This is a genomic window from Streptomyces sp. SM1 (assembly GCF_002910825.1).
Lineage (GTDB): Bacteria > Actinomycetota > Actinomycetes > Streptomycetales > Streptomycetaceae > Streptomyces > Streptomyces okerensis.
This window is the reverse complement of the sequence record NZ_NEUB01000853.1, coordinates 1-44,854: the sequence shown is the minus strand read 5'-3', so window position 1 is coordinate 44,854 and position 44,854 is coordinate 1. Positions and strand designations below refer to the sequence as shown.

Sequence of the window (44,854 nt, the reverse complement as noted above, 5' to 3'; positions counted from 1 at the left end):
TCAAGGCCAACCAGCCCACCGCCTACGCCCAGCTCGCCGCCCTGCCCTGGACCTCGATCAAGGTCCAGCACACCGCCTCCGCCACCGCCCACGGCCGCCGCGAGTCCCGCTCGATCAAAACCTGCACTATCGCCGACAACCTCGGCGGCATCGCTTTCCCCCACGCCCACCTCGCCATCCGGGTCCACCGCCGCCGCAAGCCCACCGGCCGGCCCGAAACCCGCGAGAACGTCTACGCGGTCACCAGCCTCGCCGCCCATCAAACCCGCCCCATCGACCTCGCCACCGCCATCCGGGGGCACTGGGGAATCGAAAACTCCTCCCACTACATCCGAGATGTCACGTTCGCCGAGGACGCCTCGACCATTCACACCGGCACCGCACCCCGCGCCATGGCCACCATCCGCAACCTCGCCATCGGCACCCTGAAGATCCTCGGAGCCGACAACATCGCCAAGACCACCCGCGCCATCCGCCACGAACCCGAACGAGCACTCGCCATCCTGGGCATCACCAACAACCCAGACACTCACGGAACTTGATCAAGCCCTGGCATCATCACACACCGCAACCGTCACGTTGCTGAGAAGACTTCATTGTCAGCAGGCGCGGCCGAGGCGGTGCCATCGCCGGTAGCGGTAGCCGACGCGGGGACGCTCGACCCCGACTCCGCGCCGGGCTCTGGAATGGTCTCGTTGCTCAACGTCCTACCTCTTGCAATCGGGTCCGAAATCCTGCGTACCAGGCGCCAGTTTCCTTAGAGTGTCTGAGCGCCTCGCCGTGTCGTGATGCACCATCGATTTCTCCCACAGCGAGCAGCGCCTCAGCCGCGATGAGACGGACCTTGAATTGGTCCTGGGGCCGGAGCTCGCCCAGCGAGGGCAGCAGCTGGGTAACCACTGATGACTGAGTCCCGTCCAAAGCCGCTGCACCGACGTCCAGGAGGTCCTCGGTAACGGAGTCGCTCAAGGCCTGATCGAAGCTTCCGTGCGACCGGTCGGCCAGGCTTGTTGTGATGAATGAGCCGCCTGTGAGGATGGATCGGAACCGCGCCGCGACATCGGAGACGCGGTGGCTGTTGGTCTTGCGCACCGCAAGTGCGAACTGGTTGTAGTGAAAGGCGACCAAACCGCAGATCGCCTCTGCTGCGGGCCGGTCGAAGGCCGACAGAAAAGAGACGGCGCTGTTGTACCGCTGCTCGTAGAGCGGCGCACCCGACGCATCTACCCGGCCGGGGTCCTCGACCTCCTCACGCGCAAGCACGCCGTACAGGTATGTCGCCAGACCTTCGCGGTAACGGCGGGCCGTCGCCCCGCGGCCGGCACGCATGATGAAGGTGTCGATTGCGTTGCGACTCAACTCGCGACTGGAGATGAGCTTCTCCAAGGCCTGGTCGACGAGGCAGAGGTCGTCTTCTTCTGCAAGGCAGAAATCGAACTCAAACTTCCGCTTCTGCGGGCCATTGGAAACCGCCACCGTCTGGACGCCAACCTTCACCGACGCGAGGAAGCCGGCGGCCTCAGACGGTGAGGTATCGCGGCCGTTCACGGCGATGGATTCGACATCCGAGGTCACCCAATCGGCGGAGGCACTGGGGCTCGTGACCATCAAGCGCGTGCGCCCGCACTCTCGTCCCCTGAAGAGGAGGGTCGGCCGCTTAGTCGCATGACCGTCGAAGCGGTGCGCTCGGAGGGCGCGCTCGGACGAGAAGATGAGCCCACACTCAGTGCAGGGAAATTCCGGGAGCTTTGGCGGGGCTGGTAGTCCGACCGATTCAATTCCGGTCGGCTCATGGAACTCCATGTAGCCGGTGTGCCAGAACCCCATGAGCCCCACCCGTCGCTTCCTGATCCGCGTCCCCTACGCCTTCGGAAGGCTAGTCGGAGCGCAGGTACTTTGCGAGGTCGGCCGGTTGAGTGAGATCGACCCGTGATGGCCTGTCATGTCACGTTCGTGTGGGCCAAGCTGCCGATGCATGTCTGAGACGCCATCCGCTTCCCGAACGTGATCGTTTGGTTTGGACGGGGTGGGCATGAACTCCGTCTGGCCGCAGGAGAGAAGGGCGTAGTTCTTCCGTTCGTCTCGCTGACCCGTAGGGGCGGGGCACCGGGCGGTCAGAAGTGGGGGTTTTCGGTGGGCCGGTCGGCGCCGGTGGCCGCTTCGAGCAGCTCGGTCAGGTCGCCGGGCTCGGAGGAGCGTTGATCAATCCACCAGCCGGCGCGGGTGATCGTGCGAGCCGCCTCCTCGATCTCCTCCCACTCCGCCTCACTGGTCTCGCCTTCGAGGACCAGAGCGGTGTACGCGGCAGCCAGGACCTGGTGGCGGCAGCGCACGCCCCAGGCGACGGCGCGCTCGCGGCCTTCGAGGGGCGGCATTCGGTACTGTTCCGACCAGGCTTCGGACGCGGCCTGCTCTTCGGCGCGCTTGGCCTCCAGCCAGGCGGCCTTTTCCTGCTCGTGGCCATCCTTCGCGGCCCGCCAGCAATCGGTGCACTCCTGCTTGGAGAGCCACTCGGCGAACCCCGCGCGACGGTCGGCCGCCCGGTCGGACAGGTCTCGCTCAGCCTGGTGCCCACAGGAATGGGCGATCTGCCAAAGAGTTTTCACGGCCATGGGAACTGCTCCTTACGGGAGTTGGATCAGCGGTTACGGGAGAACGCGATGCGCGGGTCCACCGGGCGGGCCGCCGGGCCGGAGGCGGCGGGCACGGCCACCGGCGCCTTACCTGACAGGCCAACGCGGGCGGGACTGGCGGCGAGCGCGGCGGCGCTCATGGGGAGCTTCTGAGCGGTGAAGCCCTGATCGCGCTGGTGGCGCGCTGCCGTCGTGGGTGCGGGTGAGTGGCGCGCGGCAATGTCCTGGGCGAGGAGGGGCTGCACGGCAACCTGGAGGTCGGCCCGTTGCATCGCCAGCGTGGCGGTGGCGACCTTGTCGAGCGCCTCGCTGCGGTGCGTGTTGATGGGCAGCGTGTAGATGTCCAGGCCCGGGTTGTGCCGCCAGCCGTGCTCTTCCAGGATGAGCGGGCCGCCGAGAGCAGAGGAACCGTCGGCGGTGGCGGCGACCACGCCGAGCTGCGGGTGTTCGGCGAACGCGACGTCCGGCTCGACGCGCGGGGGCCGGTCGAGGACAGGCGCTGGTCCGGAGGCCAGCGAGGGGTCGAACGCGGCGTCCACGTCGACCCGGTAGCCGGCTTTGCGTAGTAGCGCGATGGCCCGGGTGGTGCGGCCCTGCCCATCATTCTGCTGGTTGGCCAGCGCGTACAGGTTGGGGTGGTCGGGAACGGGGTGGAAGTCGAATCCCTTCAACATCCAGGTGCTTGCCGCCAGTTGCTTGGGGTTGGCGGCGACGATGCCGAAGTCGGGGTGGCGGCCGACCGCGATGTCGGGAAGCGGGTCGTGCTCGGGGGTGGGCATGGCGGGTCCATCCGATGGGCGCAGGGGGAGCGGGGCGGTCGAGGGCGGGGACGGTTCTGCTGGTGCGGGACATGGCGGGCTCCAAGCTGGGCGGCGGTCAGCGACCGCGCGCCGACGAGGGTCGGGCGGGAGGCAGGGAGGGAGGTGCGGCTGAAGCTGACGGCGGCGCGGCTGGGGTCGTGCGCTGTGCGGTCGGCGAGACCGCGAGAGCGGCGGCGACCCGGGACGCCGCCGGTTCCTCCGGGGCGACCTGGCCCACCCGGGCCTGGAGCCTGCCGGGGTGGTCGGTGTGCCGGTCGGCCAGCACGCCGCGCATGGACCGAATGTCCAACGCGTACGCGTCGAGCTTCTGGGCGATGTAGCGCAGCCGGTTCGCGTAGTGGGGATCGGAGGGTTCGCCCAGGCCCTCCCACCAGTCGGCCGTCGTGTTGAGGGACTCCACGACACGCTGGAGAACGCCGCCACCGGGAGCGGTCAGCTCGCTCAGCGCGGCGACGACCTCGCCCGTGTGCGACGCCGACTGGATGTAATGGGTCAGGTGACCGAGACGGTCGCCGAGGCTGAGCCCCTGATGGTCAGGGGGCGGCAGGCTGGGGTCGAGCAGGCCGGGATCGCACGAGACGTCGAAGCCCTCGGCCTGAAGCATGTCGACGGCCCGGGTCACCATCTGCCGCTGCTCGGCCAGGTCGGTCATGGCGGAGGGCAGCCGGTGGAAGCGCTCGCGGAACAGCACGACGGGGACGAAGCCCGCACGGTGGAGCACCGCGTCGGCGCCGCTCTCCTGGGCAGGCCGCCGCGGTTCCGGTCGGGGCGGCAGGTCGAGCTGGTCCAGGCGAGTGTCGATGGCGTCGAGCAGGCGGGGGATGCTGCCGCCATGTCGGGCGTGGGGACCGTCGGGCTCCGAGTCGTAGATCACTTCGTGGAGCGTGGAGTCGTCGGGATGCCCGCGCGTCACCAACCAGCTCCCCGGATACCCGGGTGGGTGGTCGGTGGGCGGTTCCTGGGGCGGAGAGATGATCAGGGCGCTGCCGTCGGGAAGTTCGGCGTGGACGATGTAGTCGCTGAGGCCGTACTCGACGGTGCAGGACAGTCCGCGTTGCCGAAGCGGCGCGGTCAGGTGGCTGTACGGGGGGTCATGCTCCGGCGTGCCAGCGGTGGGTTCCTGGATGAAGGGTTCGCTGGTGCGCGCCGTGATGCGTGTGCCCTCGCGTTGGAGGGTGACCTGGGGCTGATCGGGGCGCATGTGGGCTTCTCCGTGGCCGGCCGTCCCCGGAGGTCGACGGCGGTGGGAAGCCGCAGCCGGGCGGGGACTGCAGGGGTGGTGGCGTTCGTCGAGGATCCGGCGATCGGACCGTTTGGCCTCGCCGGAGGTCGGTGCTAGAGGCTTCAGCGCGAGCGCCGCACGACAGGTGGGTCGGACGTCGCCGAGGCGGGCGGCGAAGCGGCAGAGGCACCGCGCTGGCCGGAGGCGGATCGGGCCAGGGCCGCCTGGACACGCCCGGTGTACGCGGACTGGTCATCGCCGATCCGGTCGGCCAGATGATCGGCAGCCCTGGCCAACGCCGCTCCGCTGTAGCTGAGTTCGTCGGCGTAGTGCCAGCCTTCGGAGTCGCGGATCTCGCGGGCTCGTTCCTCGTAGAGCTCCCGCGACCCGGGCATCGACCCCTCCATGAGCGCGATGACCTGATCCCACTCGCGGCGGATCTCGCCCGCTCGCTCCAGTACGGAGTCGATCCCCCGCAGGCGCAGCAGGTCGGCGCTGATCGGGCCGTCAAGGTAGTCGGCCGGTTGGGCGGCTGCCCGGACACCAGCGAGGACTTCGGGGCCGTGGGTCAGGAAGGTCTCGACGTGCTCCCAGGCGGCGGCGTCCCGGGCCACCTTGCCGTCGGCGTAGCCGGTTTCATCGACGGGCCAGCCGTCCTCGTCGCAGTACGAGTCGGAGATCGCGTCCCACTGGTCCGAAGCCTGCCTGATGCCGTCGGCGGCGGAGGCCAGGGCCTGGACACGCGCCCGCCATGCCGCCCGTTCGTCGGCATCTTGCGGCTGGCGGTCAGGGGTGGCGGAGGAGTCGGGAGAGGTAGGCATGGTCGTTACTCGTTTCTGTCCTGTACGGGTGCCTCACCGCGAACGCGGCAGCGGGCGCGTGACGGATGGTGGGACAGGAGATGGAGCGTCGTTCCGCTGGCCGGGGGAAGTTCCCCGGGCCGACGCCGCTGGCGAGAGGCGGGCTGCTGCTGCCGCTTGGTGCGCCCGGGAGCGGATCTCGTGGTCGACGTTCTCCGCGACGAGATGCAGCTCCTCGCCGAGGTCGGTCAACCGGGAGGCGATGGCGTCCAACTCGGACGCGCTGCTTCGGGCACCGTGGACGCGACACCACTCGGAGGCGGTCTCGAGCATCTGATGCAGGCCGGCCACCGCGCCGAAGTCCTCCGTGACGGCCTCGCGGAACAGGCCGGTGAACTCCTCGGTCCGGGCTGCGGCGAGGCGGTCGCTCCCGTCAGTTGCCGGTGAGCCGCCGCCCGGACTCGTGGCCGGGCCGGCCGTCGGGTGGCGCTGGAGCGGGGCGGCGCCCTCGACCGCACCGAACCGGAGACCAGGGACGAGCCCGGACCGGGAACCCGAGACCTCACGGGGGCTCACTGCCGCGCCTCCCCGCTCGGTCCAGGAATTGAGGACCCGTCAGTTGCGGTGAACTCGCGGGGGTCTGCATGCATCCGGGCGTCCGTGTCGAACAGTTCACGCTCGGCCGGATGCAGGATGTGCTGCGTGATGAAGCTCCGACCTGCGACTTTCCACAGGCCCCGTCCCTTGGTCAGGGCGGACACGGCCTGGGTTTCGATACCAGTCAGGCCGAGCAGCGACGCGGCTGCGGCGAGCTGGTCGGGCTCCTGGCGGTAGATGATGCGGGTGGAGCAGTCGGCGAGGAGGCCCTCGGCCAGCACCCGGCCGCGCGAGCCGGCGTCGCCCGCGCTCAGCAGATCGCTGAGGCGGTGGATGACCATCAGGTTGGCGATGCCGAGCCCTCGGCTGAGCTTCCACTGGCTCTGCATGCGCTCCAACAGGCCGACGTGCCTCATCACGCGCCATGCCTCGTCGTAGATCACCCAGCGTCGGCCGCCGTCCGGGTCGGCGAGCGCGGACTCCATCCAGGCGCTCGCGCAGGTCATCGCGAGGACCAGCGCAGTGTCGTCGCCCGAGCCGCCCAGGCGGGAGAGGTCGATGGACAGCATCGGGGTGGTCGGGTCGAAGGCCACGGTCGAGGGCGCGTCGAACATGCCGCTCAAGTCGCCGTGGACCAGACGGCGCAGGGCATGCGCGAGGTCCTGCGCTGCGGCCCCCATACGCCCGGCCTGGTCGCCGAGAGCCCGGTCAAGGTACTCGGGTGAGCCGAGGGTGTGCGCGATCTCGCCGAGCAGAGGCACGGTGCCGCCTGCCTCGGCTTCGGTGACGACCAGATCCAGCGCGAGATCGAGGGCCGTGTGCTCCATCGGCTGGAGATCGCGCTTCAGCACGGTGCGCGCGAGGCCGGCCAGGAGCAGGAGACGGCGCTTGCGGACCTCCGTTGACCAGTCATCCTCGCTCACCGAGGCGGGCCGGGCCGGGGCATCCAACGGGTTCAGCCTGCCCGGGAGCCCCGGACCCAGCGCGATGCTGTAGCCGCCGAGAGCCTGCGCGACGGCCGTCCACTCGCCCTTGGGGTCGCAGGGCACGTAGACCCGGTAACCGTGGGCGATCGCCCGGGTGGCGATGGACTTGGCCAGCGCGGACTTGCCCATGCCGATGATCCCGGCCAGGACCGCGTTGGGGTTGGTGAAGCCCTCGACCCGGCCGCTGCTGTACAGCGAGAACGGGTCGTAACAGAACGCGGCCTCCGCGTGGACGTCGCGGCCGATGAAGATGCCCTCCGCGCCCAGCCCGCCCTCGGCGAGGAAGGGATAGGCCCCGGACACCGTGGCGGTGGTCATCCGGTGGGCGGGCAGGCTGAGCTTGCCACCGCGTGCCGAAGCCGGGCCGGGACGTCCGGACGGCGGATAGGTCGGCCGCAGCTCCGGGTCGAGGCTCTCCTCGTCGCGGAGCTTGGGCGGGGCTCCGGCGAGGCGGGCCTGGCGCCGGGCCTCGGCGAAACCGGCGCGGGCGGCGCGCTGCTCGGCCCGCGACGCCTTGCGCGGGACGAACAGGTGGGAGGCGCTGGCGCGAGTACGGGGCATGAACGATTCTCCAGACGGAAGGCAGGGTCAGTGACGGACAAGGCCGGTGAACGGAGCGTGGAGGTCGGCCGGGGTGGTACGGCGTCGGACCAGGTGCGCGGTGCGCTGGTGGCGCTGGCAGATGGTCAGCTCCTGTGCGCCTTCCGGCAGGCCGGCCTGGCACGCCTCGCGGTCGGGGACCTCACCGGAACCGGGCCGGGGGGCCGCGTGGTAGGCGGCGTGGACGTGGTCGGCGGCCTGCCAGATCCGGGTGCGGGCGGCGCTGAGCTGGTCGCCCTCGATCGGCGTGAGCTGGCCAGTGCGGGCGGCGTGGGCGTCGAGCAGGCCGTGCAGCGAGACGAGGTGGGCGTGCAGGGCGTCCAGTTCGGCGCGGGTGGTGACGAGAGGACCGCCTGGCACGTTGAGCGCGCGGTGGAAGTCGAGCGCGGCGGTGGCGAAGGGCACGAAGTCCTGCGCGGTCGGGCTGGCGGTGCGGGACATGGCGGTGCTCTTTCGGAAGGGAGGAGGGCCGGCATCAGACGGCGAGGGCGAGCGGCACGGCGGCGACGGTGAACGCTTCGGCCTGCTGCCAGGTGAGCGGCCGGAGGTCGAGCTGCGCGCCGACCGCCGCGGTCTCCACGACGGCACAGGCGGAACGAAGCTCCTTCTCGGAGTCGGCCGAGACGGTCAGCAGGCCAGTCAGGGCGACATCCGCGTGGCCGGCGATGAGCTGCCGCTCCCGGGACTTGATGTCCTGGTACTCGATGGAGTCCGCTTCGGAGTCGACCTGGCCACGCCGCGCCCGCTCGGCTGCGTCCGCGATCACACTGGCCTTCTTACGCTGGACATCACGCAGGGCGGCGTCCAGCCCCTTCGGCTCATACGACAGCGACAGGGTCCGCCGCACCCCGGCGGTGAACAGCAGCTGGTGCAGGAAGCCTGCCGACGTCTCGGTGCGGGGCCAGTTCTCCACCCAGTACGTGCAGTGGACGGCGGAGTCGGTCGCGATGTGGTCCGACTTCTCGACGACCACGACCGGGCCGGCCGCGGCCGCGTCGGCCTCGGGGCGCCCGGAAGAAGACCAACGGTCCAGTGAGGAAAGGGCTTTGGGGTCGTATGCCGTTCGTACGACTGCCGCGATCTCGCGGGCGGTGAGCCAACCGGTGGGGTTGAGCCCGGCGGTGCGCGCGGCCTGGTCGAAGGTCGAGGTCAACTGCGCCAGGACGCTGAAGGATCCGGTCAGACCGCCTCCGGCCTGGTTGATCAGGCGTCGCGCGGCCTTGGCGTCCAGCGAGACCGCGACGTACGCCTCGTGCGGAGCAGCGGCCGGGCCGGCGCTCTGGATCAGCTCGCTGTAGACCTGGCCGGCCACCGGGGCATCGGGTTGGCCGTGCTCCTCCCAGTACCGGCGAAGGGCGTCGCCGGAGTCCGGCACGGTGCGCTCGATCACCTGGATCCGGGCGACCTGGCCGGTGCGGGCCAGCGCGGCGAGGGCACGGCCCCAGCCGCTGACGTTGGCGTTCTGGGTGCCCGGGTCGAGCAGCGCGTAGGCGCGGGAGGACACCTTGACGACGGCGGTCAGCGTGCCGGCGTGGGGATCGTGGACCGCGCCGTACCGACGGTCGGGCGCGGTGACCACGCGCAGGCTGGCGGCGGTACCGGGCAGGTGGAGGAGTCCTTCGCGGACCGGGCGGCGGGAGGGCCAACACAGCCAGATCAGCTGGCCCCGCATCCGGCGGAGCGCGTACCGGGTGACGATCGGCGCCCAGTCGGCCAGGGCCCGGCCTCGGTAGCGAACGAAGACGAGCAGGGCGATGCCGGCCCACAGCGGGATGAGTTCGAGAGCACCGACCACGCCACGGGCGAGGATCACGGCGAGCAGGAGCAGGCCGGTGAGGCTCACGACGATCAGTTGCGGGGCGGTGAGGCCGAGCAGGATGCCGCGCCTGCTGCGGTGCGGGAACTTCACAGTGGCCGTGGTGGCTTCGGCCTGGCGGTTGTCAGACATGGCGGTTCCAGACAGTGGGAGCGGGCGGGAAGGGGCGGAAGGCCAGGCGCGCTCTTCTGGAGGACATGGCAGGACTCCGTTTCGCGTGGTCGAGGGAGGGGCGGGCTGGAAGGACGCAGCCCGCCCCCGGTGGTGGTGGGTCAGGACCCGGACGGCGGCTGGTCGGGGTGGACCCAGCTCGTCGGAGTCGGGGAGCCGGTCGCCGACGGACCGGTGGAGGGCGGCGGTGGTGCGGCGGGACCGCCGGGCGGAACGGCACCTACGCGGGTCAAGCTGCCGCCCGGAATCGACGCGCCAGCGGGCTGAGGGGCGGAGGGAGCGCCCTCGGAGCCTCCTGCTTCGCTGTCGGCAGGCCGTGTGATCAGCGCGGGGATGCCGGGGCGCTGGATCAGGGCGCGGCCCTTGTCGCCGGAGGCGTTCGGGTCCTCGCCGTACCGGAAGCGGGTCTGCGGCTTCGGAGGCCCGGCGTCGATACCCTCCTTGCTCAGGTTTCCGCCGGTGGGGTTGATGCCGGAGGCGACACCGTCGCTGCCCGCGCCGGGGACCTTGCTCGGCCCCTGAGGAGCGGGAGTGCCGGTGCTGGCCTGCATCGCGAGGCTGCCCGCGGTCTTCGCCGCGCCTGCGGCGACCGCCATGCCGGCGACGCCGGTACGGTGCAGGTCGTCGTGTCCGCCACCGTCACTCGCCCAGTGGACGAACTTGTAGGTGGCGTACGGGCAGAGCAGGACCAGGACCATCACGACGATGCCGGCCATCGCGTCGGACAGGGCGGCCATGCCATCCGTGGCGTCGGACTTGCCCATCGCCGAGACGCCGATCAGGAAGACCACGGTCATCAGCAGTTTCGACACGACCAGGGTCGCGGTGGCCTCGATCCAACCCCGCCGCCATCGCTTGGCGACCTCCCAGCCACCACCGGCTCCCGCGAAGACCGCGAGAGCGACCATGATCAGGACGCCGACCTTGCGGGCGACCATCACGCCCCAGTACATGAACGCGCCGATCGCACAGCCGAAGGCGACCAGGGATGGGACTGTCCAGCCGAGGCCGTACATCGGCCCCAACTGGTTGACCTTGATGACGCGGCGGATCGCGTCGTCCACTGAGCTGTTGGCCGCTTGGAACAGGCCGTCGGACAGGGCGTCGACCACCGTGATGGCGACGGAGGTGAAGGCGACGGCGCAGAAGGAGAAGAGGACGCCGGTCATCGTGCCGATCGCCGCTTGGGCGAGGGCGCGTTCGTCCCGTCGCCAGGCCGCGAACATCAACTGGATGCAGAACGTGCCGACGGTCAAGGCGAGGCCGATGGGCAACAGCAGCTCGTAGTTGTCCCGGAACCAACCGGCGTTGAGATCGATGGCGGTGGTCTCGTTGACGGCCCTGGCGGCGAGATCAGCCGCGCTGGCGGCCAGCTCACCCGCTGACTTCGCGATCCACGCCCCGATGCCGTCGGTGACGGTCCCGGCGGGGTTGGTGGCGAAGTCGACGGCGCCGCAGACCTTGTCCATCAGCGGAAAGTCGCAGACTCCCATGGCGGTACCTCCTTTCTGGGTTGGGGGTCAGGGAGCGACGGCCGACAGGACACCGGCCAGGGCGCAGGGCTGGGAGGGGCGGCACTGGACCGCGAGGGTGGTGACGCGGTTCTCGGCGCCGCCGTGCGACGAGCCTTTCCAGGCGATCGACTGTTTGCCGGAGACCGTCACGGCGTAGACGTACGCGGTGGTGATCGCCCCGGGGTCCGCCTGCAGGGCCTGGGTGAACGAGTCGGGGAAGTGCGCCTCGTTCACCTTGGCGGTGGCGAACTGGCCGTTGGCGGCCATCTCCTTCCACAGCGCGCGCGAGGGGACGAGCGCGTCGACCGAGGCGGTGTCGGCGTACTTCTTCTCGCTCGTCAGCCACCCGCGCAGGGCAGCCAGCAGCTCGCGCCGGGAGTAGGCGCGGGTGTCGTACGACCACAGCGCCACGGCTGCCGCCTTGCCGAAGGCGATCGGGTCGTGCGTGGACGGGGGAACGGGCAGGTCGCCGAGGCTGCCGTGCGGTCGTGACGAAGCGGAAGCAGAAGCGGTCGAGGAGGGGGAAGCTGAACTCGCCTGCGGTGCGGGAGCCTTGGAGGAGGTCCTGCCGTCGCGGTTGAGGTAGGCGGCCAGGCCGGCGAGGGCGACGAGCACCATCAGGACAGCGGTGCCGAGCAGCGCCCGGCGGCGCACGCGAGAAGCGCCGCCGGGGTTCGTGGAGTGGGAAGACATCAGCGGACCTGGCTCCCCAGCGTGCTGAAGAACGCCACCACGCCGTTCGCGGCACCCAGCAGGAGGGCCGCGCCGGCGCTGACCAGCACGCCCTTCTTGCCGTTGGCCTCGGCCTGGTGGCCGCCGGAGTGATGGCCCCAGGCCCACACGCCCGCACTGACGGCGAGCGCGCCGACCACGGCGATGATCCCGAAGAGGTTGATCGAGCCCATCACCTGCTTGAGGACCGACAGACCCGGCAACCCGCCCTCGTTCGGCTTGATCCCGGGGTCGTAGGCGAGCTGGACGACCGTGTCGACGAGGTACATGATTGTGAACTCCAGTTCGATTTAGTGCACGTCAAAGCCCGAGGGGGCGAAGCACCAGTGCAGGAGGGGGGACGGGGAGGGGGAGAAGTGCCGGTCAGACGACTCGGCGGGCCGCGAGAATCTGCGGCTTCCAGGACGCGAGGGTCGTGAGGCGGACCACGTCGCCGGTGCGCGGGGCGTGCACGATCAGGCCCTGGCCGACGACCATCCCGACGTGTTCCGGGACTTTGGCAGTCCCCTCGGTGAAGACGAGGTCACCGGGCCGGAGAGCGTCGACCGATACCGGCTTGCCCTCCTTGACCTGCGTGTACGTCGTCCGCGTGAGGGTGACCCCGGCGGCCCTGTACGCCTGCTGCATCAACGAGGAGCAGTCGCAGCGGCCCATGGGGTCGCTCCCGTGGGAGTCGGTGCAGCTCCCGCCCCACTGGTACGGGGTGCCGAGCTGGCCGAGCGCCCAGCGGATCGCAGTCTGGACCTTGGGCGGAGCGTCTGCCGGAATCTTGTATCCGGCCGGCACCGCCCCGGGCGGGATGGGTCCGAAGCCGGTGCCGTCCCCGTCGGCCGTACAGCCGCCCGCGGTACTCGACGCGGCACTGGCCGTGCTGTCCGAGCCGGACGGCGAAGGGCTCGGCGACGTGCCGCCGGCCTTCGACAGCAACGGCTCGATCGCCTGCTGCAAGGCGGTGGCCAAGGGCTCCCACTTCGCGTAAGCCTCGGGGAAGCCAGACCTCTGCACCGCCTGGGCAGCCTGGGTGACGGACAGAGACTGCCAGCCCGAGACCTTTTCCAACGCCTCGTAGAACCTCGTCGAGGCGTGCACCGGGTCGAGGATCTCGTTCGCGGTGCCCCAGCCCTGCGACGGCCGCTGCTGGAACAAGCCCAGTGAATTGCGGTCGCCGTAGGTCAGATTCCGCAGGCCGCTCTCCTGCAGGGCGGTCGCCAGGGCCACGATCTGACCCCGGGCCGGGATGTTCATCGCGACGCCGGTGGCCTGGATAGTCCTGGCGTTGGGGATCTGCTCGGCAGGGTCGTCCAGGCCCGGCACGGAGACCGTGCCCTTGCCCCCGCCGTCCAGGATCGCCTTCACCTGAGCGGCGACGGCTGAGGTATCCACAGCCTGTGTACCGCCGGTCGAGCAGGAGGCCGAGGCACTCCCGGCCCCGACGGCGAGGACCGGAACGGCCAGCAGCAGCGGACCAGAGGCGAAGAGACCGACGACCGCTCCGGTGGTCTTCTTCATCACCGCTGCCGTTCGCCGGGGCGGACGGCCCGGCTGGGCAATGGTGTTGGGGCAGGGCGTGGGCGTATCAGGGCGTGCTGCATCGCAGCGGCTCCTCACGGTTCGTAGGAGGCGCGGTGCCGACTTCTCGTGCAAAGCCGTCGACACCGCGCCGATGTGAATCCGCCTCCCAGGGCGGGCCCGGGGCAGGGGAGTTGGTAGCTCCCGGACGCCGGTTTCAGGTCATGCGCGGCAGCCAGCCGCGCTCGTAATCTCAGGCGGTGCACCGGGTCTCCTCACGGCTTCGGGAACGGGGAGTCAACGTGCCTTCCGGCCCGCGTTTTTGGACGCGGCAACACGGATCAGCACAGGTCAGCAGGGGTGGAGCCGGACTCCTCCTCGGTGACGTGGCGAGACAGTAGACCGGGATTCCGGCCGCACCAAACGACCGCCGAACCGGGCCCGAACCACGGCACAGGCTCGTTAGGTGCGGCCGGAAAACGCGGCTAACCTCCGGCGCAATCCCGCTCCGAACGGCTGCCGTTGACCGCCGTCCGGGGCGGGCACAGTCCCGTCGTGCCCTGAAAGAGGCCCCGCACATGAGCTACACGCTGCACCGAGGCGACGCCCTCACCGTGCTGAAGACCCTCCCGGACGAGAGCGTCAACGCCGTTATCACCGACCCCCCGTACAACTCCGGCGGACGCACCAGCTCGGACCGCACCGGCCGCACCGCCCGCGCCAAGTACGTCACGGCCGGATCGGCGCACGACCTGCAGAACTTCCCCGGCGAGAACCGCGACCAGCGGAGCTATCGAAGCTGGCTGACCGCACTGCTCACCGAGGCGTACCGGGCCGCGACCGAGCACTCCGTCGCCATGGTCTTCTCCGACTGGCGCCAGGAGCCGACCACCAGCGACGCCCTGCAGATGGCGGGCTGGACCTGGAGCGGCACGATCCCCTGGATCAAGCCCGCCAGCCGGCCCCGCAAGGGCGGGTTCAAGCAGTCGGCTGAGTTCATCATCTGGGGAGTCAAGGGCAGCCTCGACAAGAACCGGGACATCTACCTGCCCGGCCACTTCATAGCCTCCCAGCCCCGCAAGGACCGTGTCCACATCACCCAGAAGCCCGTCGAGATCATGCAGCAGCTCGTCCAGATCTGCCCCGAAGGGGGCACCGTCCTCGATCCCTTCACTGGCAGCGGCTCCACGGGCGTCGCCGCCTTGCGCGAGGGCCGGCAGTTCCTGGGGGTCGAGCTGTCCTCGCACTACGCCGATGTCGCCGAGGCGAGGCTCCGAGCGGAGCTGACCCAGGACGACTTCGTCTTGGCAGGACCGGAGGCATGAGTATGAGAGCGACCGGACCGGGGCCGACGGACTGCAGACGGAAGAACGGGCGGCTGCGTATCGAGAAACCGATGCGCAGCCGCCCTTCCTCTTCATCACCAACGTGCACAGCCTGAAATACCTGGAAGTCCCGTCTTGATGGGAATCTTCCACTCTTTGGAGGGGAGTGAGCTCTTGGCCCCTCGCCGGTGCCCGACCGTCGTCGTGATGGCTCTCGCAGGCGCGGTGCGTCAGCGCGCGTGTTCCTCTTTGGGCGTACGTGACTCTCGTATGCTTACGCCACGAGCCGCAATGGGTGGGGCACTTGAGGCGGCTGTTGTCGCCTGTGCTGTGCACCGGTGCGGGCTTGTCCGGGGGGAGCTTCGGTGTACCTGGCACATGTGCGGGCCGAGAATTTTCGGATCTTCGGCTCGTCGCCGCAGCGGCAGGGGGACGAGGACGAGTCGCTGCGGATCGAGTTCGGACCGGGCATCAGCGTGCTGGTGGGTGAGAACGACAGCGGCAAGACGGCGATCGTCGATGCGATCCGGCTGTGCCTGCTGACGACGGCGGCCGACTTCTACCGCATCACCAAGGACGACTTCCATACAGGCCACACTGGCCGGATGGACACGTTCACCATCACCTGTGTCTTTCGTGAGCTCACCGTCCAGGAGCAGGGGACCTTCCTGGAGCTGCTCACTACGGAGGACAGCGGCGAGAACGCTCTGTACGTCACCCTCAAAGCGCAGGTGATGGATCAGCTGCGGCCGAGCCGGGTCTCGGTCACCACCCGTACCGGGCCCGAGGGCAAGGGGCCCGCGCTGGACGGAGCGGCAAGGGAATTGCTCAAGGCCACCTACCTCAGGCCCCTGCGCGACGCCGAGGCCGAGCTGCGTTCCGGCCGGGGATCTCGCCTCTCGCACATCCTCGTCGGCTATCCCACGATGGCCAAGCAGGCCGAGAACGACTTCGACGAAGAGCAGGACACCGCCACGACGCTGGTCGGCATCCTCAGCAGAGCCGAGCACCACATCAGCGCGAACGCTGCGGTGGCAGAGGCACGCGATGCCATCAACGCCGACTACCTGGAGAAGTTCTCGATCGGCTCGGACGTACTGCGCGGCGAGATCGGCGTCGCCGGTGATGCCACCCTCACCCGTGCTCTGGAGCGGCTGGAGCTGAGGCTTTCGACGGGGTCCGGCGGGCCGGAGGAGTGGACCAAGAGAGGCCTCGGGTACAACAACGCCTTGTTCATGGCAGCCGAGTTGCTGCTGCTCGGCAACAGCGAGATGGCGCCCCTGCTGCTGATCGAGGAGCCGGAGGCTCATCTCCACCCCCAGCTTCAGAGCCGGGTGATGGACCTGCTGCAGGAACGCGCGGAGGAATCGAGCCCGCCGGTGCAGGTCATCCTCACCACGCACAGCCCCCATCTCGCCTGCGCCGTTCCTGTTGAGCACCTCACCCTGGTGGCGCGCGGTAAGTCCTTCCGCTTGACCCCCGAGTGCACACGGCTCGATGCCGGCGACTACGCCTTCCTGTCCCGCTTCCTCGACGTGACCAAGGCCAACCTGTTCTTTGCCCGCTCCGTCGCCATCGTGGAGGGCGACGCCGAGGCCCTGCTGCTGCCCGCTCTCGCGCAGGCCACCGGACGCTCGTTCGGGAGGTCCGGCGTCAGCGTGGTGAACGTCGGACACACCGGCCTGTTCCGCTATAGCAGGATCTTCCAGCGGGACGGCGAGCAGATCCCGGTCGCCGTCGCCTGCATCCGCGACCGGGACCTGGTCCCGGCGGACACGCCCAAGGACATGCGCGGCAAACTGCGCAGTTCGGCCGAGATGACCCCTGCGGAGATCGCCGCGCACCTCACGGTCTTGAAGGCCGGGGAGGGCGGCAACGTGCGGACCTTCGTCTCCGACCACTGGACGCTGGAATACGACCTGGCCGCTGCGTCCTGGCCGATGGCCACCGTCATGCACCAAGCGGTCCAGTGCGCCCGGATCTCCGAACGGTCATGGCCCGCCGCGGAGAAGCTGGCCGAGGCGGAACAACGCGCCGAGAAGGAGGTCCAGGGCTGGAACGACGCGGACCTTCCGTTCGCCCAGGTGGCCTTGCGCGTCTACCGGCCGCTGCGCACGGACCAAGCCAGCAAGGCCATCGCCGCCCAGCACGCGGCCCGGCTCCTCAAGACCGCCTCGATCACCGACGACGATCTGCCGCCGTACCTGAGGGACGCCTTTGACCACCTCTGCGGCGGTGCGTGACATGACGATTCCGTACGACCCCGCGTCCTTCGCCAAAGACCGGGTCGAGGCAGCCGCCTCCGTCCTCGGACTCGACCTGCCTCACCAGGAGCAATGGGATTTCCTCCAGCAGATGATCTCCCTTGACCTCCAGGCGGCGCCCGGCTCGGGGAAGACCAGTCTCGTCGGACTCAAGCTGGCGCTCCTTGCCGCGGGATGGAGGTCGGCTACTCGCGGGGTGTGCGTCATCTCCCATACCAACACCGCCAAAGATGAGATCACAGCCCGCCTCGACATGGTCCCGGCTGGCCGCAGCCTGATGCACTACCCGCACTTCATCGGCACCATCCAGTCCTTCGTCAACACCTTCCTGGCGCTGCCTGCCCTGCGCTCCATGAAGGTCGAGGTCCAGACGGTCGACGACGACGCTTACGCGGCGGCAGCGCTCCGGCAGCTGGAACGACACCCCGGCTACCGTGCACTCAAGGCCACCCTGGAGCGGCAGCGAGACGGCCGCCAACTGCTCACCGAAGCGTGCTTCGTGTGCGAGGGGGGCCGCCTGACCGTGGTCTCCACACGGACGCTCCCCTTCTCCGCAGAGACCCCAAGTGGCAAACAATTCGACCGGCTCAAACGGCAGCTCGCCCGAGAGGGCATTTTCCGCTACGGCGACATGTTCGCCATCGCGGAACACTATCTGACGCGGAATCCGACCCTGGCAGAAGCCACCGCCACACGCTTCCCCTTCGTCTTGCTGGACGAAATGCAGGACACCAGCGCCGTCCAACAGCGCCTGCTGGACAAGGTCTTCGCCACTGGACAGAGCGTTGTCCAGCGAGTCGGCGACGTGAGCCAGCGCATCTTCGACGATGGTGGAGACACTCAGAGCAACGCCTCCGCCTTCCCCATGCCGCTGTCCGCCGAACTCCCGGTCAGCCGGAGATTCGGAAGCAAGATCGCCTCGATGGCCAGCGATCTCACGGTCCACCGCGCCCAGCGCATCGAAGGCAAGGGCCCCGAGGGCACCATCGCCCTGCTGCTCTTCGACCAGGACACGGTCGAGCATGTGGTACCGGCCTTCGAGCGCCTGGCCGCTTCCCTGGTCCCGCAGCCGCTGCTTTTGCGTAATCCCCCCAGAGTGCTCGGCGCCCGACGGCACCCAGGCAACTCCGCCAAATTCCCTCAGTCCCTGGCGTGCTATGTCCCCGGCCTCACGGCCCCCGGCCGCGGCGAAGCCCGCGGGCTCCTCATCACCGCGGCCCGCGCCGCGCAGGACCAGCGCCGGTACGGCGACAGCCACGCCGCCGTACAGCAGCTCTGGAACACAGTGCGGGGCGCCGTCCGTCCCTGTGCCCCGGTAGGTCTTCCTCCCCTCGGTCGTCTCGACCGCGACCCCAACACCGCTGGTGGACGCATCCGCGCGCTGCTGAACTCTCTGCTCACCGGCCCACTGGACAATGAGCAGGGCTGGGAACGTCTGACGCGGCAACTGCTTGAGACCCTGCCCGAACTCACTCCAGCACCATGGGACGACCTCTCCGCCCTTCAAGATCCGACGGCCTACCTTCCCGAAGCCGTGCCAGACGCACATCACCACATCGACGACTCCGGCCACGTGTCCGCGGTGGCGGGCACCATTCAGAGCGCCAAGGGTGAAACACACACTGCGACCCTCGTCCTGGAATGCCTGGACAGGACCGGCAAGAAGCACGACATCTCGGAGGTTCTGGCGCTGCTGGCCGGCGCTGGCGACATCGCCCGTGCTTCCACAACGGTCCGCCGCGCGGCACAACTCATCTTCGTGGGAGCCACCCGCCCCACCCATCTGCTTGCCCTGGCCGCCTTGAGGGAGCGGGCCGAGCCCTACACCGAGGCCTTGGCCGGGAAGGGGTGGAACGTTCACCACGTCACGGACCCCCGGCTGCCGGCCTGACCCCTGAAGCGCGCCGCGGTGGTCCCGTTCGGCAGTCGCACAGCCGACAGGCTCCGGCTTGCCCTCGCGCGCCCAGGGGGCGCGAGGGCAAGCCGCCGGGTGCGGAGGCTGAGCTGTGTGCAGTCAAAATGATGCGGTAGCGCACCAGGTCGATCGGCTTGCGCAGACGGTGCACGGCGACCCGGTCGTGGTGGGAGAAGCTGGCCGCGATACAGACCATCCGCGGGTTCCGCCAGTCGATCGACTCGGTCGCCTCAGCACCCAGCTTTTCCTTGATCAGTGCCTCGAACTCGTGATGCACCGATTCCAGCCATGACAGCCCATGCCCCAGACCATGAGCGACTACGCTTGACAGGCGCCCCGGACCCTGAGCTGGTGGGCGTATGGGCATGCGTGAGGAGTGCTGAACAGAAGATGACGGGGACGCCCGAGCGGATCGGCCGATACACCGTGGCCAAGGAGCTGGGCTCGGGCGGTATGGGGGAGGTGTACCTCGCCTATACCCCGGGCGGAGATCCCGTGGCGATGAAGCTGATCCGCAGCGACAAGCTCGATGAGCTCACGCGGGCGCGGTTCGAGAAGGAAGCGCTGATAGCACGTACCGTGATCGGCACCAACAGGGTGGCGCGCTTCCTCGACGCCGACCCCTTCGCCGACAGGCCGTGGCTGGCCATGGAGTACGTAGCGGGACGCACGCTGCTGGCCTACGTGGACGAGGGCGGCATCCTGCCCCTGCCGCTGGTCGCCAGTCTCGGCGCGCTGCTCGCCGAAGGGCTGAGCGCCGTACACGCCGCAGAGCTGCTGCACCGGGATCTCAAGCCGCAGAACATCATCATGGGCAAGGACGGACCCATGATCATCGATTTCGGGCTCGGCGCGTTCATGGACGCCGCGAAGGAGTCCCTGTCACACAGCGGCATGATCATCGGAACGGTGCGGTGCATGCCCCCTGAGCAAGCGAGCGGGCACCCGAAGGTGACGCCTGCGGCGGACGTGTACGCGCTGGGCACTGTCCTTCTGTACGCGGCGGCTCGCCATTACCCGTACGACGGTGCGGCGTGGGAGGCGGTCGCCATGCAGGTGGCCAACCCCGCCATCGGCCCGGATCTGAGCGGCGTTCCGGAGGAGCTCCGGCCGTTGATCGCGTCGATGCTCGCCTATGCCCCTGAGGACCGGCCGACACTCGGTGCTGTCGCACGCGAGTGCACAACGCTGGTGAAGTCCGCCGGAATGACGCCGGCCGACGCGCGGCTCGCGCTGATCGCGAGGACAACCGCCGGAGGTACCCCGGACGCGGCGAAGGATCCGCTGTCGCCGTCGTTCGAGAAGCTCCTTGAGGACCAGGTCAAGATCTCGGAGAGTGCGGGCCCGGACTCGCCACTCGACGGCCCGCGGGAAGGTGCTCAGGCCGACGAGCCGGATACGGGGGACGCGAAACAGGCGGCCCAGGGCGAACCGGATGCCGCCTCTGCGGCGGGTCAGGGCGCGCCCGCGGAAATGAGGCGCGCGTCCCGGTCCGCCGGCGGTCGGCCGCCAGCGTCGAAGCGGGTGGCCGACGAGTTGCGGGAGCAGTACGCGGTCGATGCCGTGCTGTGACGGTCACGCTGTCGGTGCCTGGTGAGAAGCTTGGGGGACGTGTGCTCGGCGGCGGGACGGACACCGCCCGTAGGCCACATGGAGCGGGTGCGGGACGAGCGGCGTCGGGGGCGCCGTGAGCGTGAAGGATGGGAGCGGACGTTGGGCGTCGAGGCGGGACTCATGAGCGGTCAGAGTGAGGCGGTGCCGGGCGCCCGGGGGCCGGAGGAGGGTCTGTCGCAGGAGACAGGCCAGCAGCAGGTGCTGTCGGGCGGGTACGCACCGGGCGCGCAGGTGCTGATCCGTGAGGATCTGTGGCTGGTGCGCAAGTGCACGCTTACGCAACGCGACGGGTGGATGATTGAGGTCACTGGCGTGTCGCCGTTCGTGCGCGGCATGGATGCCGTGTTCTACGACCGCCTCGACGTCGTACAGCGGCTGGATCCACGCGAGACCGAACTCGTGCCGGACGACTCGCCGAACCATCTCCGGTCCCGGCTCTTCCTCGAAGCGGTCATGCGCAAGACCTCCCTGCCGCAGACCGAGCAGGGGCTGGCGCTGGCGGACAACTTCCTCATGGACCAGCAGGTTCACCAGCTACGGCCGGCAGAGCTGGCGCTGTCGATGAAGAACGCGCAGCCCCGGATCCTGATCGCGGACGTGGTGGGCCTGGGCAAGACCCTGGAGATCGGAGTCCTGCTGGCGGAGCTGATCCGGCGTGGGCGCGGTGAACGGATCCTGGTGGTGACGCCTCAGCACGTCCTGGAACAGTTCCAGCGGGAGCTGTGGACCAGGTTCGGGATCCCTCTGGTGCGCCTGGACTCGACCGGTATCCAGCGGGTGCAACGGGACATCCCCGCCGGTCGCAATCCGTTCGCCTACTTCAAGCGCGTGATCATCTCGGTGGACACGTTGAAGAGCGACGTGTACGCGCACCACCTGGAGCACACGGAATGGGACGCGGTCGTCATCGACGAGTCGCACAACTTGGTCAACCGCGGTACGAAGAACAACGACCTGGCCCGTCTGCTGGCCCGCAAGACCGACGCGCTGGTGCTGGCCTCGGCCACCCCGCACAACGGCGACGCCTCCTCCTTCGCCGAACTCGTCAGGATGCTGGACGAAGCGGCGATCGCGAACCCGTCGAAGTATGAGGTCGATGATCTCAGGCACCTCTACATCCGGCGTACGAAGACCTCTCCGGAGGTCCGGGAGTCACTCAAGGAGACCCAGTGGGCCGACAGGGGCCCTTCCCGGCCCATCCACGTGCCTGCGTCTGCCAATGAACTCGCGGTCTTCAAGGAGCTGGCCACCCGCTGGATCCCCGCTGACCCGGACGCACCGTCGGCGAGCCGGCATCAGCTTGTCCCGTACCGGTTGCTGAAGTCGTTCCTGTCCTCCCACAAGGCCCTGCTGGAGACGGTCAAGACCCGGATCGGGAACATCGACAACCCGCCGCCCGAGAAGTCCGGCAACGGCAAGCGGCGGATGCGGCCCGAGGACCCGGCCGTACGCGAAGCGGCGCAGGCGGTGGAGAGGGCCGCCCTGGTCGACCTACAGCACCTCGCGGAGCAGATCGAGGACGGCGACTCGGCGAAGCTGGGAGCCCTAGTCGAGGAACTGCGCGCCATGGGAGTCGGCCCTGGCTCCGAGACCCGGGCCGTGGTGTTCTCCGAGAGTGTCCCCACCCTGCGGTGGCTGGCGGAGACCGTGCCGGCCGCCCTCGGCTTCGCCCACACCACCAGCCCCGACCAGAAGAAGCCCTGGCTGGGCTTCGGCGGTGCCGTTCTCGTCATGCACCGTGAAGCGACCACGGACCAGGAACAGCAGGACATCGTCGAGAAGTTCGGGCTGTACGACGACCCTGTGCGCATCCTGTTCACCAGCGACGTCGCCTCTGAGGGCGTCAACCTGCACCAGCAGTGCCACCACCTGGTGCACTATGACCTGCCGTGGTCCCTGATCCGCATCGAGCAGCGCAACGGCCGCATCGACCGCTACGGGCAGAAGCACAAGCCAGAGTTCCGCGCGCTGGTCCTCACCAGTGACATCCCCTGGCGCACCGACGAGACCACTGGCGAGCCGCGCACCCTGGACGACCGCCTGGTGGGCGAGAAGCTGCTCCGACGCGAGGAACAGGCCCACCGGATCGAAGGGTCGGCCGAGGCTATCACCGGCCTGTACAGGGCCAAGGAGGAGGAGAACCGCCTCACCCAGGACCTGATCGCGGGCCGCACTGTCGAGGAGTCCATCAAACAGTCCCAGCAGGGCGCAGCCGCCTTCCTCACCGGCATTCTCGGCCAGGTGGGCGCCGTGCACGAACATCCCGAGGTAGCCCGCGCCGAGGTGCCCAAGCTTTTCGCGTCCACGGCCGACTACTTCGAGGAGGCACTGCGGCAGGTCTGCCGCCCCAACCCCGAGGACATGCTCTCCCTGCGCCGCGACAAGGACGGCACCATCGCCTTCGAACCCCCGGCGGACCTGCTGTACCGGCTCAAGGCACTGCCCAAGTCGTACCTGAACGAGCAGCAGATCCTGCCCAGCAAGGACGAGCCGGCCCGGATGCGCGTCACCTTCTCCAAACAGCTCGCGGTCAAGCGCCTGAACGCCGCTCGCGAGACCACCGAGTCCCAGTGGCCGAACGTCTCCTACGTCACCGACGTCCACCCGGTGCTGGACTGGCTCACCGACAAGGTGCTGGTCGAGATCGGCCGGCACAAGGCGCCCGTACTCGCCGCCGCCGTCACCACCCCGACGTACCTAGTCCAGGGCATCTACTCCAACGCCCTGGGCAAGCCCACCGTCGTGGAATGGATGGCCGTCTTCGGCCTGCCCGACAACCCGGACGTCGAGCCGCTCACCCCCGAACTGCTGGAGCGCTACGGCATCAGCCCTGACATGCCCGGCCGCGCCACACCCCGCGACATGCCCGGCCTCAGCGCACTCGTACCCGCGGTGATCGATGCCGCCGAACGGCACCTCGCCAAGCGGGAAGCCGTGTACCGCAAGCAGATCGAGGCGACCCTGAAACCTCACCGCGACCGAGTGGCCGAATGGCGGCAGGAGGCACTCTTCGCCAGCGCCCGACCGAACGAGGCCGAACTCGACCGGACCGCGAAGCGGCGGCTGAAACTGGTCAAGTCCCTTCAGACGGCGGGCGAACCGATGCTGCGCCTGCTGGCCGTCCTCGAACCCACCGCGACCACCGCCACCGCCGCTGAAGGGGGCAGGCAGCAGTGAGTACCGACTTCGACTCCTTCACCAACCGCGGCGAATACCTCTCGGCGCACTACTTCGCCGAACAACTCGGCACCGACCTGAAGAAGGGCCTGTTCACCACCTGGGCACAGCGCGAGGGCGACGAGAACGACCCCCGCCGGACCCCGCGCGAACTGCTGCGCACCCTGCGCACCCCCTACCTCGCCGAGGAACTGCGCGGCTACTTCGCCCAGACCACCCAGGCCGACACCGACGACGACGCCCGCCTCAACACGCACAACAACCCCGAGTGGACCAAACGGCTCGCGGAATGGCACCAGATGGTCCTGCGCGCCCTCGGCTACGACACCTCCCCAGCAGAGCTCACCGTGCACCGCGCCGGCCGCGACCACACCCTGCCCGTCGCCTACCACGGCCACGGCATCATCGCCCTCGACTGCGGCTGGGCAGCAGACAACGACAGCGCTCTGAACGCCGACGGCGCCGGACGCCTGCTCACCCCCTTCCGGGTCGGCGCGAGCGAAGCGTACGAGACGGGCCCGGCCCTGGCCTCCTGGCTGTTCCAGAGCGAACTCGGCGAAGCCGGCGGCGAGCACCCCCGCTTCGTCCTGCTGCTGTGCGGCGGCGTCCTCCTGCTCGCCGACCGCCACGCCTGGAGCGAGGGCCGCTACCTCGCCGTCAACCTCGACGCCGCCCTGGAACGCAACGACCGCGCCCAACTAGGCGAACTCGCCACCATCGCCGCCCTGTTCAGCCTGGACATGCTGCGACCCGGCGAGAACGACACCAGCCGACCGATCGACGCCCTGCTGAAGTCCTCCGGAGACAACGCGGCCGGCGTCTCCACCGAACTACGCCACGGCCTCCAGCGCTCAGTCGAGATCATTGCCAACGAAGTCCTGCACCAAATGGCCGACCCCAAGAACGACGTCACACCGGCCGACATCGAAAGCCCCAAGATCCCCTTCGCCCGCGAACTCACCCGCGAGGCACTGCGCTACCTCTACCGCATCCTGTTCCTGCTGTACGCCGAAGCCCGCCCCGAACTGGGCATCCTCCCCGCCGACGACGGCTCGTACGAGGCCGGCTACTCCATGGCCCGCCTGCGCGAACTCGTCGAACGTGACGAGGAACTCGTCGAGGAGGAGGCCCGAAACGGCTTCCACCTCTACGAATCCCTCGACGTCCTCTTCAACAAGGTCAACTACGGTCACCGCCCCTACGGCACCGAACCCGACGACGACCAGCCCGGCGACGACGAGGAGACCCGCAAGGCCAAGAAAGCCCGCCGCAGCGAGGACCGCGGCCTGCGCTTCGAAGCGCTGCGCAGCGAACTCTTCGAACCGAGCGCCATCCGCCTCATCGGCCGGGGCGTGCTGGACCCGCGCTGCGACGAGGACAACGACCCGAGCTGGCTCGACCTGCGCCTGCGCAACGAGGCCCTGCACGAGGTGCTGCGCCTGCTCACCATGAAGAAGGGCAAGCGTGGTGAGCGCGGCGGCTTCATCTCGTACCGCAACCTGGGCATCAACCAACTCGGAGCCGTCTACGAGGGACTGATGTCCTACACCGGCATCATCGCCGAGGAAGAGCTGTGCGAGGTGGCCAAGGGCGGCGACCCCGAGCAGGGCTCCTGGCTCATCCCCTCCCGCAAGCAGGACCAGTACCCCGACAAGAGCCTCGTCCACTACAGCGAGGACGACGCCCGCAAGGGCCTGCGCGGTGTGAAGAGGTACGAACGGGGCTCCTTCGCCTACCGGCTCGCCGGCCGCGCCCGCGAGACCACCGCCTCGTACTACACCCCCGAGTCCCTCACCAAGGCCACCGTCGAACTCACCCTGAAGAACCGCCTCGACCAGGAGCGCGACGAACAGGGCAACGCCATCAGGACGCGCGCCGCCGAGCTGCTGAAGTACAAGATCTGTGAGCCCGCCCTCGGCTCCGGTGCATTCCTCAACGAGGCCATCAATCAGGTCGCCGACGAGTACCTGCGCCGCCGCCAGGACGAACTCGGCATCACCATCCCCGCCGCCGACGCGATCACCGAGAAACAGAAGGTCAAGGCGTACGTCGCGCTGCACAACGCGTACGGCGTCGACCTCAACGCGACCGGAGTCGAACTGGCCGAGGTGTCGCTGTGGCTCAACACCATGCATCCCGGCATGCGTGCCCCCTGGTTCGGCCTGCACCTGCGCCGCGGTAACTCCCTCATTGGCGCCCGCCGCGCCGTGTTTGCGAGTGAGGACATCGCCAGCGCGGACAAGGCATGGCTGAAGGCGAAGGGCGCCCTCGCACCGACGCCGCTGCCCTTCCTCCAGGATGGCGAGTCGCAGCCACTGCCCGACGGCGCGATCCACCAGTTCCTGCTGCCGAGCCCCGGCTGGGCTGCGGTCACTGGCTCCAAGGAGGCCAAGGACCTGGCCAAGGCCGACATCGAGCAGCTCGTCGTCTGGAAGAAAGGCATCCTCCAGCGTCCCAAGCGCAGCTTGGCCCACCTCAACAAGGACGGAACCCCCAAACTCAATCCCAGAACCCGCAAGCCCAAGGAGGAAGCCCGCTCGCAGTTCACCAGGCTGCGCGATGCCGCCCGCCGTGCCGAGTTCCTGTGGTCGGCCGTCGTCAAGCGCATGGATCTCTCCGAGCAGGAGATCGCCCGCCGCATCGACGTCTGGCAGGCCGACCCCACCGACCCCGAGTACGCCTTCCTCCAGCACCCCGAGCAGGCCGTACCGAAGGAGAAGGTCCTCGAAGACCTCTTCAACGCCGTCGACACCCCGTACTGGCGGTTGAAAAAGGTCATGGACGCCTGGTGCGCCCTTTGGTTCTGGCCGGCCGACAAGGCGGGGCTGCTGGATGGGACGGATGGGGAGTACACCGCCCGGGCGAACGTAGTGAGCGGCGCGGACAGCCTCAGCGCGTTGCTGGGCGGAGTGCCGATGACGGGGGAGCAGCCCGAGGCACATGCTGTTGCCGCGCCGGTGGCTGCGGAGGAACCGACTTCGGTCGTGGCGGAGTCGGCGGCCGTTCCCGCGCCGCGGTTCGCCGAAGCGGTCGCCCTCTTCTCCTTGGGCCCTGAGCAGACCTCCTTCGAGGACCTCGACCCCGACGTGAAGGGCGATGAGGCCGTGCAGGAGAGGGAAGAGGCTGACCCCGAACGCGCGGCGGAGAGCACGCAGAAGAGCAAGAAATCGAGCCCGAAGAAGAGCGCGGCCAAGCCGAGAGTGCCCGAACGGCGACCCGTCGTCCCGCTTAAGGACCTCGAAGACTGGCTGGAGTTCCTGGAAGCCATGCTGGGCACGGCCGACCTTCCCCAAGGCGACCAAGGCACCCTCATCGACAGCTTCACCAGCCTCCCCGACCTGAAGGCATTCGAAGAGACCCTGCCCGGCTTCATGGGCATGGACGCTGGCAACCCCGAAGACCGCTTCCCGTGGCTCCGGGAAGTGCGCGACATCGCAGAAGAGCAGGGCTTCCTGCACTGGGAGCTGGAGTTCGCCCTCGTGTTCGCGCAGAACGGTGGCTTCGATCTCCAAGTGGGGAATCCGCCGTGGGTGAGGCCCCGTTGGAACGAGTCAGCCGTGCTTGCGGAGCACGAGCCGTGGTTCGAGCTGGAGGCCAAGGCGTCTACGGCGGAGAAGGAACGCCGACGGCGAGAAGTCCTGGGGAAGGAGAAGGCTCGGCGGTACGTGCTTGGTGAGCTGACGAACACCACGGCTCAGGTCGCGGTGTTCGGTTCGCCGCAGATGTATCCGTTGTTGACAGGGACTCAGCCGGATCTGTACCGGGCGTTCATGTCCCAGGTGTGGGCGCACATGTCGGCGGACGGGACTGCTGGGATGGTGCATCCGGATACGCACTTCACCGGGGACAAGGAGGCAGCGCTTCGGGAGGCTGCTTATCGGCGGCTGCGGATTCACGGGGACTTCTTCAATCCCGGCCATCGCTTCTTCCCGAAGCCTGTTGGCGAATCCAGCCACTTTGGCGTACACGTCTACGGCAACCCAGGTGAGATTGACTTCGGCCACCTTTCGTGGCTGGTTTCAACGGACGTGCTGCGCCTCTCGCCTCAGCACGATGGTTCAGGAGAAGGTCCTGGCATCCGGTATCGCGGTGGCCCTTACGATGAGCGTCCGCATCGGGCCCGTGTTGTTCGGGTAGACAGGCACCAACTCTCCATCTGGCAGCGTTTGCTGGACGCGGCTGACCAGCCGGTCGAGCAGGCCAGATTGCTGTTCCCCGTGAGCACGGCGGAGGCGGCGGCGATCGAGGCGCTGGCGGACTATCCGGTGCGGCTTGGGCAGTTGGAGCCGCCGATCACACGTGGATACGACGAGAGCCTAGCCAAGAAGAACAACCTGATCGAGTATAACCAGCCCGATCCCAACACGGGTCAGGAATATCAGCCGGATCGTTGGCATCGCGTAGTTCTCAAGGGGATCCAACTGGGCGTTGCGACCCCGGTGTTCAAACGCCACGACGCCAACACCAACGATCCGTACGGCGCGGATCTCGTTAATCTTGCACCGGATTTCGTGCCCAGTACCGAGTATGTACGGGCGAAAGGAAGGAACCGCGAGTACCTGGCTGACCAGGAACGGTGGATCGACCGGCGAGCCCTCTCACGTTTGCGGGCGAGCGAGAAGGCGGTCGCCCGTGCCCGGCGGAAGGTTGCGCACAACGACCATATTCCTGAGGAGCAGGTGACGCCTGAGAAGATCGATGCCGTGCTGATGGAGCGGGCCAGGCGGCGATACGTCGTTTTCCCCCGCCTTGCCTGGCGTCGCCAGGTCGCTCCAGACACGGAGCGGGCCCTCTACGCGGCGCTCGTTCCGCCTGGCACGGCGCACATTCATGCCGTACACAGCCTGGCGATGTCCGATCACCATCTCACCGCTCTGGTTGCCGGGTTCTGGGCGTCGCTTCCACTCGACTACTTCCTTCGGGTAACCGGCCGAGGCGACCTCCAGGTCAAGGGTGCCAAAGCCATGCCCGCCCCCACCCTCAACCACCCCTTGGCGTCGGCTCTCCTCCTCCGTACGCTCCGCCTCAACTGCCTCACCGCTGCCTATGCCGACCTCTGGCGGGACCTCTACGACCCCACCTGGTCCACCGGCGAGCCCTGGGCCCGTGACTGGCCTGGCCTCTCGCCCCTCAACGACGTCACTCGGGACTGGCGCCCAGAAACGCCCCTCCGCACCGAGCGCGCACGCCGCAGTGCCCTCGTCGAGATCGACGCCCTCGTGGCCGTATGGCTCGGCATGGATGCCGACGCGCTGATCGCCGCGTACCGGGGCCGTTTCCCCGTGCTGCAGAAGTACGAGGCGGTGACGTGGTTCGACGCGGACGGCTGGAAGATCGCGGGCAACGCGCGGACGATCGGTCAGCGACAGTCGAAGGACTCGTGGAAGCTGTTCGAGCCGTATCGGACGGCTGTCGAGAAGGGGCAGGACCCCGTCGATGCGCCCGTCCCCGAGGGCTACCGGGCCCCCTTCTACCAGGCAAAGCGCGAGGACGAGATGCGTGAAGCGCACGCCCATTTCAAGGCACGGCTCGATCGAGCGGTTGCCGACGGCAAGTGGGACCCCGTTAACCAGGAGGTACCGAAGCCGTGAGGCCGACGCTTCAGGCACGCGGGCTCAAGGAGAGCCTGCTGCAATACCTGTCGACGACGTACGCACTCAGCGACGAGGGTGCACGGGAGGCGCTGCACCGATTCCTCGGGGACGAGACCTCTGGGATGTTCCGGGGGCCGTATCTTCGCATCCGTACGCCCTTCACCGGGGCTGGTGACGGATGGCGGAAGCATCTGGAGTGGCAGCGCGAGGGGTTCACGCCGTACGCGCACCAGGCGGTGGCCTTCGAGCGGTTGACCTCCGCGAACGGCCACACCCCGCAGCCGACCCTTGTCACCACGGGCACGGGCTCGGGCAAGACGGAATCGTTCCTCTACCCGGTGCTGGATCACTGCCGCCGGGAGCGTGAGACGGGGAAGACCGGCGTGAAGGCGGTGTTCCTCTACCCGATGAACGCGCTTGCGACCGACCAGGCGCAGCGCATCAACGAGCTGCTCACACAGAACGAGGCGGAGCTCGGCAAGCTGTGGGCGGGGCTGTACATCGGGGACCGGGCGGCGACGCAGTACGAGAAGGTGCGTACGCGGCGGTCCGACATGCAGCTCTCGCCGCCGGACATCCTGATCACCAACTACAAGATGCTCGACCTGCTGCTGCAGCGCGAGGACGACGCGCAGCTGTGGCGGGAGGCGGACATCCGGTACGTCGTGGTGGACGAGTTCCACACGTACGACGGCGCGCAGGGCACCGACGTAGCGATGCTCCTGCGGCGGCAGGCGTCCGCGATCGGGGTGTCGGAGAAGGGGCGCCCGCTGGGATCCATCTGCCCGGTGGCGACCTCGGCGACGCTCGCGTCGGGCACGGACGACGATGGTGTGGCCCGCCTGCTCGGTGTCGCGACGGACGTGTTCGGTACGGAGTTCACGGCGGAGTCGATCGTCGGTGAGAACCGGCTGGCGGTGGAGGAGTTCATTCCGCTGGGCGACGTGACGATGCAGGGTCTGCCGACGCCGGACGAACTGCTTGCACTGCCCGATCCCGCATCCGGTGACACGGAGGCGCTCCTCGATCTCATCGAGGCCGTGACCGGCGTACGCGACGACGATCCGTTCCTCTTGGGCGAGAACCTGAAGCGCCATCTGTTTACCCGGGCGGTGATGCAGGCGCTGGACGGGGAGGTGAAGACCGGCGCCGAGGTGTTGGACATCATGTGGCGGGCGGGCGCGGCCGGCTGGTCGGAGGCAGTGGCGCGGCAGCCGGAGAAGGCGGCCGAGGCGCTGGCCCGGTTCGTGGCGCTGCTGTCGTACGCCCGTAATCCGAAGTCCCCGCCGGGGGAGCCGCGGCCGTTCGTGCACGTCGAGGTGCACCAGTGGGCGCGGTCGGTGTCCCGGCTGCTGCGCGGGGTCCTGCCGTGGCCGAAGGCGGAGTTCCGCTGGGACGTGGCCGGGACGGCGGACGCGACCGCGTCGGACAGCGGGCGCGCGGCGCCGATGACCACAGCCACGTCCGGGCAGAGCGCCAACCTGTTCCTGCCGGCCGTGTACTGCCGTGACTGTGGGCGGTCGGGCTGGGCGGTGTTCTCGCCGGAGAGCGATGACCATGAGGTGCAGTTCGACACGTACCGGATCCGCCGTGCCTCGCTGGGCCAGGACAAGGCGCGGGTACGGAACCTGATCGCGGCGACCGAACGGGAGGCACGGGAGGGCTCCGGCGCGGCACCGATGGCGGCCGGCGGCCGGGGCACCAACGGCGCCTCGGGCGGGCAGGGCGCGGGCGGCCTGCTGATGGTGCTGGACGGCGCACGAAAGCGGCTCCGGCTCCCCGACCCCCTGAACGACTACGACAAGGACACCAAGGAGCCGCGGCTGACGGCCCGCGACTCGGCGTTCGTTCTGGTCCACTTCGGCGGCACGGTGGCGAACACCGCCGCGCGGGAGGACTGGTGCCCGGCGTGCGGCGAGCGCAACGCGATCCGCTATCTGGGTACCGGGTCGGCGGCGATGGCCGCGGCGTCGATCACGCAGCTGTTCACGGGCGGAGAGCTCGACAAGAAGCTGCATGAGGACAAGACGCTGATGTTCAACGACTCGGTGCAGGACGCCGCGCACCGGGCCGGGTTCGTCGCCAACCGCTCGTACACCTTCTCGCTACGCGCCCTGCTTGCCAAGCACCTGAGGCACGAGGAGCCGACGGCGCTGAATGACCTGATAGCGAACGTGGTCGAGGCCACCACAGACAAGGACACGCTGGCCGCGGTTGTGCCGCCGGACCTGCACGTCTACAAGGGCGTTGAGAAACTGCTGTCCGGCGAGGGGCGTGGCGGCGGCCTGCCGGTGTGGCGGCTGATCGGGCAGCGGCTCGCTTTCGAGGCGCTGATGGAGTTCGGGTTCCGCTCCCGTAACGGCCGCACGCTGGAGTTGACCCGCACCGCAGCCGCGCAGGTGCGCGTCGATGATCCGGCGGCGGTCGTGGCGCTGGTCCGCCGGGTCCATGAGGAGTGCGTACGGGACGGTGTGCCGCTGATCGCACAGGACGATGCCCGCTATCTGGCCTTCGTGCGGATCTTCCTGGAGCGGCTGCGCACGCGGGGCGCGGTCGCCCACAAGTGGCTGGACAAGTACGTCGACGAGGCGGGCACCAGCCGGTACTTCATCTGGGGCAAGCGGGCGCCGGGCATGCGCGCGTTCCCCAAGCGGGTCGCGGCCCCGGTGTTCCTGCTGAGCGGTACCAAGAACGGCAGCGAGTTCGACTTCGCCACCGGGCGGCTGTCCTGGTACGAACGGTGGGCGGGGCGCTGCCTCGACCTGCCGCGGGAGATGGCGCCGGAGTTCTGGGCGCGGCTGCTGCCCGAACTGGCCGCGCTGGGGCTGCTGTCGGTACGCACCCCGCGCGACACGTCGCTGCGCGTGTACGGGCTCAAGCCCGGCAATATCGAGGCGCAGCTACTGGACGACGAGCAGGTCCGGCACGCGTACGTGCGCTGCCCGGTGTGCTTCTGGGAGCAGACGGTCCACCCGTCGCTGCTGGACCAGTGGCACGAGCAGCCCTGCCCGTCCTACCGGTGCCGCCGGGGCCGACTGGTGGCGGGGGACCGGCCCGAGGCGCTCGGGATACACCACCGTGACCGCGACTACACCAAGGACTACTACCGGCGTCTGTACCGGGGTGCCGGCACCTATCAGGTGGTCACCGCCGAGCACACCGGCATGCTCACCCGCCCGCAGCGCGAGGAGGTGGAGAAGGCATTCAAGCGGCGCGAGGGCTTCAAGGACCCCAACGTGCTGTCCTGCACGCCGACGCTGGAGATGGGCATCGACATCGGTGACCTGTCGGCGGTGGTGCTGGCCGCGCTGCCGCGCCGTGCTGCCTCGTACGCCCAGCAGGTCGGGCGGGCCGGTCGCCGTACCGGCAACGCGTTCCTGCTGACGATCCCGGACCGCAGGCGTCGTGACCTGTACTTCCTGGAACGCCCCAGGGACCTGATCGCCGGCACGATCGTGCCGCCAGGCTGCTATCTGTCGGCCGTCGAGATCCTGCGCCGCCAGTACCTGGCCCATCTGCTGGACCTGGCCGCCGCCGGGCGTCTGGTGCGCGCGGACGGTGTCGTGCTGCGCGCGATGCCCCACAAGGCGCCGCGCCTGTTCGGGCCGTCGGGCTACCTGACGGATCTGGTGGAACTGGCTATCGCCCAGGGTGAGGAACTCGTGGACGGGTTCCTGGAGTTGTTCCCCACGGGCGTGAGTGACGAGGCTCAGCAGGACCTGCGGACATACGCCACGCACGGTCTGCGCAGTGATGTCGAGGAGGCCGAGCGGGAGTGGTTCCGCAGCCAGGAGGCACTGCGGGCGCGGCTGAAGGAGATCGACGAGGCCCACGGCGAACTGCATGAGTCCGACCCCGACCAGGCGCGGCAGAAGGCGGAGCTGGACGCTGAGCGGCGCGGTGTCGGGCGCAGGCTGATGAACCTGGGCGATACCCCGTCACAGACCGCGCTGTGTGATCTGGGGCTGTTGCCGAATTACGCGCTGATCGACTCCACGACCGTCCTGTCGGCCACGCTCTACGGCGAGAGTGAGTCCGACCCCACGAAGTACACATCCGACACCTACGCCTACGAGCGGCCCCGCCGTATCGCGCTTGAGGAACTGGCCCCCGGCAACACCTTCTACGTCAACGGCTACAAGCACCAGATCAGCGGCCTGGAGATCGCCACCGGCGGCCAGCAGGAATGGCGGACCTGGCGAATCTGCCCCGGCTGCGGCTACGTCCGCACCGAGGACGCCGCCGAGGACCGGTCACCGTGCCCGCGCTGCAAGACCGCGCACATCGCGGACGACGGCTCCTGCCTGTTCCAGATCGTTGAACCCGCCACCGTCACCTCGCGAGACAAGCGGGAGGACGCCCACATCCGTGACGACAAGGACGACCGCGACCGCCGCTTCTACGCGGTCGTGGACGCCGTCGACATCCCGGTCGAGGAGATCGAGCGCGGCAAGTCGTGGCGGCACGACCACCAGACGTTCGGCGTCGACTACTGCCGCAGCGCCATGATCCGGCGGATCAACGTCGGACCGGTCCGCTACGACGCCCCAGCCCGCGACGACTTCGCCGGCCACCTGGTGCGGCTCAACCCGTTCCACGTGTGCACGGCATGCGGCGCGGCCAGCGCCGACGGCCAACCCGTCATCACCCACGACACCGACGAACTGGACTCCCTGGCTGCCCGCAGCGGACGCCTCAAGCACCACCGCCCCTGGTGCCCCCTGCGCCGCGGCAAGAAGACCGACGCCCGCGAGGAGCCGGTGCTGCTGGCCCACACGCTGCGGACCGAGGCACTGCGGGTGCTGCTCCCGGCCGCCACCGCGGACGTCGACGCCAAGGTGCACTCCTTCCGGGCCGCGCTGCGGCTCGGTGTGGACCTGCACTACGGCGGGGACCCGCAGCATCTGGCCACCACGGTGGCGTCCATGCCGGACACGGACAGCGGGGAGCGCCGCTGGTTCCTGGTGCTCTTCGACTCTCTGCCCGGCGGCACCGGCTACCTGGACCGGCTCACCGACCCGGTCGCCTTCCGTGACACGCTGATGAAGGCATACGAGCTGCTGAAGGAGTGCCCGTGCGCCGAGGAGCGGCGCCGGGCCTGCCACCGCTGCCTGCACCGTTACACCCCGGAGTTTTTCCAGGACATCGTCTCGCGCCAGTTCGCCGTGACCATGCTGGAATCCCTGTTGTTCAAGGGGGACGGTTCAGACGGCTGGGAGTGGAGCGAGGTCGACCACACGGGGTTGGTCGGGCTGGACGCCCAGGTGGAATCCGACCTGGAGGCGCGTTTCCTGACCGCCCTGAGGGAGTGGGTGAAGGTCACCGGCGACGCGTCCCTGGACGAGGACGGCCACGCCAGCGGGCATCTCCGCTTCACCTCTGCCCCCGACGGTGACGGGGACTCCGGGGTGATGCACTGGCGGTTGACCGCACAGCAGCGGCTGGCGGGCACGGTCAGCGACTTCACCTTCACCCGAGTCGACGGCCCCACTCAGAGCGTCAAGGTCTATCTCGAAGGGTTCCGCTTCCACGCCAGCCGCGATCACAACGAGATCGCCGCCGACGCGGACAAGCGCACCCGGCTGCGCGCCGACGGTGAGACCGTCTTCCAGATCACCTGGGCCGACATTGACCTGTTCGAGCAGCGCTCCACCCGCGTGAAGCCCGTCTGGCCGCCCTACCGGGGCACCGCGCAGGAGCAGGCCAAGACCGCGTACGAACAGTACGGTGGCCAGCGTGCCCACTTCGCCCCGGCCGCCTTCGCCAACCCGATCGACACGCTGATCGCCTACCTGCGTGATCCCGACGCCGAGCAGTGGGCCCGCCGGGCCCAGGCACTGGTCACCGGACTGACTGCCCAGCCGGGCACGACCCCGGTGGTCGCGACGGGCCGCCGCAGCGAACTCATCGCCGCCCTGCGCGGGGAGCTGGCCACCTTCACCGCCGCCGAACGCCACGACCAACCCCTCGTTCCCGACGCGGCCGGCATCGGCCCCGTCCACGTCTTCCGCAGCCAGGACGACGCGGGCCTGCCGATCGTGTTCGCCCTCGATGCCGCCGACCCCGAGAACCTGAAGTGGACCGCGCTCACCGTCCTCGACGACAGTGAAGCCGTCCTGGACACCGACGAGCACAAGCAGCGCTGGCGGTCCTGGCTGTACTGGACCAACCTCACCCAGTTCCTGTCCAGGGCTGGCGGGGATGGTGTCCAGCTCGCGGCCAGTAAGGCCGCCGATTTCGAGGCCGAAGTCCTCGCCGTATGCGGTGGGCTCGGCGAACTCGACTCCCTCATCGGCGTCCTGGCACCCGTCCCCGCCGCAGTCGAGCTGCCCGCGGCCGTGGTCAAACCCGTCGACCCGGACCCGGACCACGACTCGGCCGCCGAAGCCGCCGTGGCCCAGGCCCTGCGCGACGCACTGTGGGACGAGGAGATCCTGGACATCCTGCGCGATGATCCTGACGAGGCACCCGAGTTGCTCCGCCTCGCCGAGATGCTCGCCGACCGCGGCAAGAAGGCGCCCGTCTTCGGCTACGAACTGGGCACCAGCCGGTGGCCGGCCGACTTCGCCTGGCACACCAACGGCGTCAAGGTCGCCGTGGTCGCCGCCCACCAGGGCACGGACGATGACGAGGCCCAGCGACGTGACGCCGCCTACACCAAGGACGGCTGGACGATCCGCACCGCCGCCGAGTGGCTCGACCACCTCGACGAACTGCTCGCCAAGCTCCCCGACACGCATGACACGGAAGAAGGCACCGCCCGATGACCGCCCGGCTCAGCCTGTACCGCAAGGCCGAACAGGAGCTGTACAAGCTCGACCGCTCGGTCAAGGCCCAGTTCTACGACTTCTGCCACAACTTCCGTAACAACCCCGACCTCCCCGGGCTGCGGAAGAAGCAGCTCAAGGGCGACTCCCGGATCCACTCCGCCCGCGTTGCCCAGGACTACCGGGCTCTGCTCACCAAGACCGGCGTCGACACGGACGGCACCGAGAGCTGGCTGGTCATCGCCGTCCGCCACCGCCGCGATGTCTACGAAGAACTCCAGGTCGCCGTCAACCGGGTCACCGGCGAGATCGAGTTCGTCGACCTCGCCGTTGTGGGCGACAGCGCACTGCGCCGCGCCGGCATCACCCTCACCCCGGCCGAACCGGAACCGAACGCCCCCGCGCCCACGCCCAGGCCCGCCCCTGAGCCGGAACCCGAGCCTGCCGCACCACCGCTGCTGGCCGCGTACCGGGCAGAGCAACTGCGCGACCTCGGCGTCGCGGAACAGCTCGTCGAGCTGGCCCTCACCGTGACCACCAGTGCCGAACTCGACCAGCTCGTCGAGGGCGCACCCCTGCTGTCCAAGGACGTCCTCTACGGCCTCGCCGCTGGCATGGACATCGACGACGTACGCAAGGAGATCACCGCACCGGTCGAACTCGACCAGCGCCCTGACCCCGACGACTTCGCCACCGCCCTTGCCCGCACCAAGGTCACCACGGTCGACGACGCCGTACGTGCCGCCATCGAGGAAGGCGACTTCCGCGCCTGGAAGGTCTTCCTCCACCCCACGCAGGAACGGATCGTCCACCGCCACTACGAGGGCCCCGCCCGGGTCTCCGGCGGCCCCGGCACCGGCAAGACCATCGTCGCCCTGCACCGCGTCAAGCACCTCGCCGAACAACTGCCCCCCGGCCACAACAAGCCGATCCTGCTGACCTCCTTCACCAAGAACCTCACCACCGACCTGCGCCTCAGACTCGCCTCGCTGGTCGGCCCCGACCTGCTGGCCCGCGTCGACATCGCCCACGTCGACCAGCTGGTCGGCCGGGTCCTGGGGGAGAACACGGCCCCAGGCCGCGGCAGGCAGCGCGTCTATGACACCGTGGCACTCGGGGAGATGCGCCAGCTGCTGGCGGAACTCGATGACCGGCGCTTCGAACCGGAATTCGTCATCGAGGAGTGGGAGCAGGTCATTCTCGGCCAGTCGATCCCCACCCGCTCCGACTACTTCAAGGCACGCCGGGCCGGGCGCGGTCGGGGACTGACCCGCCCCGAACGCGCCCACATCTGGAAACTCATCGAGCAGTTCACCGCCCGCCTCGACAAACTCGGCGTCGAAACCTGGGGCCAGGCCGCTGAACGCGCCGCCCGCTTCGAGATCGAACGCGCCGCGAAGATCAAGGCCCGCCGCGAGTACAAGGACGAGGTCGGCGGCAAGGACCTCATTCACCGTGACAACAGCTCCGGCATGCGCTACCTCGGCTACCGCTACCGTCACATCATCGTCGACGAGGCCCAGGACCTGCGTCCGGCGCACTGGAAGATGCTCCGGGCGATGGCCGACCCCGACCAGCCCAACGATCTGTTCATCGCCGGCGACACCCACCAGCGCATCTACTACGACTACCAGATCGCCCTCGGCGCCCTCGGCATCCACATCCGGGGCCGGTCCTCCCGCCTGACCCTCAGCTACCGCACCACCAGGGAGATCCTGGCCGAAGCCCTCCGCGTCGTCGCCCCCACCGACAACAAGCAGAAGATCACCTTCGACGACCTCGACGACGGCACCGACAACCTCGCCGGATACCGCTCCGTCCTCAACGGCCCGAAGCCGGTCTTCGTCCCCTACCGCACCTGGGACGACGAACTCGCCGGACTCGCCACCACCCTCACCACGTGGCGCGACGACCTCTCGATTGACGAAAACGGCGCACCCCGCGACCCCAGCGGCCACATCGCCGTATGCGTCGCCGACCGCGAGATGGTCAGCCAGACCATGTACTACCTCACCACCAAGGCAGGCATCACCTGCGCCGAGCTCACCAAGGAAGGCCCCAAGGGCGACGGCGAAGTCCACGTCGGCACCATGCACCGCTTCAAGGGCCTCGAATACCAACGGCTCGCCGTCATCGGAGCCAGCGACGGCATCATCCCGCGCACCAGCGCCATCGAGCGCTACCGCGCCGAGGACCCGCCCCGCTATGAACGCGAACAGCGCAAGGCACGCTCCCTGCTCTTCGTCGCCTCCACCCGCGCCCGCGACGCCCTGACCATCAGCTGGCACGGCAACCCCAGCCCGTACCTCCCCGTCTGAGCCGCAGTGCGCTGCGGTGCCGCACCCCTCGTACGGCACCGCAGCCAGGGCCATGGGCGCCGAGCTACGGCAGGGCGTTCCCCGCGCGAGACAGCGAACTCGCCTCGTACCGCAACTGATAGGTGCGCACACCCGTGCCGTTCACGCGGTACAGCGTGATCGCCGACAGGAACTGCTCCTTGACCTCGACGGTGCGGCGGCGCTCCTTCTCCTCGACGCCGCTGATCCAGTCCTCGATGTGCTCCGGGAGCTTGAACGCCAACTCGTAGGCGCCGACCGCCTCCGCGGGCGACACCGTCCACTCCGCCGCGGCTCCAACCCCACGCCGCCGGATCCGCACCGCGTGGTCCGGCCTAGCCTCCGCGTACTCCAGAAACGCCCGATGATCGTCAGCGGCAAGCGGCAGGATGAATGGCGCCGCGGGAAAGCCGAGCAGCAGCTCTGCGTCACTGCGCTGCCGCAATACAGCGGCGAACTCGGCCACCGCGGCACCGGCCACCTGCATGAACTTCCCATCGGCATCGGACGGAGGCGGCAACAGGTGCAGCGGAGACGTCCCCAGCGCCCGCCGCAGCTCCGTGCGCATCCAGTTGACCGGAAAGGGAACCGACGCGGCCAAGTGCTTCTGCGCCTTGAACAGACTCGACGCCGTGGCTCCAATATGGCCGAGCAGCCAGGCGAACGAAGCTCCGGACAGATCCACCAGGGAGATCTGGTGGGCGAGCGCATACTTCTGGGCATCTGCCGTGAAACCGCCCGCGGAGAACAGGGCGTACGAATACTTGAAACGCTGCCTCGGCCGCGTCCCTGAGTGCGTCATGAAGTTCTCGTTCACGTCGTGCACCACGCCGTGGGCGTTCCGTACGACCTCCAGCCCGCAGCGACCCTGGTAATACTTGGCCTCCAGGAACAGCCTTACCGGCATGGAGAACGCCGGCGTGAACGCGAACTCCCCAAGTACATCCACCTGATGCAGGGCGCCACGCCCGAGGACCCGGAGAGTGTTGCCCTCACTAACCAGCTCGGCGGGATCCTGGTCCTCGTGGACGAGCAGCCGGTAACCGCTGAATCGGAGCAACCAGGCCAGTGACTCTTCCAGCAAGTAGCCTCTCAACGAGGAGTCTTTGAGCACCCCTTGCGCCCTCTCTCTGAGCCGATCACGCAGAGCCAGACGCGATCATCTCATCCGGCACGAGCGTGAGAGCGATCAGGCCAGGGCCGACTGACTGCAGCCGCCCTTCCTCTTGTGTCAGGCCGCCTCGAACGCTCGCCGTATCAGCGCCCCCGCCTTCTCCAGGTCGGCCGCCGAGGCGATCCGCAGCTCCAGGTCGCCCGTCCCGAGATGGCCGATGCCGCGCATGTCGCGGGAGAAGCCCTCCTCCAGTTCGACCGTCTCCGGGTCGACTCTGAGGTAGACCAGGATCACCTCGTGCTTCGGGCGGAAGACTACCGAGGCGAGGTTCACCATGCGCCGGTAGGCGATGTAGTGCATCAGCGGAGCCACCTCGACCTCGCCCCACGCGGTCAGAGCCTCGTCCAGTTCGGCGTACAGGTCCCGCAGGCAAGCCGGGGGTGCGCCCAGGATCGCCTGGACCAACGGCTTCCCGACGTCGGCGGCACCGGCTGTGATCTCCCGCTCTCGATGCTGCCGCCGAGCCGGAGCCTGACCCGGAGAGCCGGGCGTGGACTCGATCAGCAACAGGCTCAGCAGCCCGCCATCGAAGATGCGGTAACGCACCAGGTCGATCCGCTCGCGCAGTCGCTGCACCGCGACCCGGTCGTGGTGAGAGAAGCTGGCCGCGATACAGACCATCCGCGGGTTCCGCCAGTCGATCGACTCGGCTGCCCCGGCACCCAGCTTCTCCTTGACCAGTGCCTCGAACTCGTGATGCGCTGACTCCAGCCACGACAGGTAGGAGACGGCCTGCGACAGGACCCCTTCTCTGAACTACGAGCACAAAGATTAGTTGGGCTCGCCTGAGGCGTCGTCAGCCATGGCCGCCCCAGTGCGGCTGGTCCACGAGATGGGGGACCACCACCGGAGGTGCGCTGGCCCGCGCGGCCGTCGTCGTGCCCGCCCCGCCGTGGTGGCTCCTCGCCGCTCCGGCCCCGCGCCGTCGCTTCGTCGTACGGGATCGCGGTGCTCGCTGGCAGGAGAACTGATCGCTCCCGCCACTCCGCGTTATCGTCTGCTCTGTCAGGTTGTGGGAAGCCGATCAGGGGGTGGACGGTGACCGTTCTTGCGGAACGCTACCGGCTGGAGACAGAGTTGGGCCGTGGTGGTATGGGACAAGTATGGAGGGCGACCGACCTGACGCTGGATCGGCCAGTGGCTGTCAAGCTCGTACCGGCGGTCTTCGCGGATGATTCCATGTTGGCCCGTTTTAAACGGGAGGCGCGTGTCGCAGCCAGGCTCAGCGGCCATCCGCACATTGTGAGCGTCTACGACTACGGTCATCATCGCGAAGAACTGGTGGACGCCGCTTATATCGTCATGGAGTTGGTACACGGTAGACCGCTGAGCGACCTCGTCGCCGTCGGCCCGCTGGATGTCGACAAGGCGCTGACGTGGTCGGAGCACATTGCCCGCGCTCTGGAGGCCGCCCACGCCGACGGCATCGTCCACCGCGACATCAAGCCAGCTAATGCCGTCCTGGTCGAGAAGGCAGGTCGTCCCGGGGCGGTCAAGGTGCTTGACTTCGGTATCTCCTCGCTCGGAGGAGAGACCTCCGGGCTAACCGCCACGGGCATCATTATGGGCACTCCGGCCTACATCGCACCCGAAGTGTGGAACGGTGAGCGGGCCACCGCAGCAACCGATCTGTACGCGCTCGGCACTGTTCTGTTCGAGCTACTCACCGGACGCTCCCCGTTCAGGTGCGACAACCACTACGCCTACAGGGAAGCCCACCTCTCCTTCGTTCCCGAACGTGCTGACTCCCTCGTCCCGGGCCTCTCACCTGAAGTAGCGGATCTGGTCGAGGGACTATTGGCGAAGAATCCTGCACAGCGCCCCGCAACTGCCACACAGGTCATCAGAACCTTGCAGGCCCTGCGCGATGCCCTATCAGCATCCTTCGCCGCGCGGGACACCGTGACCGCATCCCCATTGGCCAGCACGCCGGGCGTCGTGCTACCAGTTCACCTGCGGCCCACCGAGCCCGCACTCCCGGACACCTCACCCGACGGCTCGAATTACTCACGAGGTGCTGAGGGGACAGCCCAGATCTGGCGGGACCAAACGGCCCCCGCAGCAGAGGCCGGAGATGTCAACGCCATGGTCGTGCTCGGCGATCAAATGAAGGAACAGGGGGACATCGACAGGGCACGTGCTTGGTACACCCGCGCAGCCGAAGCCGGAAACGCCGACGCCATGTACGCCTTGGGTCGCTTTCTTTACGACGAGAGTGACACGAACGGCGCACATACTTGGTTCACCCGCGCAGTTGAAGCGGGAAGCACCAACGCTATGGCTGGCCTTGGCGTCTTGCTAAGTGAGCAGGGCGACACGGAAGGAGCACGCACCTGGTTTGCCCGCGCCGCCGAGGCTGGTAGCCCCAGGGGCATGACAAACCTCGGCACACTCCTCTTTCACGACGATGACATAGACGGTGCGCGCCATTGGCTGACCTGCGCAGCCGAAGCCGGAGAAACCGATGCGATGTACAACCTCGCGTTCCTATTGCAAGATCGCGGAGAAACCGATGAGGCGCGCGTGTGGTACACCCGCGCGGCCGAAGCCGGGAATACCGACGCCATGGTGGGCCTTGGCAGCCTTCTACGTGAGGAAGACCCTGAGGGCGCACGCACCTGGTACACCCGCGCAGCCGAAGCCGGGAACACCGACGCCATGACCATACTTGGCGGCCTTCTCTATCTTGACGGCAACACCGACCAGGGGCGGTCCTGGTGGATTCGCGCTGCCGAAGTCGGCGAGCCCGGCGCCATGGTGGGCCTTGGCACCCTTCTACGTGAGGAAGACCCTGAGGGCGCACGCACCTGGTACACCCGCGCAGCCGAAGCCGGGAACGTCCTCGCTATGAACGTCCTCGCGAACGCGCTGCACGCAGCGGGCAACACCGACGACGCGCACTCCTGGTGGACTCGCGCTGCCGAGGCTGGGGATTCCAGTGCCATGATCAGACTTGGCGCCATTCTGCATGATGAAGATCCTGAGGGCGCGCGTCGTTGGTACACCCGCGCTATCGAAGCCGGGGAAAACGATGCAATGTACAACCTCGGCGTATTGTCGAACGAACGCGGCGAAACCGAGGAGGCGCGCGTGTGGTACACCCGCGCAGCCGAGGCCGGGAACGCGGATGCCATGAACAACCTCGCAATCTTGCTTCATGAGCAGGGCTCAGAAAAAAGCGCAATCAAATGGTGGAGCCAGGCAGCCGATAGAGGGAACGTCAACGCTATGGCCGTGATCGGCTTCATGTTGCACAGGGATGGCGACATTGATGGCGCACGCTCCACGTGGATCCGCTCAGCAGAAGGCGGAAACACTAAGGCTATGAGTGAACTCGGTGAGTTGCTGTACAACGAAGGCGATATCGAGGGCGCGAGGTCCTGGTGGATCCGGGCTGACGATGAGCGCGCTGCTGAATTGGTTGAAGGAGGCGAAGGACAGACCGGGGACCCAAACCGCGCTGCCAGCCAGCAGAAGAATGGTGAGACGATCTGAGCCACGGAATGGCTCTGCTGCCCTTCCACCCAGGGCGCCGAAGTTGGCTCAGTTCTTCCGATCTCTGGTTGGCGACGGTGCCCAAAAAACGCCCATACGACCCCCTGTAGATCATGGATCTCTCTAACGTCTTAAGGAGGCTTCGTGTTCATCCGCTGCAATCTTTCGCCGCGCTCGGCAACGCGCAGGGTGTCCACCGATCGTAGCTATTCAGCGGGGTTGAGCGGTTCGGTCAGGCTGTTGCTGTGTCAGGGGTGAGGGCATGCGGGATCCACGCCCCTGTGGTGAAGAGGCGCTGGAGTGCGTCGTAGCGGCTGATGCCCCACTTGGCCGCGGTCGACAGGTACGACTGGACGATGGCGAAGTCGGCCAGTCCCTGGAGGGTTCGCCAGCAGCCTCCGGAGGAGCGTTGCTGGACCTTGGCGGGTCTGATGTCGCGTTCCGCCTGATTGTTGGTGAAGGGGACGGCCAGGTCGGTGGTGAAGCGGAGGATGACCTCGCGGTGTTCCTCGAAACGTTTGGCCAGGGTGCGGGCGTGCCGGGCGAGTTCGGTGTTCTTGTTCCGGTTGTCCTGGCGGGAGCGGGCCAGTGCTCCTGTGTAGAGCCGGTGGATGGTGCGCAGTTCGTCGGCGGTGAGTTCCTCGCGCCCGGTGTCGCGGGCGGCGGACGCGAGACGGTTGGCTTCCAGGAGGGTGTCGGCCATGGCGCGGGCCCACAGCTGGCCCTGGAGGTCGGCTTCATGGATGCCGCGCAGGTCACGTAGCAGGTGCGCGCCGCACCAGGCGTGCAGGACGTGGTCGAGGTGGGTGTAGCCGGCGTATCCGTCGCGGACCAGGACACCGCTGAGGTGCGGCAGGACCTGGCCGGCGTCGATGGTCGCGGCCGAGCGGTCACCGGTGTGCATCAGGGTGAGGTGCGCGGTGGAGGCCACGTGCAGGAAGACGGTCCTGGCCCGGGTGCGGGTGAAGGTCTCATCGGCGTGCACGACGGGTGCGCCGGAGAGCAGGGCGCGGACCGAGGGCAGGAACCCGGCCTCCAGCAGGCGGGCGGCCCGGCCTCGCAGGGATGCGGCGAAGCCGGTGGAGACCTTCATCCCGCACAGTTCCATCACCAGCAGTGTCGAGCGGTGTACCGGGATGTGGTGTCCCAGGACCGCGTCCGCGACCTTCGCGGTGACATCGGGACCGTACTGGGCCGCCGATTCCACTCCGGCCGGGAAGACTCCGGTGGCCTTCTTTCCGCACCCGGGGCAGCACTTGACGTCCGCGGCGTACTCGATGACCTGCGGCGGAAGCGGGGTGGCCAGGTCAAAGACCTGACGGCGGCGCACCGCGGCCACCGGAACCTTGACCAGCGAGGACGCGCAGCCGGCGCAGGATGCCGGAGCGGGGATGACGATCCGCTCGTTCGGATCCTCTACCTGCCGCAAGGTGGTGCCCGGATCACCTGGCTGCTTGCCCGGTTTGCGTCCCGAGCGGGTACGCGAGGACCCGCCACGGGGCCGCTTGCCCGGCCCGTCCGAGGACGGCGGCTTCGAGGAGGTCGAGGAATCCCTCGACAGCCGCAGTACCAGGGCCTGGACCTGCGTGGTCAACTCCGCGATCTGGACCAGCAGCTGATCGATCCGCTCGTCCTTCGCGGCCGCCTCGGCCCGGGAAGCCGCCAACTCGCCGCGTACCGCGGCCAACTCGGCAAGAAGGTCCTTCGCAGACCAGTCGGGATCCTCCACACCGCCACCCTAGCGATCACGCCGCACGGTCCGCGAACCGATCACACCCTGCTGAATAGCTAC

Annotated in this window: 26 protein-coding genes; 10 read left to right on the top strand and 16 right to left on the bottom strand. The window is 68.5% G+C overall.

What is annotated here, in order from left to right:
* Positions 1 to 542, top strand: a 542-nt coding sequence (locus B9S61_RS27910) for an ISAs1 family transposase (protein ID WP_107499716.1), incomplete at its 5' end; no start/stop codon positions are given.
* A gap of 157 nt (positions 543 to 699) precedes the next feature.
* Here B9S61_RS27910 and B9S61_RS27905 read toward each other — a convergent pair.
* The 13 genes from B9S61_RS27905 to B9S61_RS27840 form a co-directional block, all read right to left on the bottom strand.
* Positions 700 to 1,575, bottom strand: coding sequence for a hypothetical protein (locus B9S61_RS27905; RefSeq protein ID WP_146064969.1), 876 nt, complete (start codon positions 1,573 to 1,575; stop codon positions 700 to 702).
* 539 nt (positions 1,576 to 2,114) lie between these two features.
* Complete coding sequence (locus tag B9S61_RS27900; protein ID WP_103544713.1) at positions 2,115 to 2,612, bottom strand: hypothetical protein; 498 nt, start codon at positions 2,610 to 2,612, stop codon at positions 2,115 to 2,117.
* 26 nt (positions 2,613 to 2,638) lie between these two features.
* A complete protein-coding gene (locus tag B9S61_RS27895) occupies positions 2,639 to 3,412 on the bottom strand; it encodes a hypothetical protein (RefSeq protein ID WP_103544712.1) in 774 nt (257 codons plus the stop codon).
* A 97-nt stretch (positions 3,413 to 3,509) separates the two neighbouring features.
* On the bottom strand, positions 3,510 to 4,655 hold the full coding sequence (locus B9S61_RS42710; RefSeq protein WP_258039887.1) for a hypothetical protein: 1,146 nt from the start codon (positions 4,653 to 4,655) through the stop codon (positions 3,510 to 3,512).
* Between the two features lie 143 nt (positions 4,656 to 4,798).
* Positions 4,799 to 5,497, bottom strand: a complete 699-nt coding sequence (locus tag B9S61_RS27880) for a hypothetical protein (RefSeq protein WP_258039886.1) — start codon at positions 5,495 to 5,497, stop codon at positions 4,799 to 4,801.
* A 33-nt stretch (positions 5,498 to 5,530) separates the two neighbouring features.
* Positions 5,531 to 6,052 (bottom strand): hypothetical protein, encoded by a 522-nt coding sequence (locus tag B9S61_RS27875; protein WP_181007570.1) that lies wholly within the window; start codon positions 6,050 to 6,052, stop codon positions 5,531 to 5,533.
* Positions 6,049 to 7,620, bottom strand: a complete 1,572-nt coding sequence (locus B9S61_RS27870) for an ATP-binding protein (RefSeq protein ID WP_103544710.1) — start codon at positions 7,618 to 7,620, stop codon at positions 6,049 to 6,051. Before B9S61_RS27870 ends, B9S61_RS27875 begins: the two co-directional genes overlap by 4 nt.
* Positions 7,621 to 7,647: 27 nt before the next feature.
* Entirely contained in the window at positions 7,648 to 8,100 is a 453-nt protein-coding gene (locus B9S61_RS27865) for a DUF6238 family protein (RefSeq protein WP_103544709.1), read from the bottom strand.
* A gap of 34 nt (positions 8,101 to 8,134) precedes the next feature.
* Positions 8,135 to 9,607, bottom strand: a complete 1,473-nt coding sequence (locus B9S61_RS27860) for an SCO6880 family protein (RefSeq protein ID WP_103544708.1) — start codon at positions 9,605 to 9,607, stop codon at positions 8,135 to 8,137.
* A 140-nt stretch (positions 9,608 to 9,747) separates the two neighbouring features.
* On the bottom strand, positions 9,748 to 11,139 hold the full coding sequence (locus tag B9S61_RS27855; RefSeq protein ID WP_103544707.1) for an ATP-binding protein: 1,392 nt from the start codon (positions 11,137 to 11,139) through the stop codon (positions 9,748 to 9,750).
* 27 nt (positions 11,140 to 11,166) lie between these two features.
* Positions 11,167 to 11,853: a hypothetical protein gene (locus B9S61_RS27850; protein WP_181007569.1), complete on the bottom strand. Its 687-nt coding sequence runs from the start codon at positions 11,851 to 11,853 to the stop codon at positions 11,167 to 11,169.
* Complete coding sequence (locus B9S61_RS27845; protein WP_067020063.1) at positions 11,853 to 12,161, bottom strand: DUF6112 family protein; 309 nt, start codon at positions 12,159 to 12,161, stop codon at positions 11,853 to 11,855. The genes B9S61_RS27850 and B9S61_RS27845 overlap by 1 nt, the downstream gene beginning before the upstream one ends.
* A gap of 94 nt (positions 12,162 to 12,255) precedes the next feature.
* Entirely contained in the window at positions 12,256 to 13,401 is a 1,146-nt protein-coding gene (locus tag B9S61_RS27840) for a C40 family peptidase (protein WP_103544716.1), read from the bottom strand.
* Between the two features lie 578 nt (positions 13,402 to 13,979).
* Here B9S61_RS27840 and B9S61_RS27835 point away from each other — a divergent pair.
* The 8 genes from B9S61_RS27835 to B9S61_RS27795 all read left to right on the top strand — a co-directional run bounded on the left by B9S61_RS27835 (position 13,980) and on the right by B9S61_RS27795 (position 38,375).
* Complete coding sequence (locus tag B9S61_RS27835) at positions 13,980 to 14,726, top strand: site-specific DNA-methyltransferase (RefSeq protein ID WP_103544705.1); 747 nt, start codon at positions 13,980 to 13,982, stop codon at positions 14,724 to 14,726.
* 365 nt (positions 14,727 to 15,091) lie between these two features.
* Positions 15,092 to 16,969, top strand: a complete 1,878-nt coding sequence (locus B9S61_RS27830; RefSeq protein ID WP_181007568.1) for an ATP-dependent endonuclease — start codon at positions 15,092 to 15,094, stop codon at positions 16,967 to 16,969.
* Position 16,970: 1 nt separating this feature from the next.
* Positions 16,971 to 18,881, top strand: a complete 1,911-nt coding sequence (locus B9S61_RS27825; RefSeq protein WP_103544703.1) for a UvrD-helicase domain-containing protein — start codon at positions 16,971 to 16,973, stop codon at positions 18,879 to 18,881.
* A 414-nt stretch (positions 18,882 to 19,295) separates the two neighbouring features.
* Positions 19,296 to 20,477 (top strand): serine/threonine-protein kinase, encoded by a 1,182-nt coding sequence (locus B9S61_RS27815; RefSeq protein WP_103544702.1) that lies wholly within the window; start codon positions 19,296 to 19,298, stop codon positions 20,475 to 20,477.
* Between the two features lie 162 nt (positions 20,478 to 20,639).
* The gene (locus B9S61_RS27810; RefSeq protein ID WP_181007567.1) at positions 20,640 to 23,696 is read left to right on the top strand and encodes an SNF2-related protein; all 3,057 of its coding nucleotides are present in this window, start codon (positions 20,640 to 20,642) and stop codon (positions 23,694 to 23,696) included.
* Positions 23,693 to 29,287 (top strand): hypothetical protein, encoded by a 5,595-nt coding sequence (locus B9S61_RS27805; protein WP_103544701.1) that lies wholly within the window; start codon positions 23,693 to 23,695, stop codon positions 29,285 to 29,287. The genes B9S61_RS27810 and B9S61_RS27805 overlap by 4 nt, the downstream gene beginning before the upstream one ends.
* Positions 29,284 to 36,057 (top strand): DEAD/DEAH box helicase, encoded by a 6,774-nt coding sequence (locus tag B9S61_RS27800; protein WP_103544700.1) that lies wholly within the window; start codon positions 29,284 to 29,286, stop codon positions 36,055 to 36,057. Before B9S61_RS27805 ends, B9S61_RS27800 begins: the two co-directional genes overlap by 4 nt.
* Entirely contained in the window at positions 36,054 to 38,375 is a 2,322-nt protein-coding gene (locus B9S61_RS27795) for a UvrD-helicase domain-containing protein (protein WP_103544699.1), read from the top strand. Before B9S61_RS27800 ends, B9S61_RS27795 begins: the two co-directional genes overlap by 4 nt.
* Before the next feature lie 64 nt (positions 38,376 to 38,439).
* On the opposite strand, the gene B9S61_RS27790 is transcribed toward B9S61_RS27795, so the two are convergent.
* On the bottom strand, positions 38,440 to 39,507 hold the full coding sequence (locus B9S61_RS27790; RefSeq protein WP_103544698.1) for a restriction endonuclease: 1,068 nt from the start codon (positions 39,505 to 39,507) through the stop codon (positions 38,440 to 38,442).
* Positions 39,508 to 39,624: 117 nt separating this feature from the next.
* Positions 39,625 to 40,188, bottom strand: a complete 564-nt coding sequence (locus B9S61_RS27785) for a DUF5655 domain-containing protein (RefSeq protein WP_258039885.1) — start codon at positions 40,186 to 40,188, stop codon at positions 39,625 to 39,627.
* A gap of 417 nt (positions 40,189 to 40,605) precedes the next feature.
* On the opposite strand from B9S61_RS27785, the gene B9S61_RS27780 reads away from it, so the two are divergent.
* Positions 40,606 to 43,062, top strand: a complete 2,457-nt coding sequence (locus tag B9S61_RS27780) for a serine/threonine-protein kinase (RefSeq protein WP_146064967.1) — start codon at positions 40,606 to 40,608, stop codon at positions 43,060 to 43,062.
* 232 nt (positions 43,063 to 43,294) lie between these two features.
* Here the strand turns inward: B9S61_RS27780 and B9S61_RS27775 are convergent, their stop codons facing one another.
* Positions 43,295 to 44,749 (bottom strand): IS66 family transposase, encoded by a 1,455-nt coding sequence (locus B9S61_RS27775; RefSeq protein ID WP_103544695.1) that lies wholly within the window; start codon positions 44,747 to 44,749, stop codon positions 43,295 to 43,297.
* Positions 44,750 to 44,854: the final 105 nt, after the last annotated feature.

Coding starts and splice junctions, on each gene's coding strand:
- B9S61_RS27900 (WP_103544713.1), bottom strand. CDS start 2,612: ATGGCCGTGAAAACTCTTTGGCAGATCGCCCATTCCTGTGGGCACCAG.
- B9S61_RS27895 (WP_103544712.1), bottom strand. CDS start 3,412: ATGCCCACCCCCGAGCACGACCCGCTTCCCGACATCGCGGTCGGCCGC.
- B9S61_RS42710 (WP_258039887.1), bottom strand. CDS start 4,655: ATGCGCCCCGATCAGCCCCAGGTCACCCTCCAACGCGAGGGCACACGC.
- B9S61_RS27880 (WP_258039886.1), bottom strand. CDS start 5,497: ATGCCTACCTCTCCCGACTCCTCCGCCACCCCTGACCGCCAGCCGCAA.
- B9S61_RS27870 (WP_103544710.1), bottom strand. CDS start 7,620: ATGCCCCGTACTCGCGCCAGCGCCTCCCACCTGTTCGTCCCGCGCAAG.
- B9S61_RS27865 (WP_103544709.1), bottom strand. CDS start 8,100: ATGTCCCGCACCGCCAGCCCGACCGCGCAGGACTTCGTGCCCTTCGCC.
- B9S61_RS27860 (WP_103544708.1), bottom strand. CDS start 9,607: ATGTCTGACAACCGCCAGGCCGAAGCCACCACGGCCACTGTGAAGTTC.
- B9S61_RS27855 (WP_103544707.1), bottom strand. CDS start 11,139: ATGGGAGTCTGCGACTTTCCGCTGATGGACAAGGTCTGCGGCGCCGTC.
- B9S61_RS27850 (WP_181007569.1), bottom strand. CDS start 11,853: ATGTCTTCCCACTCCACGAACCCCGGCGGCGCTTCTCGCGTGCGCCGC.
- B9S61_RS27845 (WP_067020063.1), bottom strand. CDS start 12,161: ATGTACCTCGTCGACACGGTCGTCCAGCTCGCCTACGACCCCGGGATC.
- B9S61_RS27840 (WP_103544716.1), bottom strand. CDS start 13,401: ATGAAGAAGACCACCGGAGCGGTCGTCGGTCTCTTCGCCTCTGGTCCG.
- B9S61_RS27835 (WP_103544705.1), top strand. CDS start 13,980: ATGAGCTACACGCTGCACCGAGGCGACGCCCTCACCGTGCTGAAGACC.
- B9S61_RS27825 (WP_103544703.1), top strand. CDS start 16,971: ATGACGATTCCGTACGACCCCGCGTCCTTCGCCAAAGACCGGGTCGAG.
- B9S61_RS27815 (WP_103544702.1), top strand. CDS start 19,296: ATGACGGGGACGCCCGAGCGGATCGGCCGATACACCGTGGCCAAGGAG.
- B9S61_RS27810 (WP_181007567.1), top strand. CDS start 20,640: ATGAGCGGTCAGAGTGAGGCGGTGCCGGGCGCCCGGGGGCCGGAGGAG.
- B9S61_RS27795 (WP_103544699.1), top strand. CDS start 36,054: ATGACCGCCCGGCTCAGCCTGTACCGCAAGGCCGAACAGGAGCTGTAC.
- B9S61_RS27785 (WP_258039885.1), bottom strand. CDS start 40,188: ATGGTCTGTATCGCGGCCAGCTTCTCTCACCACGACCGGGTCGCGGTG.